51 protein-coding genes, 1 tRNA gene and 1 pseudogene (1 of these 53 running past the window's edge) are annotated in these 57671 nt (G+C 70.7%); 33 read left to right on the top strand and 20 right to left on the bottom strand.

Annotated features, from left to right (window positions below; all coding sequences use genetic code 11):
- Both ACLJN9_RS26770 and ACLJN9_RS26765 read left to right on the top strand, forming a co-directional pair.
- A protein-coding gene (locus ACLJN9_RS26770; protein WP_410814387.1) for a DEAD/DEAH box helicase crosses the window boundary here: on the top strand, positions 1-29 show its end. It extends 2113 nt beyond the left edge of the window; only the last 29 of its 2142 coding nucleotides appear in the window; the start codon falls outside the window, past its left edge; it ends in the stop codon at positions 27-29.
- Between the two features lie 206 nt (positions 30-235).
- A complete protein-coding gene (locus ACLJN9_RS26765; protein WP_410814386.1) occupies positions 236-1162 on the top strand; it encodes a hypothetical protein in 927 nt (308 codons plus the stop codon).
- A gap of 31 nt (positions 1163-1193) precedes the next feature.
- On the opposite strand, the gene ACLJN9_RS26760 is transcribed toward ACLJN9_RS26765, so the two are convergent.
- A complete protein-coding gene (locus ACLJN9_RS26760) occupies positions 1194-1610 on the bottom strand; it encodes a helix-turn-helix domain-containing protein (RefSeq protein ID WP_410814385.1) in 417 nt (138 codons plus the stop codon).
- A 252-nt stretch (positions 1611-1862) separates the two neighbouring features.
- On the opposite strand from ACLJN9_RS26760, the gene ACLJN9_RS26755 reads away from it, so the two are divergent.
- A complete protein-coding gene (locus ACLJN9_RS26755; RefSeq protein WP_410814384.1) occupies positions 1863-2309 on the top strand; it encodes a hypothetical protein in 447 nt (148 codons plus the stop codon).
- Positions 2310-2348: 39 nt separating this feature from the next.
- Here ACLJN9_RS26755 and ACLJN9_RS26750 read toward each other — a convergent pair whose 3' ends face one another.
- Complete coding sequence (locus tag ACLJN9_RS26750; RefSeq protein WP_410814383.1) at positions 2349-3503, bottom strand: class I SAM-dependent methyltransferase; 1155 nt, start codon at positions 3501-3503, stop codon at positions 2349-2351.
- 186 nt (positions 3504-3689) lie between these two features.
- Positions 3690-5402 carry a DEAD/DEAH box helicase gene (locus ACLJN9_RS26745; RefSeq protein WP_410814382.1) on the bottom strand — a complete coding sequence of 571 codons (1713 nt, stop codon included), beginning with the start codon at positions 5400-5402 and terminating at the stop codon, positions 3690-3692.
- Positions 5403-5719: 317 nt separating this feature from the next.
- On the opposite strand from ACLJN9_RS26745, the gene ACLJN9_RS26740 reads away from it, so the two are divergent.
- Positions 5720-6370 (top strand): ferritin-like fold-containing protein, encoded by a 651-nt coding sequence (locus ACLJN9_RS26740; protein WP_410814381.1) that lies wholly within the window; start codon positions 5720-5722, stop codon positions 6368-6370.
- 75 nt (positions 6371-6445) lie between these two features.
- On the opposite strand, the gene ACLJN9_RS26735 is transcribed toward ACLJN9_RS26740, so the two are convergent.
- Together ACLJN9_RS26735 and ACLJN9_RS26730 are read right to left on the bottom strand one after the other, a co-directional pair.
- On the bottom strand, positions 6446-6673 hold the full coding sequence (locus tag ACLJN9_RS26735) for a DUF3107 domain-containing protein (RefSeq protein ID WP_410814380.1): 228 nt from the start codon (positions 6671-6673) through the stop codon (positions 6446-6448).
- A 62-nt stretch (positions 6674-6735) separates the two neighbouring features.
- Positions 6736-7374, bottom strand: a complete 639-nt coding sequence (locus ACLJN9_RS26730; RefSeq protein WP_410814379.1) for a TetR/AcrR family transcriptional regulator — start codon at positions 7372-7374, stop codon at positions 6736-6738.
- A gap of 1814 nt (positions 7375-9188) precedes the next feature.
- Between ACLJN9_RS26730 and ACLJN9_RS26725 the strand changes: the two are divergent.
- The 6 genes and pseudogenes from ACLJN9_RS26725 to ACLJN9_RS26700 all read left to right on the top strand — a co-directional run.
- Positions 9189-10916, top strand: a pseudogene (locus tag ACLJN9_RS26725) (hypothetical protein); the annotation flags it as partial.
- Between the two features lie 23 nt (positions 10917-10939).
- Positions 10940-11914: an alpha/beta fold hydrolase gene (locus ACLJN9_RS26720; RefSeq protein WP_410814378.1), complete on the top strand. Its 975-nt coding sequence runs from the start codon at positions 10940-10942 to the stop codon at positions 11912-11914.
- Between the two features lie 5 nt (positions 11915-11919).
- Positions 11920-12780: a DUF3152 domain-containing protein gene (locus ACLJN9_RS26715; protein WP_410814377.1), complete on the top strand. Its 861-nt coding sequence runs from the start codon at positions 11920-11922 to the stop codon at positions 12778-12780.
- Between the two features lie 79 nt (positions 12781-12859).
- Positions 12860-13684, top strand: a complete 825-nt coding sequence (locus ACLJN9_RS26710; RefSeq protein ID WP_410814376.1) for a DUF3152 domain-containing protein — start codon at positions 12860-12862, stop codon at positions 13682-13684.
- Positions 13685-13807: 123 nt separating this feature from the next.
- Positions 13808-14989 (top strand): adenylyltransferase/sulfurtransferase MoeZ, encoded by a 1182-nt coding sequence (gene moeZ / locus ACLJN9_RS26705; RefSeq protein ID WP_410814375.1) that lies wholly within the window; start codon positions 13808-13810, stop codon positions 14987-14989.
- A gap of 169 nt (positions 14990-15158) precedes the next feature.
- Entirely contained in the window at positions 15159-15995 is an 837-nt protein-coding gene (locus ACLJN9_RS26700; protein ID WP_410814374.1) for a prenyltransferase/squalene oxidase repeat-containing protein, read from the top strand.
- Here the strand turns inward: ACLJN9_RS26700 and ACLJN9_RS26695 are convergent.
- Complete coding sequence (locus tag ACLJN9_RS26695) at positions 15992-17233, bottom strand: glutamate-5-semialdehyde dehydrogenase (RefSeq protein ID WP_410814373.1); 1242 nt, start codon at positions 17231-17233, stop codon at positions 15992-15994. The genes ACLJN9_RS26700 and ACLJN9_RS26695 overlap by 4 nt on opposite strands.
- Positions 17234-17253: 20 nt before the next feature.
- Positions 17254-18363 (bottom strand): glutamate 5-kinase, encoded by a 1110-nt coding sequence (proB, locus tag ACLJN9_RS26690; RefSeq protein WP_410814372.1) that lies wholly within the window; start codon positions 18361-18363, stop codon positions 17254-17256.
- A gap of 61 nt (positions 18364-18424) precedes the next feature.
- Here proB and ACLJN9_RS26685 point away from each other — a divergent pair, with 61 nt between their 5' ends.
- The 3 genes from ACLJN9_RS26685 (at position 18425) to ACLJN9_RS26675 (ending at position 21806) form a co-directional block, all read left to right on the top strand.
- Complete coding sequence (locus ACLJN9_RS26685; RefSeq protein ID WP_410814371.1) at positions 18425-18739, top strand: MGMT family protein; 315 nt, start codon at positions 18425-18427, stop codon at positions 18737-18739.
- Between the two features lie 32 nt (positions 18740-18771).
- On the top strand, positions 18772-20211 hold the full coding sequence (locus ACLJN9_RS26680; RefSeq protein WP_410814370.1) for an MFS transporter: 1440 nt from the start codon (positions 18772-18774) through the stop codon (positions 20209-20211).
- Positions 20212-20321: 110 nt separating this feature from the next.
- Entirely contained in the window at positions 20322-21806 is a 1485-nt protein-coding gene (locus ACLJN9_RS26675) for a pyridoxal phosphate-dependent decarboxylase family protein (protein ID WP_410814369.1), read from the top strand.
- Between the two features lie 58 nt (positions 21807-21864).
- Here the strand turns inward: ACLJN9_RS26675 and ACLJN9_RS26670 are convergent, their stop codons facing one another.
- The 6 genes from ACLJN9_RS26670 to ACLJN9_RS26645 form a co-directional block, all read right to left on the bottom strand.
- Positions 21865-23073: a hypothetical protein gene (locus ACLJN9_RS26670; protein WP_410814368.1), complete on the bottom strand. Its 1209-nt coding sequence runs from the start codon at positions 23071-23073 to the stop codon at positions 21865-21867.
- Positions 23066-23548, bottom strand: a complete 483-nt coding sequence (locus ACLJN9_RS26665) for a sigma factor-like helix-turn-helix DNA-binding protein (protein WP_410814367.1) — start codon at positions 23546-23548, stop codon at positions 23066-23068. Before ACLJN9_RS26665 ends, ACLJN9_RS26670 begins: the two co-directional genes overlap by 8 nt.
- 280 nt (positions 23549-23828) lie before the next feature.
- Positions 23829-25037, bottom strand: a complete 1209-nt coding sequence (locus ACLJN9_RS26660) for a hypothetical protein (protein ID WP_410814366.1) — start codon at positions 25035-25037, stop codon at positions 23829-23831.
- Entirely contained in the window at positions 25030-25545 is a 516-nt protein-coding gene (locus ACLJN9_RS26655; RefSeq protein WP_410814567.1) for a SigE family RNA polymerase sigma factor, read from the bottom strand. The genes ACLJN9_RS26660 and ACLJN9_RS26655 overlap by 8 nt, the downstream gene beginning before the upstream one ends.
- A 172-nt stretch (positions 25546-25717) precedes the next feature.
- On the bottom strand, positions 25718-26899 hold the full coding sequence (locus ACLJN9_RS26650; RefSeq protein WP_410814365.1) for a hypothetical protein: 1182 nt from the start codon (positions 26897-26899) through the stop codon (positions 25718-25720).
- Positions 26892-27458 carry a SigE family RNA polymerase sigma factor gene (locus ACLJN9_RS26645; protein ID WP_410814364.1) on the bottom strand — a complete coding sequence of 189 codons (567 nt, stop codon included), beginning with the start codon at positions 27456-27458 and terminating at the stop codon, positions 26892-26894. Before ACLJN9_RS26645 ends, ACLJN9_RS26650 begins: the two co-directional genes overlap by 8 nt.
- Positions 27459-27649: 191 nt before the next feature.
- On the opposite strand from ACLJN9_RS26645, the gene ACLJN9_RS26640 reads away from it, so the two are divergent.
- Positions 27650-28231 (top strand): NADH-quinone oxidoreductase subunit B, encoded by a 582-nt coding sequence (locus ACLJN9_RS26640; protein ID WP_410814363.1) that lies wholly within the window; start codon positions 27650-27652, stop codon positions 28229-28231.
- A gap of 89 nt (positions 28232-28320) precedes the next feature.
- The gene (locus ACLJN9_RS26635; protein ID WP_410814362.1) at positions 28321-29637 is read left to right on the top strand and encodes a DUF2252 domain-containing protein; all 1317 of its coding nucleotides are present in this window, start codon (positions 28321-28323) and stop codon (positions 29635-29637) included.
- 16 nt (positions 29638-29653) lie between these two features.
- On the opposite strand, the gene ACLJN9_RS26630 is transcribed toward ACLJN9_RS26635, so the two are convergent.
- Positions 29654-30700: a glucose 1-dehydrogenase gene (locus ACLJN9_RS26630; protein ID WP_410814361.1), complete on the bottom strand. Its 1047-nt coding sequence runs from the start codon at positions 30698-30700 to the stop codon at positions 29654-29656.
- Between the two features lie 118 nt (positions 30701-30818).
- Between ACLJN9_RS26630 and ACLJN9_RS26625 the strand changes: the two genes are divergently transcribed.
- Together ACLJN9_RS26625 and ACLJN9_RS26620 are read left to right on the top strand one after the other, a co-directional pair.
- Entirely contained in the window at positions 30819-31628 is an 810-nt protein-coding gene (locus ACLJN9_RS26625; protein ID WP_410814360.1) for an NADH-quinone oxidoreductase subunit C, read from the top strand.
- On the top strand, positions 31628-32590 hold the full coding sequence (locus ACLJN9_RS26620; RefSeq protein ID WP_410814359.1) for a complex I subunit 1/NuoH family protein: 963 nt from the start codon (positions 31628-31630) through the stop codon (positions 32588-32590). Before ACLJN9_RS26625 ends, ACLJN9_RS26620 begins: the two co-directional genes overlap by 1 nt.
- A gap of 37 nt (positions 32591-32627) precedes the next feature.
- On the opposite strand, the gene ACLJN9_RS26615 is transcribed toward ACLJN9_RS26620, so the two are convergent.
- Complete coding sequence (locus tag ACLJN9_RS26615) at positions 32628-33647, bottom strand: glutathione S-transferase family protein (RefSeq protein WP_410814358.1); 1020 nt, start codon at positions 33645-33647, stop codon at positions 32628-32630.
- Positions 33648-33823: 176 nt separating this feature from the next.
- Between ACLJN9_RS26615 and ACLJN9_RS26610 the strand changes: the two genes are divergently transcribed.
- Complete coding sequence (locus tag ACLJN9_RS26610) at positions 33824-34255, top strand: ester cyclase (RefSeq protein WP_410814357.1); 432 nt, start codon at positions 33824-33826, stop codon at positions 34253-34255.
- Here the strand turns inward: ACLJN9_RS26610 and ACLJN9_RS26605 are convergent.
- A complete protein-coding gene (locus ACLJN9_RS26605; protein ID WP_410814356.1) occupies positions 34236-34916 on the bottom strand; it encodes a Uma2 family endonuclease in 681 nt (226 codons plus the stop codon). The genes ACLJN9_RS26610 and ACLJN9_RS26605 overlap by 20 nt on opposite strands.
- Between ACLJN9_RS26605 and ACLJN9_RS26600 the strand changes: the two genes are divergently transcribed.
- The 8 genes from ACLJN9_RS26600 (at position 34906) to ACLJN9_RS26565 (ending at position 43951) form a co-directional block, all read left to right on the top strand.
- Complete coding sequence (locus tag ACLJN9_RS26600; protein WP_410814355.1) at positions 34906-35517, top strand: NuoI/complex I 23 kDa subunit family protein; 612 nt, start codon at positions 34906-34908, stop codon at positions 35515-35517. The genes ACLJN9_RS26605 and ACLJN9_RS26600 overlap by 11 nt on opposite strands.
- A 40-nt stretch (positions 35518-35557) precedes the next feature.
- Positions 35558-36121 (top strand): NADH-quinone oxidoreductase subunit J, encoded by a 564-nt coding sequence (locus ACLJN9_RS26595; protein WP_410814354.1) that lies wholly within the window; start codon positions 35558-35560, stop codon positions 36119-36121.
- Complete coding sequence (nuoK, locus tag ACLJN9_RS26590; protein ID WP_410814353.1) at positions 36118-36501, top strand: NADH-quinone oxidoreductase subunit NuoK; 384 nt, start codon at positions 36118-36120, stop codon at positions 36499-36501. The genes ACLJN9_RS26595 and nuoK overlap by 4 nt, the downstream gene beginning before the upstream one ends.
- Positions 36498-38435 (top strand): NADH-quinone oxidoreductase subunit L, encoded by a 1938-nt coding sequence (locus ACLJN9_RS26585; protein WP_410814352.1) that lies wholly within the window; start codon positions 36498-36500, stop codon positions 38433-38435. The genes nuoK and ACLJN9_RS26585 overlap by 4 nt, the downstream gene beginning before the upstream one ends.
- Positions 38436-38490: 55 nt before the next feature.
- Positions 38491-39999 (top strand): complex I subunit 4 family protein, encoded by a 1509-nt coding sequence (locus ACLJN9_RS26580; protein ID WP_410814351.1) that lies wholly within the window; start codon positions 38491-38493, stop codon positions 39997-39999.
- Positions 39996-41492 carry an NADH-quinone oxidoreductase subunit N gene (locus ACLJN9_RS26575; RefSeq protein ID WP_410814350.1) on the top strand — a complete coding sequence of 499 codons (1497 nt, stop codon included), beginning with the start codon at positions 39996-39998 and terminating at the stop codon, positions 41490-41492. Before ACLJN9_RS26580 ends, ACLJN9_RS26575 begins: the two co-directional genes overlap by 4 nt.
- 121 nt (positions 41493-41613) lie before the next feature.
- Positions 41614-42489 (top strand): zinc metalloprotease HtpX, encoded by an 876-nt coding sequence (gene htpX / locus ACLJN9_RS26570; RefSeq protein ID WP_410814349.1) that lies wholly within the window; start codon positions 41614-41616, stop codon positions 42487-42489.
- Between the two features lie 202 nt (positions 42490-42691).
- Positions 42692-43951, top strand: coding sequence for an MFS transporter (locus ACLJN9_RS26565; RefSeq protein WP_410814348.1), 1260 nt, complete (start codon positions 42692-42694; stop codon positions 43949-43951).
- Positions 43952-43979: 28 nt separating this feature from the next.
- Here the strand turns inward: ACLJN9_RS26565 and ACLJN9_RS26560 are convergent, their stop codons facing one another.
- Positions 43980-44414, bottom strand: a complete 435-nt coding sequence (locus ACLJN9_RS26560) for a hypothetical protein (RefSeq protein WP_410814347.1) — start codon at positions 44412-44414, stop codon at positions 43980-43982.
- A 290-nt stretch (positions 44415-44704) separates the two neighbouring features.
- Here ACLJN9_RS26560 and ACLJN9_RS26555 point away from each other — a divergent pair, with 290 nt between their 5' ends.
- Entirely contained in the window at positions 44705-45406 is a 702-nt protein-coding gene (locus ACLJN9_RS26555; RefSeq protein ID WP_410814346.1) for an HAD family hydrolase, read from the top strand.
- Positions 45407-45434: 28 nt separating this feature from the next.
- Here the strand turns inward: ACLJN9_RS26555 and ACLJN9_RS26550 are convergent, their stop codons facing one another.
- Entirely contained in the window at positions 45435-46073 is a 639-nt protein-coding gene (locus tag ACLJN9_RS26550; RefSeq protein ID WP_410814345.1) for a class I SAM-dependent methyltransferase family protein, read from the bottom strand.
- Between the two features lie 174 nt (positions 46074-46247).
- Positions 46248-46742 (bottom strand): YajQ family cyclic di-GMP-binding protein, encoded by a 495-nt coding sequence (locus ACLJN9_RS26545; protein ID WP_410814344.1) that lies wholly within the window; start codon positions 46740-46742, stop codon positions 46248-46250.
- 147 nt (positions 46743-46889) lie between these two features.
- Here ACLJN9_RS26545 and ACLJN9_RS26540 point away from each other — a divergent pair.
- From ACLJN9_RS26540 to ACLJN9_RS26515, 6 genes are all read left to right on the top strand, one after another.
- A tRNA-Tyr gene (locus ACLJN9_RS26540) sits at positions 46890-46973 on the top strand.
- Positions 46974-47997: 1024 nt separating this feature from the next.
- On the top strand, positions 47998-48849 hold the full coding sequence (locus tag ACLJN9_RS26535) for a hypothetical protein (protein ID WP_410814343.1): 852 nt from the start codon (positions 47998-48000) through the stop codon (positions 48847-48849).
- Positions 48850-48853: 4 nt separating this feature from the next.
- Positions 48854-49477: a ribonuclease D gene (locus ACLJN9_RS26530; protein ID WP_410814342.1), complete on the top strand. Its 624-nt coding sequence runs from the start codon at positions 48854-48856 to the stop codon at positions 49475-49477.
- A 94-nt stretch (positions 49478-49571) separates the two neighbouring features.
- Complete coding sequence (locus ACLJN9_RS26525; protein ID WP_410814341.1) at positions 49572-50645, top strand: MrcB family domain-containing protein; 1074 nt, start codon at positions 49572-49574, stop codon at positions 50643-50645.
- Between the two features lie 532 nt (positions 50646-51177).
- Positions 51178-55179: an AAA domain-containing protein gene (locus ACLJN9_RS26520; protein WP_410814340.1), complete on the top strand. Its 4002-nt coding sequence runs from the start codon at positions 51178-51180 to the stop codon at positions 55177-55179.
- A gap of 152 nt (positions 55180-55331) precedes the next feature.
- Positions 55332-56537 (top strand): DNA cytosine methyltransferase, encoded by a 1206-nt coding sequence (locus ACLJN9_RS26515; protein WP_410814339.1) that lies wholly within the window; start codon positions 55332-55334, stop codon positions 56535-56537.
- 623 nt (positions 56538-57160) lie between these two features.
- Here the strand turns inward: ACLJN9_RS26515 and ACLJN9_RS26510 are convergent.
- Entirely contained in the window at positions 57161-57583 is a 423-nt protein-coding gene (locus ACLJN9_RS26510; protein WP_410814338.1) for a GntR family transcriptional regulator, read from the bottom strand.
- Positions 57584-57671: the final 88 nt, after the last annotated feature.

Here is a 57671-nt window from a genome sequence, read left to right as displayed (position 1 = left end):
TCCCGCTGGCCCTGGCCGTGGCCGGCTGATCCCGTTGCGCGCCCTCGGCGGAAAAGTTCCCGGGCGAGCCGGATTGCGACCGTCGCCACGCCGTGCCGGCGTCGGCCGGGCCGCACCCACCGCGGCGGTACCGTGGGCGACATGACCGATCAGCCCGTCACCCGCGCACACGCCGTCGCCGGGACGAGGTCCGCGCGGTGCGGACGGGCGGCCGGCCAGGCGTTGGACGTCGGCGGTGTCTGACGAGACCTCCGCCGCGCCGGACCGGAGCACCCTGCGGCTGGCGCTGCTGGTCGGCGGGCTGGTGCTCGCGGTGCTGCTCGGCTTCGGCCTCGGCCGGCTGAACGCCGGAGGCACCACCGCCGGTAGCCCCACACGGGCCGCCGACCACACCCACCCGCCGGGCACCCAGCCGCACGACCACGGCTCCACCACCGGCACCGACCAGGGCGTGGGCACCGAGCCCGGCGGGCTGTCGATCAGCTCGGCCGGGTACTCCCTGGCCCCGCTCGCCACCGAGTTCCCGGTGGGTCGCCCAGGTCAGCTCCAGTTCCAGGTGCGGGACGCGCAGCGCCGGTCGGTCACCCGCTTCGCCGTCGTGCACGACAAGCCGCTGCACCTCATCGTGGTCCGCCGGGACCTGACCGGCTACCAGCACCTGCACCCGACGATGGCTGCGGACGGCACCTGGTCCGTGCCGCTGACCCTCGGGCAGCCCGGTGTGTGGCGGGCGTACGCCGACTTCACCGTGGTCGCCGACGACGGCTCCCAGACCGCCGTGACCCTCGGCGCCGACCTGGTCGCACCCGGCGACTACGAACCCAGCGCGCTGCCGGCGGTGGCGACCTCGACGACGGTGGACGGATTCAGAGTCGGCTACCAGGGCAGCCCGCAGGCCGGGGCGACGGTGCCGCTGACCTTCCGGATCGACGCCGCCGACGGCTCGGCGCCGCTGGAGCGCTACCTCGGGGCGTACGGGCACCTGGTGGCGTTGCGCGAGGGCGACCTGGGTTACCTGCACGTGCACCCGGAGCCGGAGTTGGTGGACGGCCAGGTGAGGTTCTGGCTGACCGCTCCCGGCCCCGGCCGCTACCGCCTCTACCTCGACTTCCAGGTGGCCGCTTCGGTGCACACGGCCGAGTTCACCGTCACGATCCCGTGAGCCGGCAGGCCCGCAGAGCCGGAGCCGGGGATCAGCCGGCGCGGCGGACGGTGCGGCGGGCCAGGTAGCGGAGCAGGTCGCGGATGTGGTGCTTCTCCTCGGCGGGGACGGCGGGGTCGGCAAGCCGGTCCAGGATCGCCCGGACGTCCGCCTCGACCGGGCCGTCATCTGTGCGTCGGCGGGGCGCCGGGCCGGCGTCGGGCAGCCCGAGCGCCCGGAACGCCGCCGCGACCGGCAGGTCCAGTGCGGAGCAGAAGCCACGTACCTTGGCCAGTTCGGGGTAGTCCTGCCAGTCACCGGCCAGCCAACGGAACACGGTCGAGCGGCCCACGCCCGTGTGTGCCGCGAGATCGGTCACGGTCCACCCGCGTTCGTCGCGGGCGTCGTCGATGGCGCGCCGGACGAAGCGGGCGAAGGCCATCTGCGGCGAAACCTCTGGGGAGCCCATCCTTGCGGGTCTTCCTCTCCCGGCCGGAGCACTGGGGGCGGTGCGCCTTCCGAGGGTAGTACGCCTGAGGCCCCAAACAATTGACTGAGCGCACAAACTGTCCCGTGGACGGGACTTTTTCCCGGGCAGTCTGGAAGCCGACCGACAATCCGTACCGAGCGATCATCGTCGTTGTTCCACTAAGCTCGGTGCCCGTCCCGGTATGGCGCCCGTGCGCCTGCCACGCCCGACCGGACACCGCCGAGGAGCACCATGGCCGAATCGAGCCGTCCGCAGCCGTACCAGCCCGGTGCGGTGAGCCTCTTCTTCGTTGCCAAGGCTGGCGTCTTCGCCACCGCGTTCTGGATCTGGCTGCTGGTTCTGGTGCTCCGCACCGAGGCGGCGACCGGTGCCCATCTCCTGGCCGCCACCGGCGCGATCACCACCACGCTGGTGACGGTCGTGCTGGGGGCCCGCGTGGCGTTGCAGCGCAACGCCGCCGTCCGCCACGCCGAGATGAAGAAGCTGCTGGTCGACATCTCCTGGAACGCGTTCGCCGCTGCCGGCAACGCCGAGAGCGGCGGTCAGGTGGTGCCGTTCCCGACGGGGTCGGGCGACGGCGACTGGGCCGCCCAGCGGGCCGGCGGCGAGCGCGTGTCGGCCCTCGACCGCGGCGCCGGCACCCGGGACCGTAGCAGCAACGGCGACCGCCGCCGCTGACCGACCAGGGGACTGCGGCAGCAACGGCGACCGCCCCTGCTAGCCGACCAGGGGCACCGCCAGCAGCGTCTGCAGTCGGGGCGTGACCTGCCACTGGTCGACCAGCTCGCGGTACTCCGTGTGCTGCGGGTCGGTCGCCGCGGTGCCGGTCCTGCGTGCCCGGATCAACAGGTTGCGCGGGGTGTGCTGCGAGTCGACGAACTCCACCACCTCGGCCCGGTAACCGTGCACCCGCAGCAGCCCGGCCCGCAGCGCGTCGGTGAGGACGTCGGCGAAACGCTCCCGCAGGATGCCCTGCCGGGTCAGCAGCTCGTACGGGGGCGGCGCGGGGTTGGCGCGCAACTGCTTGGCCAGGTCGTGGTGGCAGCACGGCGCGGCGAGCACCCAGCGGGCCTCCCAGCGCACCGCGCGGGCCAGCGCCTCGTCCGTGGCGGTGTCGCAGGCGTGCAGCGCCAGGACCAGGTCCGGTGCGGGGTCGACGACGGCGTCGGCGATCGTGCCGGCCACGAAGCTGACCTTGTCGGCCCAGCCGAGTCGCTGTGCCAGCTCGGTGTTGCGCCGTCGCTGGTCCTCCCGGACGTCCACGCCGACCAGCTCGACATCGAGCCCTCGACCCGCCAGGTAGCGGTACGCGGCGAAGGTCAGGTAGGCGTTGCCGCAGCCCAGATCGACGACCCGCAGTGCGCCCGTGAGGTCGTCGGGCAGTGTCGCGGCCAGGGCCCGCAGGAAGGCGTCCACCTGGCGGCGCTTGGCCGCCGAGCCGCCGATCTCGGTGAAGATCTCATCGCCCGGATCCAGCAGGTACTCCTTTGCCCGGTCATGTCCGGCCGGCGTGGCGGTCGGTCGCGCCGTCGCCGCCCGGTGCACCTGCGCATCGCCGGACTTGGTCACCCGCAGTTGGAGCGTGGCGTCCGCCGTCTCCACGTGCCAGTTGCCGAACGGCTCGGCCAGCAACTCGTCGACCGCGGCGGCCGTGTCCGGGCCGGGGGCGACGTTGCGCGTGTACGGCCGGGCACCGTCGGAGGTGGCGATCTGCAGCCGGGGGCCGGCCTTGAGTGTCACCGGCCGCAGCTCGGCCCGTACCACCGTGGGACGGTGTCCACGGCGACGGCCGGCGGCGACCGCCCGGGTCAGCGCGGGGTCGAGCAGCAGCGTTCTGACCTCGGCCAGGGCGGCGTCCAGCGGTTCTGGCATTGCTCCAACTTTCTCGGTGGGGTGGGGCCAGCCCTCCGGGAGGGTGGTCCCCGGCTCCGATGCCGTGGGTTCCGGCCCCGACGGTGCGACGGCCCCGACAGTGCGACGGCCCCGACGGTGCGACGGCCCCGACAGCGACGTCCCCGCACCTGTGGACCGGTGCGGGGACGTCGGATGTCGCGCAGATCAGTCGGCGGTGGCCTCAGCCGGCGTACCCGCGCCGGAACCGCCACCACGGCGGCGCCTGCGGCGGCGCGGCTTGACCGTTTCGCCGTCGCCGACGGCCGTGGCTGACTCGGCCTGCTCGGCCGGCGGTGCATCGGCGGCGATCACGGCGGTCGGCTCGCCCGTGACCGCCTCGCCGGCCCGGCGGCGACGCCGACGACGCGGGGTACGGGTGCCGTCCTCGTCGGTGGCTGCGGCGTCCGGAAGTGCCTCGGCGGCCGGCGTGCCGGCGTCGGCGCGGTCCCGGCGGTCGTCGCTCCGACCGCGGCGCTCGCCCCGACCCTCGCCCCGGCCCTCACCCCTGCTCTCACCGCGTCGGGAGCCCCGGCCACCGCTGTCACCCCGGCGGGAACGCGTCCCGCCCAGGTCCTCCTCGATCTCGGCCGACAGCCCGGCCCGGGTCCGCTCCGCGGTGGGCAGGGTGCCCGCGACATCCGTGGAGATGTGCAGGTCGGTGTAGAGGTGCGGAGAGGTGTGGTACGTCTCCAGCGGCTCCGGCATCTCCAGACCGAGGGTCTTGTCGATGATCCGCCAACGGGGCATGTCGTCCCAGTCGACGAAGGTGACCGCGACACCTGTCGCGCCCGCCCGGCCGGTCCGGCCGATGCGGTGGGTGTAGGTGTCCTGGTCTTCCGGGCAGTCGTAATTGATCACGTGGGTGACGCCGGTGACGTCAAGTCCGCGGGCCGCCACGTCGGTGGCAACCAGGATGTCGATCTTCCCGGCCCGGAACGCCCGTAGTGCCCGCTCGCGGGCGCCCTGGCCGAGGTCGCCGTGCACCGCGGCCACCGCGAACCCGCGGAAGTCGAGGTCTTCGGCCACCCGGTCGGCGGCCCGCTTGGTGCGGGTGAAGATCATGGTCAGACCGCGCCCCTCGGCCTGCAGGATGCGGGCCACGATCTCGACCTTGTTCATCGAGTGGGTGCGGTAGACCAGCTGTTGGGTCTGCGGCGACGGGCCGGTCTCGGCGGTGTGCCCGGCGTGGATCGTCATCGGCTGGCGCAGGAAGCGCCGGGACAGGGTGACGATCGGGTCCGGCATGGTGGCCGAGAAGAGCATGGTCTGCCGGTCCTCCGGCAGCATCGCCAGGATCTTCTCGACGTCGTCGAGGAAGCCCAGGTCGAGCATCCGATCGGCCTCGTCGAGCACCAGCGCGTGCACCCGGTCCAGTCGGAGGTGCTTCTGCTTGGCCAGATCGAGCAGCCGGCCGGGGGTGCCGACCAGGACCTCGACGCCCTTGCGCAGCGCGTCGACCTGCGGCTCGTACGCCACGCCGCCGTAGATCGGCAGCACGCGGACGCCCCGCGTCCGACCAGCGGCGGCCAGGTCCTTGGCGACCTGGATGCCCAGCTCGCGGGTGGGGACGACGACCAGTGCCTGGGGTACGCCGTCACTGCCCTCGCTCGGCGCGAAGACCCGCTCCAGCAGCGGTACGCCGAAGCCGAGGGTCTTGCCGGTGCCGGTGGGCGCCTGGCCGATCAGGTCGACGCCGCGGAGCGCGATCGGGATCGCGTACTCCTGGATCGCGAAGGCGCGGGTGATGCCGGCCGCGGCCAGCGCCTCGACGGTCTCCTCGCGGGCGCCGAGTGCGGCGAACGTGGGAGCCTCCGGTCGAACCGGGGCGGTGGGAGCCAGTTCCTGGCCGTCCATCAGATCTTGAGTCAGCTCGCTCATGTGGATGTGGGGGTGCCCTCTCGTGGGTGCGCCCCATCATGTCCTCAGGGCGCGTTCGGTGTGACGCGGGCCACACGGTCGGGGGCAGAGTGCCGAGCCGGACCGGGCCGCACGCGCGCCGCGGGCTGAGCTTCGATCAGATCGGCGCCCACGGCAACTGCTCTATGCTACCTGAACAGGCCAGCACCCGTTCAGATTCCCCGTTCGGTACTCGCCACCCGGGGGCCTTTGATGTGACCTGCGTCACATAATCATCGACCCGCCGTCGTACCACACGCGGGTCACACCGTGCGAACCGCGCACGGTAACCTGCGCTCGTGTCCGCGCCGACCACCCCCGGTCCCGCCGTCGCCGACCTGCTCGGCCTGGTCGCCTCCGGTGAGTTGCTCGCCTTCGAACGGATGGCCGGCGACGCCCGGCTCGCACCCGACCTACGCCGCCGCGCCGCACTGAGCGAGATGGCGGCGGCCGAGATCGCCAACTACCGCCGGCTCGCCGACCGGCTCACCTCGCTGGGCGTGCCGCCCGAAGACGCGATGGCGCCCTACCTGCGGCCCTTGCAGGCCTACCACGACTCGACCGAGCCGCGGGACTGGGCCGAGGTGGTGACGAAGGCGTACGTCGGCGACGCCATCACCGACGACTTCATCCGCGAGATCACCGGCGCGCTGGACGAGCCCGACCGGCAGTTGGTGCTGGACGTGCTGCACGACTCCCGGTACGCGGAGTTCGCCGCCGCGGAGATCCGGGTGGCCGTCGCGGCCGATTCCCGGGTGGCGGACCGGCTCTCCATGTGGGGCCGCCGGCTGGTCGGCGAGGCGTTGTCCCAGGCCGGCCGGGTCGCCGCCGAGCGGGCTGCGCTCACCGCGCTGATCGCGGCGGGTGACAGGGTCGACGTTCCGGCCCTGTTCCGACGGCTCACCGCCGCGCACACCGCACGCATGGTCGCCGTCGGGCTGAACAACTGAGCACCTGGGTCAACGGGTGCGGCGCCGGCCCGCGGCAGGTGGGTCTGCGCCAACCTGCCGCGACGGCCGGACCGCTCAGCGGACGGTGAACCCGACCGAGCGGGGCGACGCCTCGGCGATCTCGACGTAGGCCACCTTGTCGATCGGCACGATCACCCGCCGGCCCTTCTCGTCGGTCAGGGAGAGCGTGCCGCCGTTGTTGGCGAAGGCGTCGGTCACGATCTGCTCGATCTCGGCCGGCGACTGCGCGCTGTCCAGAACCAGCTCGCGCGGCGCGTACTGCACGCCGATCTTGACCTCCACTGTGCCTCCTCAACTGGGGCGATGACCGCCCTGCGAAGGCTATCCGATCACGGGGGCGGCGGTCAGGCTGACTCACCTTGCAGCGGGAAGCTGGCGATACCCCGCCAGGACAACGCGGCCACCAACGCCTCGGCCTCGGCCTTCGGCACCTGCCGACCACCGGCCAGCCAGAACTGTGCCGCCGTCTCCGCCGCACCGACCAGCCCGGAGGCGAGCAGCTCGGCGTGCGCCCGGCTGACCCCGGTGTCGGAGATGATGGTGTCGGTGATCGCGGCGATGCAGCCCTGCTCGACCCGCTCGACGCGTTGCCGTACCGCCGGGTCGTTGCGGAGGTCCGATTCGAAGACGAGGCGGAACGCCTCGCTCTCGTGGTCGACGAAGTCGAAGTACGCCTGCACGGACGCGCCGACCCGCTCCTTGTTGTCGCTGGTGCCGCGCATCGCGTCGTGCACCTTGGCGACGATGGCGTCACAGTGCGTGTCCAGCAGCGCCAGGTAGAGGTCCATCTTTCCCGGGAAGTGCTGATAGAGAACCGGCTTCGAGACCCCGGCCCGTTCGGCGATGTCGTCCATCGCCGCGGCGTGGTAGCCCTGCGCGACGAACACCTCCTGCGCCGCTGCCAGCAGCTGCTTGCGGCGTGCGGAACGAGGCAGGCGGGTGGGCCGGCCGGCGGTCTGCGCACCGTTGCCCGCAGCGGTCATGGGATCCTCCGAGTTGTCCGTACGAGCCGGCATTTTTCCCCCAGACCGGGCGACACCCGTGACCCCCGTCGTGGAAATGGCCCGCCGCTGTAACTTATCGCCACTGTCAGCACACGGTAGCCTCAGCGAGGGCGACCAAGGAGCGCGCGGTGAGTGAAACAGGGCAACCCGGAGCCCCCACCCCGGGAGAGCACGGCGACGACACGGGTCAGCACGACGACCCGAGTCGTCCCGTCAGCGGGTGGGCGCCTCCGACGGGCGGGTGGTCCCGCGGGGCGCCGTCGCCCCCGGCGGAGACCGACACCCCCGCCGAGCACGAGGGCGCCCGGGAGCAGGCACCGCGGTGGCAGTCCGACCCCTCGTCCGGCTGGCGCACCTCGTCCTCGCGGCATGGTGACCTGCCGCCCCCCGTGGGGGGTCTGCCGGATGGCGTGGAGCCGCCGGCCCGGGGGGTCAACGGCCATCACGTCAATGGCGTCCGCCACGCCGACTCCGAGACCGGCGGCGTCCGCCAACCCGGCGGCGAGCCCCCGCCGGTCCGACCCGCGCCGGTGAGCGCGCCGCCCGGGCTGACTGCGCCGCCCGGGCTGACCGCGCCGCCCGGGCTGACCGCGCCGCCCGGGCTGACCGCGCCGCCCGGGCTGAGCGCCGACGACCGGCCCGACCATGTCGGCGACCGGCTGGTGGTGCCCGCCCAGCGCCCCGCACCGACGCGGGAGCAGGGGACGGGCGAGCCCGACGCCGGCTTCTCCCGGCACTCCACCACGGATCCAGCCGACGGCCACAGCGCCCGGTGGGCCGCCCCCGGCCCGCCGACCTCGGCGCCCCCGGCCGTCCAGGTGCCGCCCGTCGGCACCGCCGCCTCAGGCTTCGAGGTGCCGCCCGGCTTCCACGCGCCCAGCGGTGAGCGGCCGGCCGCCGACGAACCGCCGGTCCTGTCCCGCAGTTGGCGGGCCCCGCTGACCCCCGACGCGTCGGCCGAGCCGGGGCGATCCCCGGCCCGCGCCGGGCCCGCCGACGACTCCGAGCCGGGTCGGGCCACCAGGGGCGCCATCGGTGGGGAGCCACCCCGGGCCGGGGAGAGCGCCGCCATCGAGCCGGACTGGTCCGGGCCGAGCTGGAACCGCCCGAGCTGGGGCAACGGTTGGGCCCCGCCCTGGTCGCGGCAGGATGGCGAGCCGACCGACCGCCCGACCCGGGCCGAGCCGGGATGGGTCGCCGAGCCCAACCGGCCGTACGAGCCGGCACGCGTCGAGTCACCCCGTCCGTACGAGCCCGTACGCGTCGAACCGCCCCGTCCGCACGAGCCCGGCCGGGGCGAGTCTGAGCCCGAGGCGTCGCCGGAGCGCGGTGCGGCCGAACGGCCCTCCTGGGCTGGCGGGCCGGCAGGCGAGCCGACCAATGCCCCGCCGGCGGAACGCCCGTCCTGGGCCGGCTCCGCCTCCACCGGTGCCCCGCGGGCTGATCGGCCGTCGTGGGCCGGCGGCTCGGGTCCGGCGCCCGCCAGTGGTCCGCGATCCGATCGGCCGTCGTGGGCCGGCGGCTCGGATCCGGCGCCTGCCAGCGGTCCGCCGTCCCCGCCGTCCTGGGCTGATCCCGCCCCGACCAGTGGTCCGCCGCCCGGCCGGCCATCCTGGGCTGGCGGTGCGACCCCGGCACCGGCCAGCGGCCCACCGTCGCGTCCATCCTGGGCCGGGTCGGCCCCGGCCAGCGGGCCTCCTTCCCGTGGCGGCGACCTGGTGCCCAGCAGTTCGCCACCTGACCAACGGCCTTCGTGGGCCGGCCCGACACCGGCCGGAGGGCTGGCGCCGACCGAGGCGCCAGCCGGACCACCTCCGGTGCCGGCCGACGCGCCACCGGCCCCGACCGGCCCGGCGCTGGCTGCCGAGCGGCCATCCTGGGCCGGCGGATCACCGACGCCTCCGCCGAGCGTTCCGCGGGTCGAGCGGCCCGACTGGTCCGAGGGACGCCTCCCGGCGACCCCGGCCGAACGCCCGTCCTGGCCGGTCGGCCGGTCGGCGAGCACGCCCCGCGCGAGCGACGCGGACGAGGCGTCCGGCCTACTCCGGCCCGAGACCCGGCCGGCCGCGCCGTTCCGGCTCCGACCGGAGACTCCCGAGCCGCCGCCCGTGTCGTCCCCCGTCGAGCCACCCGGCACAGCAGCTCCCCTGGCGACCGGCGCGTCGCCGACCGCTGCCCCGCCGACCTCGAACGGAGTCGTCCCGCCCTCCGCCACGACCGGGTCCGGGCGCCGCGACCGGATCCCACCCGCGCCCGCTGCGACGAACGCTTCTCCGTACGCGGCCCGCCGATCCGCCCCCGACCCGGCGTCGCCCGCAGCACCGGCCGACGACCGTGGGCTGCCGGACCAGTCGTCAGCGGTGCTGCCGCAGCGCGTCCCTGCGGAACCGGACGTGCCCGTCGTGCCGGAGCCGCCAGCCGTGGAGCCACCTGCCGAAACCCCGGAACTCGCCCGCATCGCCACCCACCTGCGCCGCGACGACGAACCGGCACCCCTGCGGGAGCGCCCCGAGGGGTTCGACGTGAACGCCATCCTGGACGCCGTTCGGGGAGTGGCCGGCGTACGCGACGCCGCGCTGCGCCGTACCCCGGCCGGCGCGCACAGTCTCCGTCTGGATCTGTCCGACGGCGCCGACCCTGCCGAGGTGAGCCGACAGGTGGCCCGGCTGCTGCAGGAACGGATGGGGCTGGCCGCCGCACCGCAGAACGTGCCCGGCCTGCCCACCACGCCGGTCCCGCCGGTCCGCCGTCGGCCCGCCGAGCCCCGGCCCGCCGAGCGACATTTCACCGACGCCGAGCCGCGTGACGTCGGAGCGGAATCGCGTACCGGCGAGGTGCGGCCTCCCAGGTCGCCCGCCGTCGGGTCGCCCTCGGGCGGCCGGGTCGAGGCCCCGCCCGCGAACACCGGGCCGGGGGCCGGGGCGGACAGCTCGCGCCGACGCCGGTCGAGCGTCCCGCACCGGGGTCGCGCCACCGTCGAGGAACCGGGCTCGGTCTCGGCCGCGCCCGCCGGTGCGGCAACCGGCAGCCCGGCGACGGCCGGCACGTCGTACTCCGGTGGTCAGGTGACCACGACCGAGTCGGCCCCGTCCCGACCGCTGGACACCGGCGGCGCGCCGGGGCCGCGCGTGGTCATCGACCACGTGCAGGTCAGCACCTTTGGCCTGGACGCGAACGTGGAGGTCCGGCTGCTGGCCGGTGGTGAGAGCGCCGCCGGGTACGCCACCGGGCCGGCCGTGGACGGCTACGTGCTGCGGCTCTGCGCGGTGGCCGCGGCGGCGGCGGTGGACGAGTTGCTGCGCGGCACCGAGAACGCCGAGCGGGGGCGTTGCTTCGTCGAGCACGCCGCGGTGGTGCCGTTCGGCAACTGCGAGGTGGCCACCGTGGTGGCGCTGCTGGTCTGTGACGGCTGGGTCGAGCAGCTCGCCGGCTCGGCCCTGGTGGCCGGTGACCCACGACAGGCGGTTGTCCGGGCGACGCTGGCGGCGGTCAACCGCCGGTTGGAAGCGCTGCTGTCCTGAGTGGTCGGGGGCAGACTGGAGCGATGAAGGACGCCACCCTCTGGCCCGACCACCTACTTCCCGAGGAGCGGGTCCCTCCGCCGTGGCCGGGTCGGGAGGTCCGGCTCGACGGCCTGTTGACGTACGTGCGGGACACTCCGGCCACCGCCGTCGGCGCGGAGCCGGCGCTGTACGTGCACGGGCTGGGCGGGTCGTCGCAGAACTGGACCGACCTGGCCGGGCTGCTCTCCGACCGGCTGGACGGCCAGGCCATCGACCTGCCCGGGTTCGGCCGCAGCGAGCCGGGCCGCCGCTACACCATTCCGGCCTTCGCCGATCTGGTGATCCGCTGGATCGAGCACTCCGGTCGGGGGCCGGTGCACCTGTTCGGCAACTCGCTGGGCGGCGCGATCGCGGTCCAGGTGGCCGGGCTCCGGCCCGACCTGGTCCGCACCCTCACCCTGATCTCTCCGGCGCTGCCGTTCCTGGATTTCCGACGTTCGTTGCAGGGGCGGATGCTGCTGGTCCTGGCCATTCCGCGGGGTGAACGCCTGGTCGCCAGGCGGCTCACCCAGCTCGCCCCCGAGGTGATGGCCCAGCAGGTCCTGGAGGCGTGCGTCGCCGACCTCAGCCGGATCTGCGAGCAGCGCCGGGCCGAGGCGTTGGAGGAGATCCTGGTGCGCTACGAGGCGGAGCACTACGCCGCCGCGTACGTCCGGACGTTCCGCGGTCTGGTCTCCAGTTTCGTGCGGGCGTACCTGCCGGGGTCGGGTTCGTTGTGGCGGCTGGCCGGGGCGGTGCGCGCGCCCACCCTGGTGGTGGGTGGCCGGCAGGACCGGCTGGTCGACGTGCGGGTGGCGCCGCAGACCGCCCGGGTCATCCGGGACAGCCGCCTGCTGATGCTCGACGGCGTCGGCCACGTGGCGCAGTTGGAGGTGCCCCGCCTGGTGGCCCGGGCGGTGGTCGGCCTGCTCGCCGAAACGGAGGAGACCGCCAGGCGGCCTGATCTGGCAGGCTGACCCGGGTGCGCACCTCTGCCCGCCGCCCAGGTCACCTTCAGCGACGATTCGCGCCGATCGCCCTGCTGATGGCCATGCTGCTGACTGTCGGCGCGGCGGTCTCCGTGATCGCCGAACGGTCGGGCCGGCACGGCGGCTCCGAGCGGATGACCTCCGAGGAGTTTCCCACCGCGCCGCCGCTGGTCGCCGGGCCGCTGCCGCCGTCGGCCGACCCGTCGCCGTCCGGGCCGCCTGTCGGGGCACCGAGCCCGACTCCGGTGCTGCGGCTGGCGGGTGCGGTGCCGACTGCCGGTTCCGGCCGGTTCGGTTACGACCACCGCACCGGCCCGGTGCTGGGTCGCGCCGGTGACCTGCAGCACTACCGGGTGGCGGTCGAGTCGGGCAGTGGCGAGGACGCCGCCGCGTTCGGGCAGGTGGTCCAGGCGGCGCTGACCGGGCCGGGCAGCTGGGTTGACAGTGGCCGGCTGCGGTTGCAGCAGGTGCCGGAGGGCTCGGCCCAGAACTTCACCGTCTATCTGGCCACGGCCCGTACGGCGGGCCGGATGTGCGCCGATGGTGGGGTGAACATCTCGATCGGCGGCCGCCCGTACACCTCATGCCGGGCCCCGGGGAGGGTGATCATCAATCTGGATCGGTGGCGGTTGTCCGTGCCGCACTACGTCCAGGCCGGTGTGCCGCTGTCGGTCTACCGGACGTACGTGGTCAACCACGAGGTGGGCCACCAGTTGGGGCACCGGCACGAGCGCTGCCCGGGCGCGGGTCGACCGGCGCCGGTGATGATGCAGCAGACGCTCTTCCTCGACGGGTGCCGGGTCAATCCGTGGCCGTACGTCGACGGCCGCCGTTACGCAGGCCCTGCTCTCTGAGCGCCAACGTTTATAATGATTATTGCGTTTTAGTAGCCAAAAGAGGCTAAATGCCCGAATAATCTGGCAGGCTGGGCTCATGATGCCGTCGTCCTCCTACGGCCCACCCGAGCCGCCTGGCCGACCGGAATCCCGGGCCCAGGGCACCCGGCCGTCGCTGATCCGGATGCGCCGCCGACGCCGTCGCAGTCTGCTGCTCGGTCTGGGCCTGCTCGCCGTCGGGGGCGGGGTGGTGCTCACCTCGGGCGGCGAACCGCCGGCCGAGGTGCCGGCCGCCACCCAGGGCCGGATGGGCCACGGCGGGGGAGCGATCGCACACCCGGCACCCACCAGCTACCCGTCGGTCGGCGCAGGGCGGTTCACCGCCGCCGACGGTGGGAGCGCGGTGCACGGCGAGGACGGGCCGTTGCACCGTTACCGGGTCGCGGTGGAGCGCGGCACCGGCCAGGACGCCGAGGCCTTCGCCGCCGCCGTGGACGGGGTGCTCACCGACCCGCGCAGCTGGATCGCCTCCGGTCACCTGCGTGTACAGCGGGTGGCCGACCCGGGGGCCGCCGACTTCACCATCTACCTGGCCACCCCGGTCACCTCGGAGCGGATGTGCGCCGAGGGTGGGCTGACCACCGAGCGTTACACCTCCTGCCGGCTGCCCGGCCGAGTCATCATCAACCTGGCCCGCTGGATCGAGGCGGTGCCCGACTACGGCGCCCCGTTGGAGACGTACCGCACCTACGTGATCAACCACGAGGTGGGTCACGAGTTCGACATGCAGCACGAGGCCTGCCCCGGTCCGGGACAGCCGGCGCCGGTGATGCAGCAGCAGACGTACGGCCTGGACGGCTGCGTCGCCAACGCCTGGCCCTACCTCGACGGCCGCCGCTACGCGGGGGACATTGTCCCCTGATCGGCGCCTCCGTCTGTTATTCCCGCTCCCGCATCTCGGGCCACGTGTCCTCCCTCATGGCCGTGCGGTGCCCCGGCGAGCAACAATGGCGCGGTTCACACCGCCGATCCCGGGGAGTCCACCGTGTCGTTGCCCCCGCTCGTCGAACCCGCCGCCGAGCTGACCGTTGACGAGATCCGCCGCTACTCACGCCACCTGATCATTCCGGACGTCGGCGTCACCGGGCAGAAGCGGCTGAAGAACGCCCGGGTGCTCTGTGTCGGCGCCGGTGGGCTCGGCTCACCCGCCCTCCTGTACCTCGCCGCGGCCGGGGTCGGCACGCTCGGCATCATCGACTTCGACACCGTCGACGAGTCCAACCTGCAGCGCCAGGTCATCCACGGCGTGTCCGACATCGGCCGGTCCAAGGCCGAGTCCGCCGCCGCCTCGATCCGCGAGATCAATCCGCTGGTCAACGTGGAGATCCACAACACCGCGCTGGACCGGGAGAACGTCCGCGAGATCTTCGCCCGGTACGACCTGATCGTCGACGGCACCGACAACTTCGCCACCCGGTACATGGTCAACGACGCGGCGGTGCTGCTCGGCAAGCCGTACGTCTGGGGTTCGATCTACCGCTTCGACGGCCAGGCGTCGGTGTTCTGGGCCGAGCACGGCCCCTGCTACCGGTGCCTCTACCCGGAGCCGCCGCCGCCCGGCATGGTGCCGTCCTGCGCGGAGGGCGGCGTGCTGGGTGTGCTCTGCGCGTCCATCGGTTCGATCCAGGTGAACGAGGCCATCAAGCTGCTCACCGGGATCGGCGAGCCGCTGGTCGGCCGGCTGATGGTCTACGACGCCCTGGAGATGGAATACCGCAAGATCAAGGTCCGTAGGGACCCGAACTGCGCTCTCTGCGGCGAGAACCCGACGGTCACCGACCTGCTGGAGGACTACGAGGACTTCTGCGGCGCGGTCTCCGACGAGGCCCAGGAGGCGGTGGTCGACTCGACCATCACCGCGCTGGAGCTCAAGGAGTGGCAGGACGCCGGCAAGGACATCTTCCTGGTCGACGTCCGCGAACCGGCCGAGTACGAGATCGTCCGGATCCCCGGCTCCACCCTGATCCCCAAGGGCGACATCATCTCGGGCGACGCGCTCGCTCAGCTCCCGCAGGATCGGCAGATCGTGTTGCACTGCAAGTCGGGCGTCCGCTCCGCGGAGGCGCTCGCCGCGCTCAAGGCTGCCGGGTTCCGCGACGCCGTGCACGTCCAGGGCGGCGTGCTCTCCTGGATCAAGCAGATCGACCCGTCGCTGCCCGCGTACTGATCGGCGGAGCCGGGGCGACCACACGGCCGTCCCGGCGCCGGCCGGCCGTCGCCGCTCGTGGATCGACGCAGATTGCTCCGGGTGGCCTGCCGACCGAAAGCGACGCAGCCATCCCCGGCTGGCCGATTCCCCGAGGCGGGATGGCGTCTGCGCAGGTAGCGTCTCCGCCGTGGTCGACTTGGAAGCCGCCATCGGGTTCGTCGTGGCGCACGGGGACGCGGTCGAACGCGCTCGCCTCTCCTGGCTTCGCAACGGCACGCAGGTGCCCGCCGCGCTGCTGGGGATGGCCGAGGTCGGTCAGGCTCCCGACGGCGGCTGGCCGGCGAGCTGGGGCGGCGAGGTCGCCTCGATCGACGCCACCTGCTTCCGGCTCGCCGAGCTGGACGACCTGGGCGCGCTCGGCCGTCCCGCCGCCCGCCGCGCCCTGGACTGGCTGGCGTCCCGGCAGCAGGCCGACGGGGGCTGGGACGAGGACCCCTCGCTGGCCGGGTCGGCTCCGGAGTGGGCCCGCCCCGGCGATCCGGAGGCGAAGCTCCTGCTCACCGCCAACGCCGGTTTCTGGCTCACCGTGGCCGGTCTGGACGCCCGCGCCGCCGGCCCGCTCGACCATCGTGTCGGCGGGGCGTACGCCGGGGTGGTCCAGGGTGCGGCCCACTCGCTGGCCGCGCGGCTACACCCGGACGGCACGTGGCCGTCCTTCCTGGCAGCCGGGTGGCTGAGTGCGGCGGTGCTGCACCGACAGGACATGTTCCAGGAGTCGGCGCGGATCCAGGTGGTGCTCGCCGAGCGGATGCCCGGGATGTCGCCGGGGGACGTGGCCTGGCTGGCGGCCACGCTGCGCCGCGTCGGCATCGACCCACAAGACTGGATCATGGTGCGGGCACTCCGCCGGCTGGCCGAGACGCAGCGCAGTGACGGTGGCTGGGAGAGCGACGACGGGCGCCAGTTCGACGTGCACTCGACGCTGTCCGCGATCCGGGCCTGCCGGCCGGCCGAGGCGCGCTAGCGCAGGTGCCCGTCCCCGGTGACCACGTACTTGGTGCTGGTCAGCTCGGGCAGGCCCATCGGTCCGCGGGCGTGCAGCTTCTGCGTGGAGATGCCGATCTCCGCGCCGAAGCCGAACTCGCCGCCGTCGGTGAACCGCGTGGAGGCGTTCACCATGACCGCCGCCGCGTCCACCCGGGCGACGAACTCGCGGGCCGCGCTCGCCGAGTCGGTGAGGATGGCCTCGGTGTGCCCGGTGCCGTAGCGCCGGATGTGCGCCACCGCCGCGTCCAGCGAGTCGACCACCGCGACGGAGATGTCGGCGGACAGGTATTCCGTGGCGTAGTCCTCCTCGGTGGCCGGCACCACGGCTGCGGAGTGTGCGGCCACCTCGGGGGAGCCGTGCACGGTCACCCCGGCCTCGGCGAACGCGGCCAGCATCGATGGCAGGAACGCGTCGGCGACGCCCGCGTGCACCAGCAGCGACTCGGCGGTGTTGCAGGTGGACAGCCGCTGGGTCTTCGCGTTCACCGTCACGGCGACGGCCTTCGCCACGTCCGCGGCGGCGTCCACGTAGACGTGGCAGTTGCCCACCCCGGTCTCGATCACCGGAACGGTCGACTCCTCGACCACGGTGCGGATCAGCGACGCGCCGCCGCGCGGGATGAGCACGTCGACCAGCCCTCGGGCGCGCATCAGCTCCTTGACCGACTCGCGGGAGCTGGCGTCGAGAAGCTGCACCGCGTCGGCCGGCAGGCCGGCCCCGGCGACCGCGTCGCGCAGCACCGCGACCAGCGCCGCGTTGGAGTGCGCGGCCGAGGACGACCCGCGGAGCAGCGCCGCGTTGCCTGACTTGAGGCAGATGCCGGCGGCGTCCACGGTCACGTTGGGGCGTGCCTCGTAGATGATGCCGACCACCCCGAACGGCACCCGGATCTGACGCAGCTCCAAGCCGTTGGGCAGGGTCGAGCCGCGGACCACCTCACCGACCGGGTCGGGCAACGCGGCCATCTGACGCAGCGCGTCGGCGATGCCGGCAACCCGAGGCGCGTCGAGGGCGAGCCGGTCCAGCACGGCCGCGCTCAGCCCGGCCTCCCGGCCGGCCGCCAGGTCCGTCTCATTCGCGGCCAGGATCTCGGGGGTACGCGCCACCAGCGCGTCGGCCATCGCGGTCAGCGCGGCGTCCTTGGCGGTACGCGTGGCCACGGCCAACTCCGCGGCGGCGTCCCGCGCCCGCCGCGCCTGCTCCTCGACGCTCATGCCGGCACTCCTTCTTCTGCCTACAGCAGTACGAGGTCGTCGCGGTGGACGACCTCCCGTTCGTACGCCGGGCCGAGCGCCGCGGCGAGTTCGGAGGTGGAGCGACCGAGTAGCCCGGGCAGCTCCACCGCGTCGTAGTTGACCAGCCCGCGGGCCACCGACGCGCCGGCGGTGTCCACCAGGTCGACCGGGTCGCCGGCGGTGAACGACCCGTCCACGGCGGTGATGCCGGCCGGCAGCAGCGACTTGCGCCGCCCGACGACGGCGGCGACCGCGCCCGGATCGAGGTGCAGCCGCCCCCGTGGCGAGGTGGCGTGGGCCAGCCAGAACAGCCGGGCCGCCGGGCGCTGCCGCTGCGGGTGGAACAGCGTGCCGACCGGCTCGCCGGTCAGCGCCGGGGCGGCCAGGTCGGCGGCGGTGAGCACCACCGGTATGCCGAAGCCGGTGGCGATCCGGGCCGCCTCGACCTTGGTCACCATGCCGCCGGTGCCGACCCCGGAGCGGCCGGCACCGCCGACGGTGATCCCGGCCAGGTCCTTGTCGTCGCGGACCTCGGCGATCCGCGTCGACTGGGGGCGGGCCGGGTCGCCGGTCCAGAGCGCGTCCACGTCGGAGAGGAGCACCAGCAGGTCGGCGTGCACCAGAGCGGCCACCAGGGCTGCCAGCCGATCGTTGTCGCCGAAGCGGATCTCGTCGGTGGCCACCGTGTCGTTCTCGTTGACGATCGGCACCGCGCGCAGGTCGAGCAGCTTGCGCAGGGTGCGGTACGCGTTGCGGTAGTGCGCCCGTCGGGTCACGTCGTCGACGGTGAGCAGCACCTGCCCGACGGTCAGCCGGTGTCGGGCGAAGCTGGCCGCGTACCGGCCGATCAGCAGGCCCTGCCCGACGCTGGCGGCGGCCTGCTGGGTGGCCAGGTCGCGCGGGCGTCGGGTCAGCCCGAGCGGGGCCAGGCCGGCGGCGATCGCGCCCGAGGAGACCAGCACCACCTCGCGCCCCTCGGCGGCGAGCCGGCCCAGGGCGTCGACGAGCGCATCGACCCGCTCGTCGGCCAGCCCGCCGCTGGCGGTGGTCAACGACGAGGATCCGATCTTGACGACGACCCGTCGGGCGGCCGTGACTGCGTCGCGCACCCGCCCATTCTGCGCGGTCCGTGCGGCGGGGCCGGATTGCGTTCCCATATCGTGGCGGACTGTGACACCGGACGAGTACGTCGAGGCGGTGCTGGACCTGGTCGAGCGGATCCCGCCCGGGCGGGTGATGTCGTACGGCGGGGTGGCGGACGCGCTCGCGGAGCGCTCGGGCCGCGTCTCGGCCCGGTTGGTGGGCACCATCATGGCCCGGCACGGCAGCGCGGTGCCCTGGCATCGGGTGGTGACGTCAGCGGGCCGACTGCCCCCCGGGCACGAGCGTGAGGCGCGGGCCCGACTGCGGGCCGAGGGGGCGCCGCTGCGCGGCGAGGGTGTGGACATCCGGGCAGCGGGTTGGTCGCCGGAGGAGGGGATGTGACCTCCGGCTGAACGTGAGTAACATTCGGCCCCATGAACCCGCCGCCGGGTGACGCCGGCTCGTCCGCCGCCGGTCCGCTGCCCCGGCCCGTGCACGCCGGATACGCGCTCGGCTCACTGGCCACCGGCGCGTTCGGCACCGTGCCCGGTCTGCTGCTGTTGCCCTACCTGACCGACACGCTGGGCGTGGCCGCCGGGGTGGCCGCCCTGCTGGTGCTGCTGCCCAAGGCATGGGACGTGCTGGTCAACCCGGTCGCCGGGCGGATCTCCGACCGCACCCGGTCGCGCTGGGGAGCCCGCAGGCCGTACCTGCTCGTCGCCGGTCTCGCGCTCGCCGTGCTCTTCGCAGCCATCTTCGCCGCGCCGTTCGGCAACGGCCCCGGTGCCGCGGCGTACGTGGCGCTCGCCTTCCTGGCCACCGCCACCGCGTTCGCCTTCTTCCAGGTGCCGTACGTGGCGATGCCGGCGGAGCTGACCGACGACTACGCCGAACGTACCCGGCTGATGACCTGGCGGATCGCCCTGCTGGCACTGGCCATCCTGGTCTCCGGCGCGGTCGCCCCGCTGGTGGTGACCGCCGGCGGGAACGGCGTGGCCGGGCACCGCTGGATGGGGCTCTTCGTGGCGGTGCTGATCGCCCTCGGCGCCCTCGGGGCGTTCGTCGGGACCCGGTCCGCCCCGACGGGCACGGTGGGCGGCAGCGAGTCGACGCTGCGCGCCCAGCTCGCCGTGGCCGGCGCCAACCGCCCGTTCCGGGCCCTCCTGATCTGCTTCGTCGTGCAGTCCGCCGGGGTGGCGACCATCCTGGCCGGGGTCAACTACTTCGCCGGGCAGATCCTGCGCGACGAACAGGGCGGGTCGACCCTGCTCTTCGTCTGCTTCGTCGGGCCGGCGCTGCTGGTGATGCCGCTCTGGAGCCGGGTCGGCGCCCGGCTGGGCAAGCGGGCCGCCCTGGTCGCCGCCGCGCTGATCCTCGCCGCCGGGGCGCTCGCCCTGGTCGCCGCGCCGGTGCTGCCGCCGGTCGCGGTCTACCTCGTGGTCGCGGTGATCGGCGTCGGCTACGCCGGCCAGCAGGTGTTCGCGCTCGCCATGTTGCCGGACTGCATCGCGTACGACACGGCGCGCACCGGCAGGCGGCAGGCCGGCGTCTTCACCGGCCTCTGGACCGCCGGGGAGACCTTCGGCCTGGCTCTCGGCCCGGGCATCTACGGCCTGGTGCTCCAACTCTGCGGCTACGTCTCCTCCGACACGGGCACGGCGGCCGCCCAGTCCGACACCGCCCGCCTCGGCGTCCTGCTGGGCTTCACGGTGATCCCGGCCCTGCTGGTAGCCCCCCCGGTCCTCCTCCTCCGCCACTACACCCTCACCCCCGCCCTCCTGGCCGCAGCCACCCACGACGGCCGCGTCGATCATGGAGTTGAGCTGGGGGACGAAGCCGTTGACCAGCACGAGAAGGGCACCATTACTTCATGATCGACGAGAGCGGGAGCGGGAGCGGGAGCGGGAGCGGGAGCGGGAGCGGGAGCGGGAGCGGGAGCGGGAGCGGGAGCGGGAGCGGGAGCGGAGCCGGAAAGGCCGGAGCCGTGGCGGGTGGGGCGTTGTCGGCCAGCGGGGTGGCGGCCGATGTCGTGCTGGCCGAGATCCGGGAGTTGAGGGCCCTCGATCGGCCCACCCACGGCGGGCGGCTGTTCGCGTACGTCTACGACCCGGCGGTGCCGGGCCTGGACGACCTCGCGGCCGCCGCGCACCGGGAGAGCGCGCACGTCAACGGGCTGGACCCGACCGCGTTCCCGTCCCTGCTGGCGATGGAGAACGCGCTTGTCGGCGCCGCCGGTCGGGTGCTCGGCGGTGGCCCGGGCACGACCGCGCCGGACGTGGTCGGCAGTGTCACCAGCGGCGGCACCGAATCGCTCATCCTCGCGGTCAAGGCGGCCCGGGACGCCCACCCGGAGCTGGCCGCACCGCGGATCGTGGTGCCGGCGAGCGCGCACGCGGCGTTCGCCAAGGCGGCGCACTACCTGCGGGTGGCGCTGGACGTGGTTCCGGTCTCCCCGGACACGCTGCGCCCCGACCCGGCCGCGATGGCCGCCGCGATCGGCCCGGAAACCGTGTTGGTGGCCTGCTCCGCGCCGTCGTACGCGCACGGCGTCGTGGACCCGGTCGCGGAGATCGCGGCGGCCGCCGCCGCTGCCGGGGTGCGCTGCCACGTGGACGCCTGCTTCGGCGGCTGGACCCTGCCGTACCTGCGCCGCCTCGGTGCGCCGGTGCCGCCGTTCGACTTCGCGGTGCCCGGTGTCACCTCGATCTCGGTGGACCTGCACAAGTACGCGTACGCGCCGAAGGGTGTGTCGGTGCTGCTGCACCGTGATGCCGCGGGACGTGCCCCGCAGTACTTCGCGTACGCGGACTGGCCCGGCTACACCATGATCAACCCGGGAATCGCCTCCACCCGCTCGGGCGGGCCGATCGCCGCCGCGTACGCGACCCTGCGGCACCTCGGCGACGCCGGCTATCTGGCCCTGGCCGAGCGCACCCGGGACGCGGTGGCCGGGCTGGCCGAGGCCGTGCGCAGGGTCGACGGGCTGCGGCTGATGGCTGAGCCGGAGTCCACCGTGGTCTGTTTCACCGCCGCCGAGGGCGGTCCCGACCTGTTCGTCCTGGTCGACGAGCTCACCGCGCGGGGCTGGCACACCCAACCCCAGTTGTCGTACGCCGGCCTGCCGGCCAGCGTGCACCTCACGGTGACCGCGGCGGTCGCGCCCCGGGTGGCCGAGTTCGGGCCGGACCTGGCCGACGCGGTGGCCGCGGCCCACGCCGCCGGTCCGGTCGCCCTGCCGGCCGAGCTGATGGCGCTGGCGACGTCGCTGACCCCGGACGCGCTCACGCCCGAGCTGGTCGCCGGGCTCGCCGCCGGGCTCGGCCTCACCGGTGCTGGCGACGCGCCGACGCCGGAGCGGATGGCGGTGGTGAACACGCTGCTCGACGCCGCGCCGCCGGCGCTGCGTGAACGGCTGCTGGTCGAGTTCGTCGGTCTGCTGCAACGCCCGGCGTGGGGTTCGGACGGCTGAACCCGATACCCGAACTGTGCGGGGCGGCCGATCGGTGACCGACCGCCCCGTCGACGGATCAGCGGTAGTCGAACGATGACACGTTGTTGCTGATGTCGGGCTCCAGCCACCGGCCCTTGCCGCCGGGACCTTCCGGCCAGACCTCCAACGGCACCTTTCCAGGAGACAGGCTGGCGCCGGCGGCGACCCGCAGGTCCAGGGTGCGGCTCACCTCGCTGTTCGCCTCGATGCTGTTCAGGTGGCAGAAGACCAATAACGTCGCGTCGTCGTTGAAGTCGCAGCCCGTCCAGCCGCCGCCGGTGGGCCGCAGCGCCGTCGGCAGGTCGATCTGGAGCACTCCGACCGGCACGGTCCGATCGGTGGTGTTGCGCACCCGGATGGTGACCGAACCCGACCGGGTGCCGTCCGGCTCAGTGGTCAGGACCAGATCGGTCGCGGTCACGCCCAGGTCGGCCGAGTGCGGGTTGGGGCCGAATGCGCGGGGCCCGGACACCTGCTCGAACCCGTCGCCGGTCCACCGGTAGCCGCGCCACTGACGCTGGGAGTATTCGAGCGGCCAACCGCTGCCGGGCGCGATGTCGGCCACCTCGACCCGGACCGCACCGTCGGTGTCGACGTCCACGGCGGTCACCCAGCCCGGCGTCGGACGGGCGGTGGCGGTCACCCGGCCGAGAGTGATCACCCGACCGCCGGTGTCCCGGTCGAACGCGACCACCTGGAAGGCTCCGCGGGTGCCGAAGACACAGCGGACCAGGGCGACCGTCTCCGTCGCACCGTCCTCGTCCAGGTCGCCCTGATCGATCGCGACGAGCTGGTTGGTGTCGTCCCTGGCCGGGTCGGTCCCCAACCGCACCCGCCCGCTCGGGCAGGCCGCGGGTGCGGCCCAGGCCGGCAGCGACACCGTCGCGGCGAGCAGTTGGCCCCGGCTGATCCGGCCGTCGGGCGCGGCAAGGCTCGGGGTGGGGCTGCTGCTCGACGGGGTGGACGATGGGCTGGCCGTTCTGCTCGCCGAGGGGCTGGACGACGGGGATCCCGTGGGCTCCACCGGGCCGGGCTGGGGCGGTGGGGCGTGCAGTGCGGCGTACCCGAGCACCGGCCCGGCCGCCATCGCGAGCACCAGCGCGACGGCGCGGCCGACCGTCCGGCGGCGACGCAGGCGAACGGTACGGCGGACCGCCGCCGGGCCCGGCGGATCGACCCCGGGCAGTGCCTTCGCGCGGTACCGGGCGAACTGCTCGGCGATTGCGACGGACTCTTGCTCAGGCATCCTGCGCCTCCTCGGTCGTGTCCCGCAGGGCGGCGGCGAGCGCTGCCCTGGCGCGGTGCAGCCAGGACTTGACCGTTCCCTCGGCCACCTGTTCCTGAGCGGCGATCTCGGCGATCGACAGGTCGGCGAGGTAGTGCAGGATCACCGCCCGGCGTTGCCGGGCGGGCAGCACCGCCAGTGCGGCTTCCAACGCCACCCGGTCGGGACCCGGCCCGGCCACGTGGGCCTCCCGCTGCCGCAGCAGCCAGGCCCGCGCGGTCCGTAACCGTCGCCACCGGTTGTGCGCCAGGTTCCAGGCAACCCGCCGTGTCCAGGCCAACGGGTCGTCGTACCGGGACACCTGGTCCCACCTGGCGAAGACCCGGCAGAACGCCTCCTGCACCAGGTCCTGGGCCTGCGCGACGTCACCCGTGTACGCCCGCAACTGCACGACGAGCCCTCGGAAATGGGCGTGGTAGAAGTCGTCGAAGCTCAACTCCGCAGGGTCGGACGCGGCAGCCGGTCCAGGGTCCGGTGGCGCAGCACCAGCCCTCACGTCTCTCGTCACACTCACTCGTCCTCCCCGTGGCGGTGCGGGCGGTGCGTTCGCCGGCACCCTTCACACAGCCGGGCCCGCCGGTCGGTTGCGCACGACCGGGGGAGGTTCTCTGTCGGGTGCGGGACATCGGGCCGCCGCGGAAGGCCGTGGACGCCCGATCGACCGTCGTGCGCGCGGCGGACCCGGCCGGGAGTACCGGCCGGGCCCGATCAGCAGGTCACGGAATCACCCGCACGTTCACCCTGTCGTCCCCGGATGTCAGGTCCCGCCAGCTCTGCTGCTTGCTGTCGTAGTGCGTGACCCACACCGCAGGCTGCCCGAGGGTGGCCGGATCGACCAGGAGCCGGAAGGTGTACGTCCGACGGTTCCCGGACCGCAACCCCGGCGCCAGGCAGGTGTCGGCCGACTCCCCGCCCTCGAACGGCTCGCAGAGCGAGAAGTCCCCGCCGTTGCGCGTCCCCACCTGCTCCAGGCCGTCGATGCCGACGTGCGCCACGTCCAGGGGTCCCTTGTTCGTGACGGTCAGCTTCAGCGTGCCCGTACGCCTACCGCCGGCACCTGCCGGCCCGAGGACCAGGTCGCCCCCGGTCAGCACCAGATCGGTGAGCCGCGGGTCCTGCCCGAACTTCGTCGGGCCGTCGGTCTGGGTGAACCGATCGCCGAGCCACCGGTACGTCCGCAGTTGTTCCTGGCGCGCACGGGTCGGGGTGCCGCAGCACGGTTGGAGGTCGGCGACCCGCACCTGGACCGATCCTGTCGCGCCGACCGCCATCTCGAGGATGTCGTGGACACCGTCGGCGGTCCGGGCGACCCGGCCCATCGTCACGATCTGGCCTTTTTCGTTCCGGTCGAAGGCCACCACCTGCTTCGACAACGCTTCGCCGTACCGACAGGCGACGAGGGCGATCGTCTCGGTGGCGCCGTCGCCATCGACGTCACCGTATTCGAGCGGCTCGTCGGGCAGCTCCGACACGTACACCGTCGTGTTGTTGGTCCGCAGCCGCACATTCGAGGTGGCACAACTTCCCGTGGTGGGCGACGGCCAGGCCGGCAGGTCGACGCGGGCGGCGAGCAGTTGCGCCCGACTGATCCGCCCGTTCGGAGCGTCCGGGGTGGCCGACGTGGTCGGGCTCGCGGTCGGTGGGCTGGACGCTGACGGCGACGGTGAACTCGACGGCGGCGTCGTCGTCGGCTCGACCGACACTGCCGGCGTCGGAACGTTCCGGTTTCGGTCCAGCGCGGCGTTGGCGACGACAGGGACCGCCACCACGATGGCCGCCGCGGCGGCCACGGCCACCACCGCGGTCCGCCGCCGGCGGCGCAGGGTGCGCCGGGCCTGGTCCGGCCCGGGACCGACGAACTGGGCCTTCAGGTCGTCGCGGTACGTGGCGAACCGCGCCCGCAGCCGCGGGTCGATGTCAGACATCGCGCACCCCCTCGGTGCTCTCGTCGAGCAGTCCGGCCAGCGCGACCCGACCCCGGTGCAGCCAGGACTTCACGGTGCCCTCGGCCACCCCTTCCTGAACGGCGATCTGGTTGACCGGCAGATCAGCCAGGTAGTGCAGGATGACCGCCCGGCGGTGGTTGGCGGGTAGCTTCGCCAGTGCCGCGTCGATGGCCACCCGGTCGGGTGTCGGGCCGGCGACCTCCGCCTCGACCCGCCGCTGTCGCAGCAGGTGGTTGCGGGCGGTGCGGAGCCGGCGCCAGCGGCTGCGGGCGAGATTCCAGGCGACCCGCCGGACCCAGGCGACCGGGTCGTCGTACCGGACCAGGCGGTCCCAGCGCGCCAGCGCCCGGCAGAACGCCTCCTGGGCCAGGTCCTGTGCCTGCGGGAGATCTCCGGTGTACGCGCACAGCTGCGTGGTCACACTGTGGAAGTGCGCGTGGTAGAAGTCGTCGAAGGTAGTCGCCGTCGTCTTCGACCCACCAACCATCAGCGCTGTTGGTGGGTCGTTGGCGTGGGCTCCCGTCATCACTGTCACTGTCCCTCCCCGTTGCCGTAGGGCCGGTGCCCCGGCGCCGGTAACACTCCACGGCAACGGAGAGGGTTGCGGACCCACCTGGCGGTGAACCGACTGTCCACGGGCGACCTGTCGGGACCGCCGGTCAGCGGTAGTAGTGGGTAAAGGTGGCGAAGTTGTCGTCCCGATCGCGTTCGGCCAGACTCCCGCCGTCGGCGCTCTGGACGACGAGTTCGATGGTTGCCTTGCCGGAGGGCAGCGGCATTCCCTGCCCGCGCCGTAGCTGGAGGGTCAGTCGAAGGTCCGCGTGCGGGGCGAGCCGGCCCAGCGTGCACTGGTACGGCGCGCGCGCCTCGTGCATGTTCTCGCGACACCGGTCCCAGCCGTCCCCGACCGGCCGCAGCTGCCACGGCAGTCCGAAGGACAGCACCGCGGCGGGCACCTCGCTGGCGCTGGCGTTGCGTACCCGGACCTGGACGGTGCCCGAGAAGCTGTCGCCCGGCTCCCTGGCGAGAGCCAGGTTCGAGGAGGTGACCGACACGTCGGCGGCGTACGGGTTGGGGCCGAAGCTGGTCGGCCCCTCGGCCTGCTGGAACCGGTCGCCGTTCCACCGGTACCCGCGCCACTGACGCTGTGACCGCTCCAGCGGCCAACCGGTGTCCGGTGCCCGGTCGGCGATCGCCACCCGGACCATCCCGTCCGCCCGGACCTCCAGCCCGATCAGCCACTCCGGGGTCGGGGCGGCGGTGGCGGCCACCCGGCCGAGCGTCACGATCCGCCCCGACGCGTCGCGGTCGAAGGCGACCACCTGCGCCGGCCCCCGGGTGCCGAAGACGCAGCGCACCAGGGCCACGGTCTCCGGCGCCCCGTCCCGGTCCACGTCGCCGTGGGCCAGCTCGACGAGCAGGTTGACGTCGTCGCGTACCAGGTCGCCGCCGAGCCGGATCCCCCGGGATGGGCAGGCCTTGCCGTCCGGTCGCTCGGGCAGGTCGTTCCAGCCGGGCAGGTCGACGGTGGCGGCAAGCAGGTCGGCGCGGTCGATCGTCGCGTCCGGTGGCGTCGGCGAGGGGACGGGGGAGTCGGACGGGGTCGGCGAAACCGTGGCCGGAGCCGGCGACGGGGGGTCGCGGCGCAGTGCCGCCTGACCGGCCACCGGCACGGCCACCCCCAGCACCAGCGCGGCGGCCACCACCACCGCGCTACGGCGCCGCCGGCGCCGGACGGTGTGCCGGACCGCGGCCGGGCCGTCCGGCGCGATGGCCGGAAAGACAGTGCTCCGGTACGCGGAGAACTCCGCGTCGAGCCGGGCGACGTCGAAGTCAGACACGGTCGGTCACCTCGCTCTGGGGGGCAAGCTGAGCCGCGAGCGCGGCGCGGCCCCGGTGCAACCAGGACTTGACGGTGCCCTCCGGCACGTCCTCCTGCTGGGCGATCTCGGTGATGGAGAGGTCCGCGAGGTGGTGCAGGACCACCACGCGGCGATGGTTCGCCGGTAGCTCCGCGAGCGCCCGGCTCAGCGCCACCCGGTCCGGACCGGGACCGGGCACGTGCTCCTCCCGCTGCCGCCGCAGGTACGACTGGGCGGTCCGCAGCCGCCGCCAGCGGCTGGTCGCCAGGTTCCAGGCGACCCGCCGGACCCACGCGACGGGGTCGTCGTAGCGGGCGACCTTCGCCCACCGGGCGAAGGCTCGGCAGAACGCCTCCTGAACCAGGTCCTGCGCCTGGTTGAGGTCGCCGCAGTAGGCGGCGAGTTGGGCGGTCAGCGACCGGAAATGTGCGTGGTAGAGCTGATCGAAGTCCACGGCCTCGATCGGGGTCCGCCCCGTCGGGCGGAGCGCGCCGTCGGGCGGAGGCTCGTCGAGCCTCGATTCGGCGCTCACCGTCACCTGAGTCCTCCCCGTATCCGTCAACCCCCTCCCCTGAGGGACGACGTGCTTCACACGCCGGGCTGCCGGACCACGTTGCGGCTGCACGGTCGACGTATCGGTGAACATTCGATGTACCGGCGGCGGGCGCTCACCGCCGGGTCGTACCCGCCACGACTGTGATTCACTGTCGGTGAGGGAAGGGGGCGCCCGTGCAGCTGCCGGGAGTGCTCGGCGAGCCGATCCGGTTCGTGCTGAACTGGGGTCGCCGCTACTCGCTCTGGGTCTTCAACTTCGGCCTGGCATGCTGCGCGATCGAGTTCATCGCCACCAGCATGGGCCGGCACGACTTCATCCGGCTCGGCGTGATCCCGTTCGCCCACGGCCCCCGGCAGGCCGACCTCATGGTGGTCTCCGGCACGGTGACCGACAAGATGGCCCCGGCGATCAAGCGGCTCTACGACCAGATGCCCGAGCCGAAGTACGTCATCTCGTTCGGCGCCTGCTCCAACTGCGGTGGCCCCTACTGGGACTCGTACTCGGTGACCAAGGGCGTCGACCAGCTCATCCCGGTCGACGTCTACGTGCCCGGCTGCCCGCCCCGGCCGGAGGCGCTCCTGCACGGCATCCTGCGCCTACAGGAGAAGATCGCCGCCGAGCAGTCCGGCGTGGGTGGCGTGTCCCGACCGGATCTGCTCGCCGCGCCGGTGGACACCGCCCCCCGCGACGGCGCCGCCCCGCGCTCGGTGAACTCGCTCACCGCACCTCCCGTACGCCCACCCGCCGTCGACTGAGACGGGCAGCGGTCTCACCCGGTCGGCTCGGGCGGACCGGTCGGTCGTCCGACCACCCGGGGTGGTGGCGCCGGGCTAGCCTGCGCACCATGAGCAACTCCTCCGACCAGCGGTCCGCCCACATCCTCGACGTGCTCACCGAGGAGTTCGGCGCGTCGATGGCGATCGACCCGGCCGCCTTCCGCCGCAAGTTCCGCAAGATGGCGGCGTCGCCGTTCGCGTTCTACCGGGGCAGCGCCGCACTCTTCTACGCCGACCAGCGGGGCGACTTCGCCGACGACCGGTTCGCCGACGAGCGCACCAGCCGGGTGTGGATCCACGGTGACCTGCACGCCGAGAACTTCGGCACGTACATGAACGCCTCCGGGCAGCTCGTGTTCAACGTCAACGACTTCGACGAGGCGTACGTGGGGCCGTTCACCTGGGATCTGCGGCGCTTCGCGGCCAGCGTGGCGCTGCTCGGCTACGGCAAGGCGCTCTCCGACACGGTGATCGGCGACCTGGTGGCCGGCTTCGCCCGTTCGTACCTGACCGAGCTGCGGGCGATCGCCGCCGGCGGGGACGACGCGATCGGCTCGATCACCCTGGACAACGCCGACGGGGTGCTGCGCCGGGTGCTCCAGCAGGCCCGTCTCAACACCCGGGTCGACCTGCTCGCCACGCAGACCACCGTCGACAACTACGAGCGACGGTTCTCCGTGGGTGACGGGGTCTTCGAGATCGACGAAGCCACCCGGGACAAGGTCCTCGACGCCTTCCAGGGCTACCTGGGCACCCTTCCTCCCACGTCGGCGCGACCGCGGCCGGTGGCGGCGCAGATCAAGGACGTGGTGCTGCGCAAGGGCGTGGGCATCGGCTCGGCCGGACTGCCGTCGTACAACCTGCTGCTGGAGGGGCACACCCAGGCCCTGGAGAACGACGTCGTCATCTACATGAAGCAGGCGCAGGTGCCGGCGGTGGCGCGGTACGTCACCGACGAATCGGTCCGGGGCTACTTCCAGCACCAGGGTCACCGGACCGCCGAGTCGCAGCGGGCGTTGCAGGCGCACGCCGACCCGTGGCTGGGCTTCACCGAGCTGGACGGTGCCGGCCAGCTGGTCGCCGAGGTCTCCCCGTACGCCGCCGACCTGGACTGGTCCGACGTCAACGAGCTGGAGGAGTTGACCGGGGTGCTCGTCGACCTGGGTCGGGCGGTGGCCAGGATGCACTCGGTCGCCGATGACGAGTCCAGCCACGACCTGGTGGACTACTCCACCGAGGAGGCGATCGTCGCCGTGGTGGGCGCCGACGAGTCGGGTTTCGTCGGCCATCTGGTGGACTTCGCGCACGCGTACGGGGTGCGTGCCCGGCAGGACCACCAGCTCTTCGTGGACCTGTTCCGCAACGGTCGGCTGCCCGGCATCTGAGCGGGCGGCCTGCCGGTCAGGAGCCGAACTCCAGCACCACCTTGATGTCGCCCGGCCCGGCGGTGTACGCCTCCTCGTACCGCTCGACCGGCACCCGCCTGGTGAGCAGCGACTCGAGCCAGGACTGGTCGGCGCGGGTGAGCGCCTGCGCGGCCATGGTCCAGTGCCGACGGTTGGCGTTCACCGAGCCGAAGACCACGTTGTTCTCCAGCACCAGGGCCCGGTTGAGCGCGCCCGCGTCGAAGTCGATGCTCCGGCCGCCGCTGGACACCCCGGCCAGGCAGACGATCCCGGTCGGGGCCGCCTTGCACATCACGTCGATGACCACCCGCGGGGCGCCGGTGCACTCGACGACCACGTCGGGCTCGAAGGGCAGGTCGTTGACCGACACGGTGTGGTACGAGGCGCCGAGCGCGGCCACCAGCTCGGGTTTCGGCCCCGAGGTCGCCCGGTCCAGCACGTGGACGGCGAGCCCGCGCTGGGTGGCGAGCAGCGCGGCCAGCAGCCCGATCGGCCCCGCACCGGTCACCAGGACGGTCTGCGGCTGCCATTCGGCCCGGTGCCCGATCCGCTCGATGTGGTCCCATGCCTTGGCCACCACGCTGGTGGGCTCCAGCAGCACACCGACCCGGGCCAGCGCCGGGTCGAGCCCGACCGCGAACTGGGGCTCGATCCGCCAGCGGTCGCGGGCGAACCCTGGCAGCGCCTTGATGCCGTGTTCGGTGTACTGACCGTTGCGGCACATGTCCCACTCGCCGACCGCGCAGTTGGGGCAGGGCACCGGGTCGGGGTGCCGGACGATCCCGGCCACCAGGTCTCCGGACTGGAAGGTGCCGCTGAGGTCCTCCAGCACCCGACCCAGCGACTCGTGGCCGATGATGAGGCGGTCCGCGCCGGGCGGCGCCTCGCCGTACTGCCCGGAGATGATCTCGTGGTCGGTGCCGCAGATTCCCACGGCCAGCGCCTCGACCAGGATGCCACCCTCCTCGGGCGCCGGCTCCGGCTGATCCTCGACGAGGCTCAGCGAGTTGGCTACTCCGGGTTGCACAGTCACAGCGCGCACGCCCTCATCTTTCCCCGCCGACCGCCGTGCCGCCCGCAAAGCCGGCAGATCGCCGGGCTTCGGCGGTGGACCGGCGCGGGCCGGGCCGGGCCGGGGACCACGCCCTAGGATCAGCGGCATGACTCCCGAAGCCCTCGGCGCTCGGCTGGTCGCGCTGCTCGCGCCGGTCGAGGTGACCCCGTCGGTCTCCGGCGGCCAGCGGTACGCCCGGGCCACCGTGGATGTGCCGCCGACGAGTTGGCTCGAGGCGGTGCGTGCCACCCGCGACGACGCCGAGCTGGCCTGCGACTTCTTCGACTGGCTCTCGGCGGTGGACGAGCTGGCCGAGGGCTTCGACGTGGTGGCGCACCTCTGGTCGACCCGGCTGCGGCACGGCGTGTTGCTGCGCACCCGGCTGCCCCGGGGCGCGCCCACGGTGGCCTCGGTGGTCGACATCTACCCGGGCGCCGCCTGGCACGAGCGGGAGACGCACGAGATGTTCGGCATCGGCTTCGCCGGTCACGGGGAGCTGCGACCGCTGCTGCTGCCGCCGGAGTTCGAGGGTCATCCGTTGCGCAAGGAGTTCGTGCTCGCCTCCCGGGTGGCCAAACCCTGGCCGGGCGCGAAGGAACCGGGCGAGTCCGAGGCCGGCGGTGGTCGCCGTCCGATCCGCCCGCCGGGCGTGCCCGCTCCGGGTGAGTGGGGAACCACGCCCACCCCGGCGGGCGCGGGCGGTGTGGGGGAGGGCCCGCGTGGCGGCACCCCGGCCCGTCCTGCCGGTGAGCGGCCCGCGCGGCCGGCCCCGGGGGCCCGTCCGGCGCGTACCCCCAGGCCCGCCGGCGCTGCCGACGGCCAGGTCGCGCCCGAGCGGCCCACGCCCGGCGCAGGCCCGGTCGCGGACCCTCCGGCGCGCGGTGGCCAGACCGACGACGACGGGGGTACGCCCTGATGCCGCTCTGGCTGGAGCTGGTCCTGCGGGTGGGTGGCGTGCTGGTCGCGTTCCTCACCCTGCCGCTGCTGGTCGGGCAGGCTGAGCACAAGGTGATGGCGCACATGCAGGGGCGGCTCGGCCCGATGTACGCGGGCGGCTTCCACGGTTGGGCGCAGCTCGTGGCGGACGGTGTGAAGTTCGTGCAGAAGGAGGACATCACCCCGCGTGAGGCGGACCGGGCGGTGTTCCGGTTGGCGCCGGCGGTGGCCCTGGTGCCCTACCTGCTGGTGCTGCTGGTCATTCCGCTGGGCCCGAACGACCTGGTGGGGCAACCACTGGACATCGGCCTGTTCTTCGTGCTGGCCGTGGTCGGCGTCGGTGTGGTGGCGGTGCTCATGTCGGCCTGGGCGTCGGCCAACAAGTACAGCCTGCTCGGCGGGCTGCGCGGTGCCGCCCAACTGCTCGGCTACGAGCTGCCGCTGGTGCTGGCCGCCGCGTCGGTGGCGATGGCGGCGGGCACGCTCAGCCTCTCCGGCATCGTCGAGGCGTGGCGGCCGTGGTGGCTGCTCTGGCAGGCGCCCGCGATGATCATTTTCTTCGTCGCCGGGCTGGCCGAGATCCGCCGGCCGCCGTTCGACATGCCGGTGGCCGACTCGGAGCTGGTCTTCGGCTACATGACCGAGTACACGGGTCTGCGCTTCGCGTTCTTCCTGCTCGCCGAGTACGTCGGCATCGTGGTGATCGCCGCACTGACCACGGTGTTGTTCCTCGGCGGCTGGCAGGGGCCGTTCGCCGACGACCAGCTGGGTTGGCTGTGGACCCTGCTCAAGGTCTTCGCCGTCGCCTTTGTGATCATCTGGTTGCGGGTGTCCTACCCCCGGCTGCGCGAGGACCAGCTCCAGCGGCTGTGCTGGCTGGTGCTGGTGCCGGCATCCCTCGCGCAGCTGGTCCTCACCGCAGCGGTGCGCATCGCCCTCTGAGATCCGCCTGCGGCTCAGCTGAAATCCGGCCGTGGCCTCAGCGCAGCGGGGTGTGCGCGGGGTCGACGGGCTCGGCCGGCGGCGGAGGCGGGGTGCCGTCGCCGAACGGGCGACCGCCGAGCGCCTCCCGGCCGTGCGGGGTGAGCCAGTTCGACAGGTCGGGGCCGAGCGGCACGATCCCGGTCGGGTTGATGTCCCGGTGCACCTCGTAGTAGTGCCGCTTGATGTGGTCGAAGTCGATGGTGTCGCCGAACCCGGGGGTCTGGAACAGGTCCAGGGCGTACGCCCACAGCACCGGCATCTCGCTCAGCTTCTGCCGGTTGCACTTGAAGTGGCCGTGGTAGACGGGGTCGAAGCGCACCAGCGTGGTGAAGAGCCGCACGTCGGCCTCGGTGATGGTGTCGCCGACCAGGTAGCGCTGGCCGGTCAGCCGCTCGGTCAACCAGTCCAGCCGGTCGAAGAGCTGGTGGTACGCCTTGTCGTACGCCTCCTGGCTGCCGGCGAAGCCACACCGGTAGACGCCGTTGTTCACGTCCCGGAACACCACGGCGTTGACCTCGTCGATCTGTGCCCGCAGGTGCTCCGGGTAGAGCTGCGGGGCACCGTCGCGGTGGTACGCGCGCCACTCGGTGGACAGGTCGAGGCTCATCCGCGCGTAGTCGTTGGTCACCACCTGCCCGGTCGGCACGTCGACGATCGCCGGCACGGTGATGCCCCGCTCGTAGCCGGGGAACCGCCTGAAGTACGCCTCCTGGATCCGCTCGATGCCGAGCACCGGGTCCCGGCCGTCCGGGTCGAGGTCGAAGGTCCAGCTCCGGGCGTCGTGGGTCGGGCCGGCCACGGCCATCGAGAGAGCGTCCTCCAGGCCGAGCAGCCGCCGCACGATGATCAGGCGGTTGGCCCACGGGCAGGCCCGGCTGACCACCAGCCGGTACCGGCCCGGCTCCACCGGGTACCCGTCCTGCCCGTCGGAGGTGATCCGGGTGGCGATGTAGCGCTGGTCCCGGGTGAACTCGCCGCCCGGCTCGACGTACTTCCCGCCTGTTTCCTTGCCCATGTCACCCTCCGGTCGGCTCGCCGTCTCGTCCCATCCTCGCGGATTGCCGGGCCGGGCTGTGCGTCGGTGTCCAAACGGGCTGCGCCTCGGTGTCCAGACCGGCCGTGGCCGTCGCGGACCCGACCGCGCAGGCCCGGAAACGCCGCGGCCGGGCGGATGCCGGCTAACCTGCCGGGATGACGGATGTGGAGGCGGCGGCCCGGCGTTTCATCGCCGACGTGTGGAACGCCCGTCGGGAGGAGTCGGCGTACGAGTTGGTCGCCGAGGACTGCCCCGGGTTGGGCGGCACCGGCCCGGAGGCCACACTGGCCTGGCACCGCGAGCGGCGGGCGGCTTTTCCTGATCTGCGCTACAAGATCGTGGACGTGGTGGCCGCCGCCGAGCGGGTGGCCGTGCACTGGCGGGCGGCCGGCACCCAGGCCGGGCAGTTCGGGCCGGTGCCACCGACCGGGCAGGTGGTCAGCTACTCCGGGGCGACGTTCCTGCGCTTCGACGCGGCGGGCCGGATCGTCGAGGTGTGGAGCTGCAACGAGCTGTTCCAGCTGCTGCAGCAGCTCGGCGTCGAGGTGCTCCCGCCGACCGGCGGTTTCAGCGGCTCCGGGGCGTGATCCGGCTGATCGGCAGGTTGATCGGGAAGGGCTCGCCGGTGTCGACGAACTTCGTCCACCGCCCCGTCTCGGCGTAGACCTCGTTGACCGCGTCGATCCGGTGGGTCACGACCTCCAGGGACCCATCCTCGGTCTCGACCCGCCAGTAGTACGGGATGCCGGCCTGAGCGTAGAGCGCCGGCTTGAGCACCCGGTCGATCGAGCGGGTGCTGGGGGAGACGATCTCGATGGCCAGCACCACCTCGTGGGGCTCGTACCTCGATGGCTCACGAGCCGCCGCAGCCGCCGTGGTGACCAGCACGTCCGGGATGAAGGAGCGGGTGCGGTTGATCCGCACCTCGACGGCCTGGGTGACGTCGTAACCGTCGGGGCAGTCGTCGTCGAGCGCGACCATCAGTCGACCCGTGATGCTCTGGTGGATGCGGGTGGGGGAGTGGGACATCAGCAGCACCCCATCGAGCAGTTCCCGGCGGCGGCCGTCCTCGGGTAGGGCATCCAGATCGTCCGTCGTCCATCCGCCCTCGGGCGGGTAGTCGCCCTGCAGCGCGGCGGTGATGGCTGTTCCTTCCAGGTGCGTCGTTCTCCCCGCGACCACGGTAACGCCGCGGACCCACGGGTGGTGGTCGCGCGCGCCGGGGCCACAGGGCAGGATGGTCCACATGACCGACCCCAGCGAGCACGGCGGCACCGGCGGGCGCGGCCTGCCCGGCGCGGGCCTGGTGAAGGGTCTGGCGGTCACCCTCAAGACGATGACCAGCCGCTCGACCACCCAGCAGTACCCGGACGTCGCCCCCGAGCTGCCGCCCCGCTCGCGTGGTGTGATCGCGTTGTCGGAGGAGAACTGCACGGTCTGCATGCTCTGCGCCCGCGAGTGTCCGGACTGGTGCATCTACATCGACTCGCACAAGGAGGAGGTGGCGGTGCCCGGTGCCGCCCGCCCCCGCCAGCGCAACGTGCTCGACAAGTTCGACATCGACTTCTCGCTCTGCATGTACTGCGGCATCTGCATCGAGGTCTGCCCGTTCGACGCGCTCTACTGGTCACCGGAGTTCGAGTACGCCGAGTACGACATCAAGGACCTCCTGCACGACAAGGACCACCTCGGTCAGTGGATGGCGACGGTTCCGCCACCGCCCGCGCACGACCCGAACGGCGAGCCCGCCAAGGAGGAGACCGCCGCCGCGCGCAAGGCGGCGACCGCACGTCCGGCTCCTCCAGCGGTACGCCCCGAGCCCGACGCCGACCCCGGTCCCGCGTCGTGACCGCGCGGCGCGGGTCGGCCCGAGCTGTGGGGGCGGCCCGGTGACCGGCGCGGATGTGCTGCTACTGGCTCTCGGCGCGGTGGCGGTCGGTGCCGGCGTGCTGGTGGTGACCACGAGACACCTGGTCCGGGCGGGGCTCTACCTGGTGGTCTGCCTCGGCGCGCTGGCCGGTGACTATCTCGTGCTCGGCGCCGAGTTGGTGGCCTGGGTGCAGGTGCTGATCTACGTGGGCGCGGTGGTGGTGCTGCTGCTGTTCGCGGTGATGCTGACCCGGGCGCCGATCGGCGCCTCCGACGACCTGGACCGGCCCGGCTGGCCGGCCGCGCTGATCGGTGGCGGTGCCGGGCTGGGGCTGACCGTCCTGCTGGTCGACGCGTACCGGTGGAGCACGGTGACGCTGCCCGGGGCGGGCACCGCCGAACGGCTGGGGGAGCAGATCTTCCGGTCCTGGGTGCTGCCGTTCGAGGTGCTCTCCGTACTGCTGCTGTCCGCGCTGGTGGGAGCGGTGGTGCTGTCCCGGCCCGACATCGGCCGGCCCGGCCCGGCAGCGGACGATGCGACAGCGCCCGGCGCGGTCGACGCGGGAACCGGGGGTCGCCGGTGAGGCCGGTCATCCCGTACGTCACCGCCGCGCTCCTGTTCGGCCTCGGCGTCTACGGCGTGCTGCGCCGCCGCAACGCCGTACTGGTGCTGATGGCGGTCGAGTTGATGCTCAACGCGGTGAACCTGGTCCTGGTCACCGCGGACACCACCGTGCGTGCCGTGCTGCCGCACTCCGGTCAGGTCTTCGCGCTCTTCGTGATCGTCCTCGCCGCCGCCGAGATCGGGGTCGGGCTGGCGATCGTTCTCCAGCTCTACCGGCTGCGCGCCGACGTTGCGGTGGACGAGGTGCCGCTGACCGAGCGCGACGAGTTCCCGCGGCCCGCCGGTCCGCCACACGCAGCCGCCGTCGCCGCCGGCCCGGATCCGGAGGCGGGCCGGTGACCGGATTGTTGGGGGCGCTGCTGCCCGCCGTACCGTTGGTCGCCGGGCTGCTCGGCCTGTTGCTGCCGCCGGCCCCGCGCCATCCCGCCGGTGGTCCGGGGGGCGGTGACCGGGCTCGGCAGGTGGCTGTCGCGCTGGGGGTGACCGGTGCGGCGGGAGCGCTGGCGCTGGCCGTCGCGCTGCTGGTCACGGTCGACCGACCCCGGGAGACGTCGACCACCTGGGTCGACCTCGGTGGGTTGACGGTGACCCTCGGGGTCCGGCTGGACGGCGCTGCCGCGCTGGTCGCGGTGGCGGTCACGGCGGTCGCCCTGGCCGTGCAGGTCTACTCGATCGGCTACCTGCGGCGCGGCCCGCACGACGACGTCGACGTCGACCATCGCTACCCGCCGTACGCCGCGCAGATCAGTCTCTTCACCGCCGCGATGCTGCTGGTGGTGGTCGCCGGCGACCTGGTCATGCTGCTGGTCGGCTGGGAGGTGATGGGCCTCTGCTCGTACCTGCTCATCGCCCACGACCGTCGGCTGCCCGGCGCGCCCGCCGCCGCCATGAAGGCGTTCCTGGTGACCCGGGTCGGTGACGTCGGGTTCCTGCTCGGCATCGCGCTGCTCGGTGTGTCGACGGGCAGCTTCCGGATCGCCGACGTGCTCGCCCACGACCACTCGGGCGCGACCCTGACCGCCGCCGGTCTGCTGCTGCTCGCCGGCGTGGCCGGCAAAAGCGCCCAGTTCCCGTTGCACACCTGGCTGCCGGACGCGATGGCCGGCCCGACGCCGATCTCCGCGCTGATCCACGCCGCGACGATGGTGGCCGCCGGGGTATACGCGGTGACCCGCCTCTATCCGCTGTTCACGGCCGCGCCGGTGACGCTGACCGTGCTCGGGGTGATCGGCTCGATCACCCTGCTGCTCGGTGCGCTCGCCGCCACCGCGCAGGACGACATCAAACGGGTGCTGGCCTGGTCGACGGTCTCCCAACTGGGCTACATGACCGGCGCGCTGGCGGTCGGCTCGCCGTCGGCGGCGCTGTTCCACCTGCTCACCCACGCCGCGTTCAAGGCGCTGCTGTTCCTCGCCGCCGGCGCGGTGATCCACTCGGTGGGCAGCACGTTGATGTCGGAGATGGGCGGGCTGCGCCGCAGCATGCCGGTGACCTTCTGGTGCACGGTGGTGGGCCTGGGCGCGCTGGCCGGGGTGCCCCCGCTGGCAGGCTTCTGGAGCAAGGACGGCGTGCTCACGGTGGCCGAGGCGGCCGCGCGGGAGGGCACCGGCCCGACGCCGTCCTGGGTGGGCTGGCTGGTCTGGCTGGCCGGGCTCGCCGGTGTCGCCATCACCGCCTGGTACGCGGGCCGACTCCTGCTGCGGGCCTTCTTCGGCGAGCCCAGGCTGCCACTGGTCCGACCGCACGACCCCCCGGCGTTGCTGCGCTGGCCGGTACTGCTCCTGACCGTGCCGGCCGCCCTGCTCGGCCTGGTCGGGTTCGTCGGGGCGTTCGCCGACCGGCTGCGGTTCGCCACCGTGCCGGTGGCGGGCGCCGAGGACGGCCTGGTCCACCTCGGGCCGGGGCTGCTGCTGCCGCTGGCGCTGCTGCTGGCCGGCGGGGGGTTGGTGGTGCTGGGCTGGCACCGGGACCGCACCGCCGATCCGGCAGCCGCGCTGGGTCCGCTGCGGCCGGTCTTCGCCCGCGCGTTCCGGCTCGACGACGTTCAGCACGCCCTTGTCGTACGCCCCGTCCGGGCGCTCGCCCGGGTCGCGCGCACCGGCGACGAGGCGGTGGTGGACGGGGCGGTCGAGGGCAGCGGGCGGGCCGCGTCCGGTCTCGGTGCCGGGCTGGCCGCGCTGCACCGGGCGGCCCTGCCCCGCGCCGCCGCCGGCGTGCTGGCGGGTGCACTGCTGATCGGGTTGGCCGCCGCCGTGCTGGGAGTCTTCCAGTGAGCGCGAGGAGTGGGCCGGGGTTGCGAGCCCCGCAGTCGCGAACAGAGGCGGTCCAATGACGTTCGGGCAGGTGCTGCTGGTGGCCGTCCTGGCGGTGCCGGCGCTCGGCGCGGTCGCGGTCGCGGCGACGCCACGGGACCGGGCGGCCCGGCTGGTCGGTACGGTCGCTGCGGCGCTGACCCTGCTGGCCGCGGTACCGCTGGTCCTCGGCGACCGGAGCTGGTTCGCCTGGTCGGCTGCCGCGCCGGCCGTACGCCCCTGGCACCAACTGGACGTGCCCTGGGTGCCCGGCCTCGACCTGCGCTTCCACCTGGGCGTCGACGGCATCTCCTGGCCCCTGGTGGTGCTGACCGCGCTGCTCACCCTGCTCTGCTGCGGCTACTCGCTGTGGCGGGTGCCCGACGGCGGCAGCGGCCGGACGCTTGTCGCGTTGCTACTGGTGGTCGAGGTGGGCATCCTGGGCACGTTCCTCGCCCTGGACCTGGTGCTGTTCTTCCTCTTCTTCGAGGTCGTCCTCCTGCCGATGTACGCGATCATCGCCGGCTGGGGTGGGCCGGCCCGGCGTCGGGCGGCTCGCAAGTTCGCGCTCTACACGCTGTTCGGCTCGGTGCTGTTGCTGGTCGGTGTGTACGTCGTGGTCTCGGCCGCCGGCACCGCCGACGTGGTGGCGTTGACCGGCGGGGGTGGGCTGTCCCGGGGCACCCAGCTCACGGCGTTCACACTGCTCGCCATCGCGTTCGCGGTGAAGAGCCCACTCTGGCCGCTGCACTCCTGGCTGCCCGACGCGCACACCCAGGCCCCCACGGTCGGCAGTGTGGTGCTGGCCGGGGTGCTGCTCAAGATGGGCACCTACGGCCTGATCCGGGTGGCGGTGGGGGTCGCGCCGGAGGGTGCCCGCTGGGCGGCACCGGTGCTCGGCGTGCTGGCGGTCGCGGCCATCCTGGTCGGCTCGCTGGTCTGCCTGGCCCAGGCCGAGGTGAAGCGGCTCATCGCGTACTCCAGCGTGGGGCACATGGGCTTCGTGCTGCTCGGTGTGGCCACGCTGACCGCCACCGGCATCCAGGCCGCGCTGATCGGCAACATCGCCCACGGGGTGATCACCGGTCTGCTGTTCTTCCTGGCCGGTGCCGTGAAGGACCGTACCGGCTCGGGCACCCTCGCCGAGCTGTCCGGGCTGCGGGAGACCGCCCCCCGGTTGGCCGGTCTGCTCGCGTTCGCGGCGATCGCGTCGCTCGGCCTGCCCGGGCTGGCCGGCTTCTGGGGGGAGGCGTTCGCGGTGATCGCGGCGATCCAGGTGGGCGGCCCGCTCTGGACCACCCTCGGGGTGCTGGCCGCCGTCGGCGGGGCGCTCACCGCCGCGTACTTCCTGCGGCTGCTGCGCCAGGTCACGCACGGTCGGCCCAGCACCGCGGTCGGCCGGATCGGCCCGGGGCTGGCCGGTGCCGAGCTGACCGCGTGGGTGCCGCTGGTCCTGCTGGCGCTGGCCATCGGGCTGGCACCGACCCTCGTCCTCGGCGTCGCCGAAGCGCCGGTCGACGCCCTCATCGGGGTGGTCTTCCCATGAACACGGTGCAGAGTGTGGACAGCGTGGCGCTGCTGCCGGCGTACCTGGCCGCCGGCACCGCCGTGCTCGTGCTGATCACCGATCTGCTGCTGGCCCGGCCCCGGGCCACGATCGTGGTGGCCGCGCTCGGTGCGCTGGGCACCGCCGTCGGCGCCGCCCTGGTGGGCGCGGGCGGGGATCGGCGGACGTTCTGCGTCGGCGCCGACTGCTCCTGGGTCTTCGATGGTCGAGCGGCCCTGGTCGGCGCGGTGGTGGCGCTGCTCACGCTGGGCGTGCTGGGATTGTCCGTGCCCGCGCTGCGGGCGGGGCGCTCGCCGGTGGGGGAATACTGCTTCCTCCTCGCCTGCTCGATGACCGGTGGTGTGGTGCTCGGCGCGGCCGGTGACCTGATCACCCTGATCGTCGCCCTGGAGACGCTGACCCTGCCCCTCTACGTGCTGGTCGGCCTGCGTCGGGGGAGCCTGGCCAGCGCGGAGGCGGCCGTCACCTTCTTCGTGGTCAGCGTGGTGGCCACCACGCTGACCCTGCTCGGCGCCGCACTGCTGTACGCGGTGACCGGCGGACTGCACCTGGACCGGGTCGGCGCGCTGCTCGCCGAGCGGCCGGAGCTGCGGGACCTGCCGCTGACGACCGCGGCGGTGGCGTTGGTGCTCGTCGGGCTGGCCTTCAAGGTGGCGGCGGTCCCGTTGCACGCCTGGGCGCCGGCCACCTACGACGGCGCACCGTTGCCGGTGGCGGCGTACCTGTCCACGGCGTCGAAGCTGGGTGGGGTGGTCGCGCTGCTCGCCGTGGTGCAGCGGGCGTTGCCGGCCGATCAGACCGGCCCGGTGCTCGCCGTGCTGGCGGTGCTGACCATGACCGTTGGCAACCTGGTCGCCCTGCGCCAGCGGCGTACCGTCCGGCTGCTGGCCTGGTCCTCGGTCGCGCAGGCCGGTTACATCCTCGCTCCGCTGGGCGCCCTGGCGCTGGTGGCCGGCCGCACGGGCGAGGCGCGCGACGCCGCGTTCGCCGCAGCCGTGGCGTACGCCGTCTTCTTCGTGGTGTTGGAGCTGGCCGCGTTCGCCGGGGTGACCGCGCTGCGACCGGCGGGTGCGGACGGCGGCACGCTCGACGACCTGCGCGGGGCGGCCCGCCGGCATCCGTGGCGGGGCGCGGCGCTCGGTCTCGCCCTGGTGGGCCTGGCCGGCCTGCCGCCCGGGTTGGCGGGGTTGTTCGCGAAGGTGACCGTGGTCCGGGCGTTGCTGGACGGCGGCGCCGCGTGGCTGGCGCTGGTGGTGGCGGTGAACGCGGTGATCGGTCTCGCCTACTACCTGCGGGTCACCGCCGCCCTCTGGGCGCCGACGGCGACGTCCGCGCAGGCCGCGCCGCTTCCGGGCGGCGCGGCGGCCGTACCGCTGGTGGGTGTGGTGGCCGTGGTGCTGGCGGTGACGACGGTGGTGGCAGTGGTGCTGGGTGTCGCCCCGCAACTGGTGCTCGACCTGGCCGGACGCTGACCCGATCGGCCTGACCGGGCCGGTCTCAGCCAACTCTCAGCGTTGGGACGGATGGTTGGCGGGTACGGGGTTGTTACACCGGTCAGCGGATCCTGGCGATCCGTGCACCGAAGGAGTGATCGTGCACCACAACCGTCTGAAGACCGCAGCCCTGCTCGGCCTGCTCACCGCGCTGATCCTCGCGGTGGGTTACGGGTTCGGCGGCAGTGGCGGACTGGTCATCGCCGTCCTCGTGTCGCTGGTCATGAACGGCATTTCCTACTTTTTCTCTGACAAGCTCGCGCTGCGCTCGATGCGGGCGCAACCGGTCACCGAGCAACAGTTCCCCGAGCTGTACCGGATGGTGCGCGAGCTGGCGACCGAGGCGCAGCAGCCGATGCCGCGGCTCTTCGTCAGCCCGACCGCGCAGCCCAACGCGTTCGCCACGGGTCGTAACCCGCAGCACGCGGCGGTCTGCGTGACCCAGGGCATCACCGAGATCCTCGACTACCGCGAGCTGCGCGGTGTGATCGGGCATGAGCTGTCGCACGTCTACAACCGGGACATCCTGATCTCCAGCGTCGCGGCCGGTCTGGCCGGCATCATCACCCTGTTGGCGAACATCGCCTGGTTCATCCCGCTGGGCGGTGGGGACGACGAGGATTCGCCGAACCCGGCCGTGCTGCTGCTGACCCTGATCCTGGGCCCGATCGCGGCCACCATCATCCAGCTGGCGATCAGCCGGAGCCGGGAGTTCCAGGCGGACGCCTCGGGCGCCCAGCTGAGCCGTGACCCGCTGGCCCTGGCCAGCGCCCTACGCAAGATCGACGCGGTGGCCCGGCGACGCCCGCTGCCGGCTCAGGGCACGCTCACCAGCACCGCCCACCTGATGATCGCCAACCCGTTCTCCGGTGGCGCGGTCGCGACGCTCTTCGCCACGCACCCGAAGATGGAGGACCGGGTCGCCCGCCTGGAGCAGATGGCCGCCAACGCCGGGCCGGTGCAGTTCCAGCGCTGATCCGTAGTTCCCTCCACCCGCGTCCCGTCCGGACGCGGGTGGAGTCGCGTCCGGGATGCCGCGGGATCACGGCGACCGGTAGCGGGTCAGCAGCAGCCCCGTCGGCCGCGCCGTTGTGAGCGGACCGACCACCCGCGGCGCGCGCCTCGGGGTTAGGGTCGAAAGAGCTTCTACCCGTTACCTGTCTCCAGCGGAGGTGTCCGTGGCCGCACTGCGCCAGTACCTGGGCGTCTGGCGAATTCCGGGGGCACCGATGCTGCTCGTCAGCGGCATCATCGGGCGGCTCGGGATCGGCATGACCCCGCTGGCGCTGCTGCTGGTGGTCGAGCAGGTGACCGGGCGCTACGCGCTGGCCGCCGTGGCGGGTGGCATCTACGCGGTCGCCGGTGCCGCGCTCAGCCCGGTGGCCGGGCGGATCGCCGACCGGGTCGGCCCCAGCCCGGTGCTGCTGGTCACCGCGGTGGCGCACCCGCTGGCACTTCTCGCGTTGCTGCTGGCCAGCCGCTCGGGCGACGACGCCCTGGGCACCATCTACCTGGCCTCGGCCGTGGCCGGGGCCACCTACCCACCACTGAGCGCCGCCATCCGGGGCGCGTGGAACGACCTGACCAGCCCCGGTTCCGGCCGGTACCTCCTGCGCAACACGGCGCTGGCCGCGGAGACCTCGCTGTTCGAGATCGTCTTCGTGCTGGGCCCGCTGTTGGTCGCCGGGTTCGTGCTGGTCGCCGACGCGGCGGCAGCGCTGATCGGCGCCGCGGTGGTCACCCTGGTCGGCACGGTTCCGGTGGCCCTCGGTCGGGTGATGCGCGGTTGGCGTCCGCACCCCCGTGAACACCACGCGCGGGGGCTCGGCCCGCTGCGGGTCGCCGGCTTCCCGGCCCTGCTCATCTGCGTCGCCGGCCTCGGCATCGCGTTCGGCGCGGCCGGGGTGATCGTGCCGGCGTTCGCCGGCAACGAGACCACCGACGACCCGGAGAGCCTCGCCGGGATCCTGCTGGCGGTCTGGGGGATCGGCAGTGCGGCCGGCGGGTTCTGGTTCGGCGTCCGCAAGCCGGCGTCGAACATGACGCGGCAGTTCGCCCTGCTGCTCGCCGCGCTGGCCAGCACGTTCGTGGTGTTCGCGCTGATGCCGACCCCGCTCGCGCTGGGTGCCGCGCTGGTCGTCGGCGGGGCCACCATCGCGCCCGCGCTGACCCTGGAGAACACCCTGGTCGGCCGGATCGCGCCGGCCGGCATGCTGAACGAGGCGTACACCTGGGTGGTCACCATCGCGGTGGCGTCGAGCGCCGTCGGCGGCGCCGTGGCCGGCCTGATCGTCGACCACGCCGGCGGCGTGCCGTGGGCGTTCCTGTTCGCTGGGGCGGCGGTCGCCGTCGGGGCCGCGGTCGCCGCACTGCCCGCCGGGCCCATCGCCCGCGCGGAAACCTCGACGGTACGCATCGACGAGCCCGTCACGGTCTGAGCCGCCCCGCACCCCGCGCGGCGCGGCGCTACGCCCACGGTGGGGTGTGGCGGCTCACGTAGTCGCGAGCACGGGGGAGCGGATCCTGCCAGTACTGGTGCGGCATGCGGGAGTGGTGCGTCTCGCAGAACCCGGCGAGACCGTCCACGATCTTGACGCTCTCCAGTGGGCGGCCTTCGAAGGTCGTGTTGACCGCCAACAAATCTGGCTCCGGGTTCCAGCCTGAGTGGTCGAACGCCCAGCCATCCCAGAGCGCGTAGGCGTGGAAGACCTGCCAACCGTCTGCCGAGCGCACACCTACGATATCGATGGGCCGATCCGGATAGGAGTCCCGGCACACCCAGGCCAGGATGTGACACGCCCCAGCCGCGAAGAAGGCCTGGTCCGGCCGGTCCCAGGCGATGCGCTGGTCCGATCGCTCCAGCGCTGTCCGACGAAACGCACCCGCTGCCTCGGCCGTCACCAGCCAGACGTTAGCGGATGCGTCCGACCCGTCGCGTATGCCGGGACGCACACCCGGTCGCAGCCCCGAGAGCAGTCAACAGGGGACGGGCCGGCTGCGCGCTACCGCTGGTCGTCGAACTGGAGGGGCACCGCCCGCTACCAGCCCGGATCGCTGCCACGCCGTTGCCGGGCCGCCAGCGTCCGTACGAGCCGTAGAAGTTCGCTTGACGTGGCGGGCCGGGCGCGGGTCGATGGCAGACGCGATGGCAAGCGCGGTGCGAGCGGTGGCGATCTCAGTAGGATGCCGAGATGTCCCGACCAGTGATCTTCGACCTCTTCCATACCTTGATCCAGGGGGCCGACGAGGAGCGTGACCGGGTGGTCGGCGAGATGGCCGTCATGGTCGGGGTGGCTCCGGCCGAGTTGGTTGCCGTGTACCACGCCACCTGGCGGGACCGGCTGGTCCGGTGGGACGTGGAGGAGACCATCCGCATCCTCGTCGGACGCCTCGGCGGCACACCGACCAGCGAACAGGTGACACGGGCCGGTGAGCATCGGCGAGCCCTCGGGCGCCGGGTACTGCAGAGCGTCTCGACCGCCACCCTGGACGTGCTCGACGCGCTACGCGGCGACGGGCATCCGCTGGCCCTGATCAGCAACGCCACCTCGGACACTCTTGAGGCATGGCCGCAGAGCCCGCTAGCCCAACGGTTCGATGTCGCGGTCTTCTCCTGCGATGTCGGGCTGGCCAAGCCGGACCCGGCGATCTACCGCCTTGCTGCTGAGCGCCTGGGTGTGGGGCCGGTGGAGTGCGTCTTTGTTGGCGACGGCGCAGACGGTGAGCTGGCCGGGGCGGCAGCGGTCGGTATGACCGTCTTTCGCACCACGGAGCACAACGACACCGATCCGGGCTGGGGCGGGCCGGCTTTCGCCACCCTCGGCGACCTGCCCGCCATACTCCGGAAGCCGTTGGCGGTGGTGGAGCCGTCCGGGGCACACACGACAGCGTGAGACGTCGGCAGGCAGCGACCAGCTGGCCTCAGCGCAGGAACGTGAAGACGGTTCCCGCAGGGTCCAGCGGCTGCGGACGACTGTCAAACCGGTGAACGCCGACAGAGAACCGAACGTCATCCGGAGCGTGGAATGCCTGCTCCACGAAGCCGGCATCCCGAAGCCGCTCCCGTACTGCTGGCGTCAGGTCCGGCTCTCGCCTCGCCCTGGTCCAGATCACGGTGGCACCCTCGGCGCAGAGCCGGGGGAGGGCGGCAACTGTTCGCTCCACGTCGGCGTCCGAGATGTTGCCGAAGACCCCCACCATGAGCACCAGGTCGGCCGGAACCGCTCCCGCGTACGAAGCGAGTTGGCCCGCGTCTGCCTGCCTGATCACGATGTTGGAGAGCCCGGCCTGATCGGCGGCGGCCTGAGCGGCAGTCACATTGCCCGCGTCGTACTCCAGCAAGGTCCCATGTACGCGCTGAGCATCGGACCGTGAGGCGAGGACGCCGATGAGGTCATGACCCTGCCCCGCACACGCGCTCACCACGGTCAGTCGCTGGTCGCAACGCTGATCGAGCCATGAGGCAATGTGCTGCTGGACCAGCCGCAGCCGACGCGACAACGGGGAGTTCTCATCAGCGTAGGGCTCATGCCACGCCTGCCAGTGAGTCTGGGCGGTCATCCGGGCAACCTTGCCAGAGCGAAGCTCGCCCCGATGCCCGCCGGAGACCCGGTCCAGGTCGCCACCAGGCCGTCGAAGGCCGATCGCGAGCGACCAACGACGACCGGAAGTGACGATGTGCGCCCAGGTGGCAAGGCGTGGTCGACCCGTTCACCAGGCCCGGCGGGCCCCGCCTTACCTGTAGTTGTTGAACTGGAGGGCGACGCCGAAGTCCTCCCCCTTGAGCAGCGAGATGACCGCCTGGAGGTCGTCCCTCTTCTTGCCGGTGACCCGCAGTTGGTCGCCCTGGATCTGAGCCTGCACGCCCTTGGGGCCCTCGTCGCGGATCTTCTTGCTGATCGCCTTGGCCTTGTCCGCCTCGATGCCCTGGATCACCTTGCAGTCAATCTTGAAGATCTTGCCGGATGGACGTGGCTCGCCGGCGTCCAACGACTTCAGGGAGATGTTCCGCTTGACCAGCTTCTCCTTGAACACGTCCAGCGCGGCGCGTACCCGCTCCTCGGTCTCTGCCTGGAGGCCGATCGCCTCCTCACCCGACCAGGAGATCTCCGCACCGGTGCCGCGGAAGTCGAACCGCGTCGCAAGCTCCTTCTCCGCCTGGTGGAGGGCGTTGTCCACCTCCTGGCGGTCAACCTTGCTCACGATGTCGAACGACGGGTTCGCTGCCATGCTTCTTCTCCTGCTGTCCGGCGGTCTGGGCCTGCCGTCGGCCGCCGACCAGCGGCACGACCCCCTGACCGTACCCGGTTGCGCCGGTGCCGGGGTGAGCCGCTATCCTTGCTTCCGCCGCCGCGTCACGACGCGGTGGGGTGCCCTGGCGGGTTGCCCGAGCGGCCAATGGGAGCGGACTGTAAATCCGTCGCGAAAGCTTCGAAGGTTCGAATCCTTCACCCGCCACCAGGTGCAGACACGGCCCCTGACCAGCAGAAGTGCTGATCGGGGGCCGTTGTCGTTGATCTAGCCGAGTCCGGCTGAGTCCAACCGTTGACGACTCGTTGTGGGCAGATGGTGGGCAGGTCGATCTTGCCCGCTGAGGGCTCTTCTGGGGCTGCGAAGGCTGGGGTTGGTGGCCCGGGTCGGTCGGGCGGAATCCGGGCGTGTGGCCATCGGCTGAGGGGTCCGCGGTGACGTGAGCCGGCTGCGGGAGAGGGATCGGGGGCAAGCCAGTCCCGGGGTTGGACTGGCGCGGCAGTCGGAAGCCCTGACCGTCGACGAGGCCGACAGGGTCGGCTTCCGTACCGCCTGGCCGTGATCGTGCCGCCGGCGGGATCAATGACTCGGGGCGGCGGTCCGGCGGCAGTCGGTGGCTCTCCGCCCCGGCGCCGGAGGCGGCCGGGGCGGCTTGCCGCCGGCCGGGTTACCGCCCGCGTCGCGCGGAGCGCGGCGCCTTGATCCCAGAACAGAAGAAGTCGGCAGCAGCTGGGATGGCAGGTGGGAGCGGGGCATCTCGTTTACAAGCTATGTCCTGGCCGTCCCGCATCGTCCGTCCTCGACTGTGACCTCGATGAATCTTGGGCTCATCCCGATTGAGCGTCCTCGGCGCAGATGTTGCTGTCACCGCTGCGGTCCAGCCTCGCTGCTGTCATCGACGGTCCGACATCGAGGTACGGCGGAGACCGCGGCTGAGGCCGACAGGACCAGGGCCAGCCAGAGCTGCGCCCCAAGCATGCTTTCAGAGTCTGTAAACCGTGTCCGCGAGGCTTCCGTGTGTCCTCTCCAGCGAAATCAGCGTCGCCGGCCTCTTCGGACGGCCGGCGCACGGACGAGAGCTGGGACCGCCGGTGAGGACGCCTCGAGAGGTAGCGCGGATGCCGATCGCGGAGTGTCAAGCCGACTGTCGGCCATCGGTCAAGACGTGTCGCGACAGGCGTAGGCCGGCCTGAGCCGTGGGTAACTGTCAGACTCCCTTCATAGCCTGATGCCTATGAACCGGGAGGACCACGTGGCGAAGGAACGCGACACGCCCTACCGCTCGCTGACCACCCACTACTACATCCTTGTAGCGGTCGTTGTCTTCATTATCGGCGGGTACCTCCTCTACTTAGGAGGCGAAGAAACCCGGTTCTGGCGCAGTCATGAGGGCTGGCGAACTCTCATGGAACAGCTTGGCGGGCTGCTGATCGTCACGTCCGGGATTTCTATCCTCTGGGAACTGGTCGGAAAACGTGCGTTTGCACGTGAGGTCCTAGAGTCAACGCGGACAGCCGCTGAGCTTGAGTCAGCTGGCATCAAACGTATAACTAACCAGTTTTACGACGAGGCCATGTGGAAAGACTGCTTCAAAGGCGTTGAGAAGCTGGACATCTTCGTCGCATACGGTGGGACCTGGCGCAGGACTTACCTTTCGCAGCTGCAAGCATTAGCCAGAAAGCCGAAGGGTCGAATCCGGGTCTATCTTGCAGACCCCGACGATGTGTCGACGGTTACGACACTGGCGAATAGATTCGGCGCAACGCCCGAGAAGCTCAAGGAAAGAATATGGGAGACAAAGGAAGAATTTGAGGCGCTGCGACAGGAGGCCGGCGCTTCCGTTGAAGTCTTCTTTTGGGCTGGCGACCGCGTCTTCACCTTCTATCGATTTGACAATCGTGCGGTCGTGGCCCTCTATCAACACAGTGAAGGGCGGTCAGCCGTGCTGCCAACCATTATTTGCGAAAACGGCGGCTCTCTCTTTCAATTCATCTATGACGAGCTTCGCTCTATCCGTAGCACAAGCCGACCCGCAACGCCGGCGGTCGGCGCGCCGGCAACTGTTACACAGATAAGAAGAGGATAGGCTCATGAAAGTGATGACAAATGTTGTCCGAAATGATCTCGACGACGCCAGCCTTGCGGCCCTCTGTTCGTCGGGTGAAGTTGCCTGTGACATCGAGACGACAGGCTTGGATCCAAAGTTGGACCGTATTGGAACGGTTCAACTTCATGCGCAAGGCATCGATGATATCGTCCTGCAGGTGGGCGATGTGCGCCCTGGTCGTCTATGTGCGCTAATCCAGGACTCACGAGTTCGTAAGGTTTTTCACCATGCCATGTTCGATCTACGTTTTATGGCGGCGCATTGGCGCGTGCAGCCTATGAACATCGCATGCACTAAGATCGCTTCGAAGCTGTTGAGTCCGCAAGTGGATAGCAAGCGCCACTCGCTTCAGGCGCTACTCAGAGAACGCCTCAATGTTGACATCAGCAAGGATGAGCGGCTCAGTGACTGGACGAATTTGAATCTGACCTCTGCGCAAGTTCGCTACGCTACCGCTGATGTGGAGCATCTCCTTCCATTGCTGAATGGGCTCGAGGAAGACCTACGTGTGGCAGGGTTAATCGACCTCTTTGATCAGTGCACCTCGTTCATACCCGCGCGGGTCTGCCTCGACCTTGGAGGCTGGCCCGACGTATTCAACTACTAGTCGCTTGCTCTTGCGACTAGACCTGAGATAGATTGCGACCGTCACATAGGGCCGTTATGAGTTCGGTCCACTAGTTCGAGCAGCGGAGGTAGCCATGGACCTTCGAGGGCTGATCGAGTCAATCGGGCGTAACTACAATCCTGACCAGGGCCTAACCAGTCCTACCCAGACGCTCCTACGACATTGCTCGACCGAGATGGCGCCCTGGATTCCGCCCGGCTACATCGCTCATGGAAGCGGCGGACAAGGCATACCGGCTTTTGTTCCATGGATAGGCGTCTTCGACCCCGATGAGACCATCAGCGCTCAACGCGGCATGTATGTGGTCTACCTCTTCGCCGTGCAATTCGGCACGGTGGTTCTCAGTCTCAATCAGGGCGTGACCGACCTGGTGCAGAGGTTCAAGACCGCCAGGGGACGCGAACTCCTCGCTCGTCAGGCGACAGCGATTCGGGACACCCTTCCCGGTGGCGCCACTGCGGGGCTAAGCCCGACAATCGACCTGCCGTCCACCGCCGCACGGCCGGTTCATTACCGTCACGGCAACATCGTCGCCAAGACTTACAGCATCGGCGACCTGCCACCCGCCGAACTGATGGCAGCCGATCTAAGACGGTTCGTAACTCTGTACGAGACGGCGCTCGACGCGCGAGAGGTTCTACGGCGGGAACGTCCGGAACTCGTGGTGACCGGGGTAGCCGAGCCCAAGCCGCCATCAGTCCCGCAGCCGTTCGTGTCCCAGTTCAAGCCTAAGGACGACGTCGACTATCTCGCACAGGTCGCCGCCCTCAGCTTGGTCAAGACCCGCAAGCATGAAACGCTCGTACGCGAGTACGGACAGCGCCTAATTACCCTGGGATTCCAGCCAGCCACCAATGTCCACCCCAGAGACATGCTGGCGGTGAAGGACGATTCAACCTGGTTGATCGAGGCTAAGATGGTCCGTCGGGGAAACGGGATCGGTGCGGCGCGCGAAGCCCTGGGCCAGCTTGTGGCCTACAAGTTCCTGCATCATCGCAATGAGTCCATCCAGACGCTGGCGGTGTTCAGCGAAGACGTTGGAGCCCTTAGCGTCGGGTTACTCGAGGCATACGGGATCGCAGCAGTGTGGAGAGATGGTCTCATCTGGGCCGGTTCCTCGAGGGCTCAGATGAATGGACTGTGCTAGGAAAGTTCATGATCTCGAGAGCCATGGCGCTGACGCTCTGCCCGGCCACGCTACCGGCTATCGGCGCACTTCTGCTCATCTCCGTTAGCGCGAGGCAGCCGCCAGCGCGAAGGTTCTGGCTTTCGAGAGGATCTGCCCCGGCGGGTCTACCTATGTGTCGTCCAGCGGGCGTAGCCTGCGTCGGTGACGTCGCAACGCGGGGGTCGACGCCACGATCGACGCCCGGCCCAGCCGATCGGAGAACAAGGTGGACGCACTAGCCCCAAACGGCGACGAGGGCAGCAGCCCGCAGGGCGACTCAAGTCCACCTCCTCAGCCACGGCCCACCCTACGAGTTAGTGAGATCGGCGAGTACGTCAGACACAGATCTTGTCAGCGACGCTTCAAGCTCGAGGCCAACCGCCGCAGCGAGGCAAGAAGGCTTCCGTTTTATGAACGACTCTTCAATACCTTAGACGTTGTCCTCCAAGCCGAGGGGCGCCGTAGGGAGGACGAATGGGCAGACAGCCTCTCCGAGGCTGGCCTCGCGGACTTGGTACGCGGCAGACCCGCAAGTGAAGAAGACAGACATCCGTCCTGGAGGGACTTCGTTTCTGCAGCTGAGACGAAACCCAACGGCGCTCAGGGCTATGCGCGAGAGGTCCGGCTGGAAGGGCGGATTGGTGCATTTGCCCTAGAGGGCAGAGCGGACTTCCTTCTCCTGCTCTGGCGCGCAGGGAAGCCTGTTCTTCGCATCGTCGAATGCAAAGCAAGTCGGCGCGATCGGACCTATCAGCGGCTGCAAGTCGCGCTCTACGGCAGGGTCCTAAAGCAGTCTCTCTCCCGCCATCCTTTGATTGTCGCGGGGCATAAAGTATCAGCCGATAATGTCGAAGTCGTAGTTGCGCGAGTAGACGAGACCACGAACAGCAACCAAAGTATTCTGGATCTTGATCCCCTGGACGTCGAGATGGAGGATTCCGATCTACTTCATCTCCTGGGGGAGGAGGGCGAACTCGCATACATCATAGACACACCTCTCGACCATCTGGGTTATCAGATCGATCAAAAGTGCGATGGGTGCGTCTTCAACGTTGATTGCCTTCCAGAGAGCGCCCGACTCCGTCGACACGAGCTTTTAGGAATGAGCGTAAGCGCGGCGCGAGCGTTGCGAGCTGCCGGGCTGGTCGACATCGACGCACTTGCTAACCTGGATCCGGCATCCAATGCTGCTAGCGAGTTGCGAGCTAATCCCGCCTTCGCGGAGAGCGTTGACCGCCTTATCGCCCTTGCAAGGGCGCGACGAGTGACTCTGCCTCGGCTAGGAGAGCAGGCACAAGAAGCACCAGATGATTACCCGGTCCAGCAGTTTACGGAAGCATCCGCTAGTCAGCTCCCGGAACACGTCCAGGATGGTGAAAGGCTCGTCAGGATTTACCTAGGCGTAGATTACGATTACACAGAAAACCGCATCGGTGCTCTATCGGCTCACGTTACAGCTAGCGACGGGACCTTAAATACGGGTTGGCGAGAGACTGGCCGGGTCCGTGCGGATGGCAGGCCTCTTCGCGAGCCGGATCCGGAGGTCCACGAGCTTGTCGAAGCTGGCGCAGATCAGAACGGCAGGCCCCTTCGGGATCGCAGGGATCTTCGTGGACGTGACGTCGTTCAGGTGCAGGCGAGCAACTGGAGCGGGCGGTACGACGAGGACACAGGGGCTGAGCGGGCACTGCTTCAGAATTTCCTGCTTGGCCTCATCGAGGCGATCGCCGACGTGGCTAGTGACCCGGAGATGGGAGGGTCGGCCGACGGCCTAGCGCGCGTCCACTTCTATGTCTGGTCGCGCTCGGAGATGGCTCAACTAGTTGAAGCCTGCTCCCGCGCGTCATCGCGCCTACTGGGGGCCCTTCGGGAGCTGATGGGATGTCGAGAGGGGTTGGAACAACTCATCTACTCCTGCCTCCAGGACGAGGTCGACCGCCGCTACGCCTTGGCGTGGACCGGCCGCGGCCTTGGTGTTGTGACCAGTCTTACTTGGTTCGGAAAGAGGTACCATTGGACGCGGCGAGTGGCAGGCACTCCAATCGCTTTGGACCAAGTTTTCACCCAAGATATTTTTGATTTCAAGACGAATCTAGATTTGAGTCCCGACGGCGCATGGGCAAAGCCGAACTCTCCGGGCGCGACAAAACACCGTTTCGAAATTCGGAGCCGCTTCCATGATTCTCTGCCTGCCCCATATTGGCGGGCCCTCTGGCAGAGCCTCCCTGTCCCGGAGAGTGCTAGCAGTGGCCAGCTTGCGGCGACAATCAGAAGGTATTCCGAGTCGTCCCGACCGGGTCGCCTCAGGGCCTACCTGCAAGCCCGAACGCACGCCCTGCGGTGGGTTGATGAAAGAATTCGCTTCAAGAATCGTGAAATTGTTAAGCCGCAACTTGTTGTGGATGAGCTACAACGGTTCACGCTGGGAGTCGATAATGCTAGAGCGGCGGCTGTCGACTTCCTTCGCTTGGATCATGCTGTAAAGCTCACCGACTGGGTGTCCACTCATCTTCAGTCGCTGAGGACTAGGGTACCGACGGGACGAACCCTTCCCGTACAAGACGTCATTCAACTAGCCGATGGCAATCTTCAAGCGACCATTCAAGCTGACGCCTATGGCATGACGCTTGAAGAGTTTCGGGGGCGCAGCGCTATTGGTCCGGATTCATTCGTCCGGCTGACTCCCTACTCTGGAAACCCTGGTCAAGGGCAAACGATCGGCCAACTCTTGCGTGCTGGGCGGACTTGCCGAGTCTTGAGCGTCGATTGGGAAACTGGAGTAATTGTATTTGAAAGTATTTTCGGTCGAGCGAGTCGGTACACTCTCTTCTCGTACTACAATCGCGCCGATAGCGGTCCCCTGTTTGAATTCGCTTCGGTAGATGAATCTCCGAGTGATTTTGTTGCAGGGAAAGTCGACTCGCGGCTCCTAAGTGGCCGAGGTCCACATGCTGCGGAATGGTTCGACCCTCATAACCCCGTCATCCCAGAGCAAAGTTCGCTTGAAGGCGATCAAAGGGTCCGGCTAGATGCTGCAGTCCGAACCGCGCAGCTTAGAGACGGGCATACTCTGTCCAGCGATCAAGCCAATGCTGTTATGGCTGGACTCGAAGCAAGAGTGCAGTTGTTGCAGGGGCCCCCGGGGACGGGAAAGACTCAAACCACGGCTATGGCACTCCTCGCCCGAGCCGCAGCTAGGTATCAACCAGGAGACGTAATCCTGGTCGCCGCACATACTCACACGGCAGTCGACACCTTGATGCGTCGCTTAGCGGAGTTGCGCCCTCTTGCGGCATCCGCTTTCGCCGGTCAAGGGATGGGAATCCCGTCGATCGAGCTAGCAAAGGTTCATTCCTCCACTCCCACGCAGAACCTGCTCGGCCCCGCCGGGACCGACCTTGCGGCTTCGCCTAGCGCCAGGAAGATTAACGAACTGCGAGCCCGTTCGGTGCTGATAATGGCGGGCACGACCTCGGCCGTACTCAAGCTTGCGCAGGAACTGGATGGCCGACGTCCGTGGGGGCAGCAAGGGGGGTTTTCGGCTCGGGGCCTGGTGATTGATGAAGCATCGATGATGGTGTTCCCGCATTTCCTTGCTCTCGCCACGTGTGTTGCACCGGACGGTGAGGTGTTGCTTGCGGGTGATCATCGCCAGCTATCGCCGATCCTATCTAACGATTGGGATACTGAAGACAGGCCCCCAGCGGTTGCTTATCAACCATTTGCTAGCGCTTACAATGCCGTTAAGGAGATAGCGGACCAGCCATTGGTAACAAGTAGGTCGGTCAGGAGAAGCGCCCTAGAGCTGACCTTCCGGTTGCCGCCACCTATCGTGGATCTGATTAGTCGGATCTACCGCCTAGATGACATTCAGCTGCAAGGCCTGACTAGGCTGGCAGCGGATACGGCTGACAGCGCGCCAGCCGGCGTCGCGGCCGATGCCGGCGCTGACCCGCGCGCGGCAGGACTGACGGCGGTCTGGTCTGAGGGGCCGGGCTTATATCTTGTCTTGCACAACGAGCGCGAGAGCAGGCAAAGTAACCAGTTTGAGGCGTCGCTGATCCGTCGGATTCTTGAGGTTCCGACTTCTTCAGGGGGTCCTGGTGAGGACACGGTCGCAGTCATTACGCCTCATAGAGCGCATCGGTCGCTATTGCGAGCTGAACTCGACGGTTTGGCGGCCGTCAGCATCGTAGACACGGTGGAGCGGCTTCAAGGCGGAGAACGTCCTATCGTCATTGTCTCGGGGACTGCGAGTGAGGTAAGCGCCATTTCGGCCTCAGCGGAGTTCCTGCTGGATCTTAACCGCAGCAACGTCGCGTTTTCTCGGTGTAAGGAGAAACTCGTTGTCGTTTGTGCCCGAACGCTCCTTGACCATGTGCCCGCAGAGCTAGACCACTATCAGAACGCGGTACTCTGGAAAAGCCTGAGGGCTCTGTGCACGCGCCTTGTAGGAGAGGTTGAAACCGACGGTTACCAGGTCCAGGTTCTCACCATCCCTGTCTCGGAGTAACTCCTGGGGCTGAGCGCCCGATCCTGCTGGGGGCCGTGCGAAAGGGGTGAGGAGCAGGACTACTTGACAAGTAGGGGGTGATCGGTGTGAGCTCACTAGGTCATGGGTCGCGGTCGGGTTAGCTTCAAGAGGGGAAGGCCTTGGGGGCTGGAGTGCTCGGAACGTCCCTGAGCTTATTCAGTGGGGCGGGTGGGCTGGATCTGGGTCTGGAACACGCTGGCATCTCAACTCTCGCTTGCGTTGAAATGGATGCGGGCGCCCGGAGTACCTTGGCCCTGAACAGGCCGAGCTGGCAGCTCTACGAGCCGTCCGATGTGAACCTTGCCGCTGAGGAGCTGCGTCCGCGGACCTTGGGGTTGAGGGCGAGGCAACTGGATCTCATATCTGGAGGTCCTCCTTGCCAACCATTCAGTGCTGCTGCTCAATGGAACTCAACGAGTCGTCGTGGCATGGACGACCCGCGAGCCGATGCGCTCCACGGGATGCTCCGTTTGGTTGCTGAGTTTCGCCCCCGTGCCGTCCTGCTTGAGAACGTCGCCGGCTTCTTCAACGGTCCAGTTTCGGCGCTGCCTTACCTTCAAGCAGGGTTCGACGAGATTAATATTCGTTACGGTACTGCATATAGGCTTGACGTCGCAGTTCTGGACGCTGCCGACTACGGGGTACCGCAACATCGGCGCAGGGCCATCGCTGTCGCCCGTCGCGACGGCAAGCGATTCTACTTCCCCGAACCTACCCACGATGCAAAACCCGTGACGGCCTGGGATGCCATGGGTGACCTTCCACCAGAGACCTGGACACCTCCCGCCGGCGCCTGGACGGAGCTGCTCCCCTCCATCCCTGAGGGGGGTAACTATTTGCATATGACCGCGAAAGGTGCCGGCCCAGAACTCTTTGGTTGGCGCACGCGCTATTGGTCCTTCCTTCTTAAGTTGGCGCGTGCGAGGCCGTCTTGGACTCTGCCTGCTTCTCCAGGTCCCAACACAGGGCCCTTTCATTGGGATAACCGGCCTCTGACAAATAGGGAAAGGATGCGTTTGCAGAGCTTCCCCGACTCGTGGAGGTTCTCTGGATCGGCTCGTGCGCAGACGCGGCTAATTGGTAACGCTACTCCACCACCTTTGGCCGAGGCGCTTGGTAAACAACTCGTAATCCAATTAGGGCTTGGTGCGCCGGAAGCTCGTAGAAGATTGCTGAGAGCCCCTTCCGTGCTGGTGCGTAACCATAGAGATGACTGTCCAGAGCCGCAGGAACCTATGCCGCTGTCGCCCCGTTTTGCTCGGATGGTCGGGACGAAGAATGCCCATCCAGGGACTGGTCGCGGACCGGCGCCGCGAGAGAGGGCCGAATCTGGATAATCGCCACGCCGGGACGCACTGATTCCGATCAGAAATGTCGCGGACGCGTCGTGGTCCAGGAGGATTCGTGGGCTACGTCGTTCATGCCGTGCCCGGGATATTGAGTCCACTTCTGAAGCCATGCCCTCTGCGGTCGACCCCGCCCTCCTGGAAGGGGCCGCAGACAGGACCGCCACCTCAAGCGACCTTGACGCAGGTTCGGACGCTGGGTCGGGCGGTGTCTGCTCGGCGTGTCCGGGTCGATGGGAGACGGCGCGGCCGATCGCAACCGGCCCACAGACCGCTACCGCCGACGTAGCGGCGGCTTTCGTGGAGTCGGAGGGCTCCCGCCGGCGGCGCAGTAAACCGCAGTCTTTCGCAGCACCCAGCTCGCCGACATGGCCGAGGTGCGCTCCCTACCGGGCTGGTCTTAGCCGCGCGGCCTGCCGGCTGCCGACACCCGCCACCTCGTGGGTCGACGGTCAGTCGTTGCTGCGGGCACCCCTGGGCCTTTCGCGTACGCCCCAGCCGCAGGGCAAAGCGGGCCGGAGCGGAGCAACAGCAGAGAGCAGGCCGACGCCGAAGCGGCGGCGCGTGCGAGCCGTTCCGGACCGCCTCGAGGACGTTTCGAAACTGCGGACTGCTTATTGCTTCACCTGAAGCAGTCGGTAGGTTCTGACGACTGCTCCGACGGCTCCGTTTGTCCGAGTGAGGCTCTGTTGTTCCACCAGGGCTGCTCCCACCTCGACAGCGAAAAGGGCTGCAAGCTCTGCGTCAGCGGCGACCTGGCGCTGTTGCGTTTCCGTCTCGGAACCCTCGGCTAGCCCACACTCGCGCAGGCGCCAGGTTGCATAGGTTCCGCGGCCGTGTTCGGTAGCCACCAAGCCTGCCTCGCGTAACGCGGCTATTGCCTGACGAACCGTGCCGCGCGCCGCCTGGAATTCGGCAGTGAGCGCGCTCTCAGCCGGCAAGAGGGCTCCGGGCGGGATGACGCCGCTCTCGATGCGTTCTCTCAACTCTTCGGCGATAACGCGGTAGCGGGGCTGTCCGTAGTGCGGGGTGGGCACCTGCTCACCGTACCTGGCACTTGTCTTACCAAGTGCCAACCAAGTGACCCGTTTCGACGTCTAGACAACTCATCCACTTGTAGATACG

It is taken from the genome of Micromonospora sp. 067-2 (assembly GCF_046549295.1).
Taxonomy (GTDB): domain Bacteria; phylum Actinomycetota; class Actinomycetes; order Mycobacteriales; family Micromonosporaceae; genus Micromonospora.
The sequence above is the reverse complement of the archived record's forward strand: the minus strand, read 5'-3'. Positions and strand labels throughout refer to the sequence as shown.

Bases quoted from the DNA above. Each gene is read 5' to 3' on its own strand.
- ACLJN9_RS26620 (WP_410814359.1), top strand. From the start codon at position 31,628: ATGCCGCTCTGGCTGGAGCTGGTCCTGCGGGTGGGTGGCGTGCTGGTC.
- ACLJN9_RS26615 (WP_410814358.1), bottom strand. From the start codon at position 33,647: ATGGGCAAGGAAACAGGCGGGAAGTACGTCGAGCCGGGCGGCGAGTTC.
- ACLJN9_RS26750 (WP_410814383.1), bottom strand. From the start codon at position 3,503: ATGCCAGAACCGCTGGACGCCGCCCTGGCCGAGGTCAGAACGCTGCTG.
- ACLJN9_RS26760 (WP_410814385.1), bottom strand. From the start codon at position 1,610: ATGGGCTCCCCAGAGGTTTCGCCGCAGATGGCCTTCGCCCGCTTCGTC.
- ACLJN9_RS26625 (WP_410814360.1), top strand. From the start codon at position 30,819: ATGACTCCCGAAGCCCTCGGCGCTCGGCTGGTCGCGCTGCTCGCGCCG.
- ACLJN9_RS26755 (WP_410814384.1), top strand. From the start codon at position 1,863: ATGGCCGAATCGAGCCGTCCGCAGCCGTACCAGCCCGGTGCGGTGAGC.
- ACLJN9_RS26660 (WP_410814366.1), bottom strand. From the start codon at position 25,037: ATGTCTGACATCGACCCGCGGCTGCGGGCGCGGTTCGCCACGTACCGC.
- ACLJN9_RS26605 (WP_410814356.1), bottom strand. From the start codon at position 34,916: ATGTGGACCATCCTGCCCTGTGGCCCCGGCGCGCGCGACCACCACCCG.
- ACLJN9_RS26535 (WP_410814343.1), top strand. From the start codon at position 47,998: ATGAACCGGGAGGACCACGTGGCGAAGGAACGCGACACGCCCTACCGC.
- ACLJN9_RS26710 (WP_410814376.1), top strand. From the start codon at position 12,860: ATGATGCCGTCGTCCTCCTACGGCCCACCCGAGCCGCCTGGCCGACCG.
- ACLJN9_RS26745 (WP_410814382.1), bottom strand. From the start codon at position 5,402: ATGAGCGAGCTGACTCAAGATCTGATGGACGGCCAGGAACTGGCTCCC.
- ACLJN9_RS26680 (WP_410814370.1), top strand. From the start codon at position 18,772: ATGAACCCGCCGCCGGGTGACGCCGGCTCGTCCGCCGCCGGTCCGCTG.
- ACLJN9_RS26580 (WP_410814351.1), top strand. From the start codon at position 38,491: ATGACGTTCGGGCAGGTGCTGCTGGTGGCCGTCCTGGCGGTGCCGGCG.
- ACLJN9_RS26600 (WP_410814355.1), top strand. From the start codon at position 34,906: ATGGTCCACATGACCGACCCCAGCGAGCACGGCGGCACCGGCGGGCGC.
- ACLJN9_RS26555 (WP_410814346.1), top strand. From the start codon at position 44,705: ATGTCCCGACCAGTGATCTTCGACCTCTTCCATACCTTGATCCAGGGG.
- ACLJN9_RS26530 (WP_410814342.1), top strand. From the start codon at position 48,854: ATGAAAGTGATGACAAATGTTGTCCGAAATGATCTCGACGACGCCAGC.
- ACLJN9_RS26655 (WP_410814567.1), bottom strand. From the start codon at position 25,545: ATGGTTGGTGGGTCGAAGACGACGGCGACTACCTTCGACGACTTCTAC.
- ACLJN9_RS26545 (WP_410814344.1), bottom strand. From the start codon at position 46,742: ATGGCAGCGAACCCGTCGTTCGACATCGTGAGCAAGGTTGACCGCCAG.
- ACLJN9_RS26720 (WP_410814378.1), top strand. From the start codon at position 10,940: ATGAAGGACGCCACCCTCTGGCCCGACCACCTACTTCCCGAGGAGCGG.
- ACLJN9_RS26635 (WP_410814362.1), top strand. From the start codon at position 28,321: ATGAGCAACTCCTCCGACCAGCGGTCCGCCCACATCCTCGACGTGCTC.
- ACLJN9_RS26730 (WP_410814379.1), bottom strand. From the start codon at position 7,374: ATGACCGCTGCGGGCAACGGTGCGCAGACCGCCGGCCGGCCCACCCGC.
- ACLJN9_RS26525 (WP_410814341.1), top strand. From the start codon at position 49,572: ATGGACCTTCGAGGGCTGATCGAGTCAATCGGGCGTAACTACAATCCT.
- ACLJN9_RS26550 (WP_410814345.1), bottom strand. From the start codon at position 46,073: ATGACCGCCCAGACTCACTGGCAGGCGTGGCATGAGCCCTACGCTGAT.
- ACLJN9_RS26575 (WP_410814350.1), top strand. From the start codon at position 39,996: ATGAACACGGTGCAGAGTGTGGACAGCGTGGCGCTGCTGCCGGCGTAC.
- ACLJN9_RS26610 (WP_410814357.1), top strand. From the start codon at position 33,824: ATGACGGATGTGGAGGCGGCGGCCCGGCGTTTCATCGCCGACGTGTGG.
- ACLJN9_RS26670 (WP_410814368.1), bottom strand. From the start codon at position 23,073: ATGCCTGAGCAAGAGTCCGTCGCAATCGCCGAGCAGTTCGCCCGGTAC.
- ACLJN9_RS26695 (WP_410814373.1), bottom strand. From the start codon at position 17,233: ATGAGCGTCGAGGAGCAGGCGCGGCGGGCGCGGGACGCCGCCGCGGAG.